Source organism: Streptomyces sp. NPDC002324 (genome assembly GCF_053593335.1).
In genome coordinates this window covers 54,696-109,722 of sequence record NZ_JBSFCF010000002.1, presented here as the reverse complement: position 1 = coordinate 109,722, position 55,027 = coordinate 54,696, and the positions used below count along the sequence as shown (strand labels likewise).

Genomic DNA, 55,027 nt, shown 5'->3' with positions numbered 1-55,027 from the left:
GCGGCAGTTGCGGCGGATGATCCGGCTGGAGTCGGTGGTGATCGCCGTGTTCGGGGCGGTCCTCGGGCTCGTCCTGGGTCTGATCTGGGGCGTCTGCGTGCAGCAGGTGCTGGCGCTGCAGGGCATGAAGGCGCTGGCGATCCCGTGGGGCACGGTCGTCGCCGTGGTGATCGGCTCGGCGGTGGTGGGCGTCGTGGCGGCCCTGCTGCCCGCGCTGCGCGCCTCCCGGATGAACGTCCTGGCGGCGATCGCGCACGAGTGAGCGTGCGCGCACGTGTGCTGGCGGCACGCCCACACCGGTGGTGCACTCACCGGCATGCCCGCCCAAGTCCCTGATCTGTGAGGAGAGTTCATGCCGCGCCCGTTCCGCTTCGGAGTCAACTTACTCAGCCCCACGTCGGCTGCGGAGTGGCGCGCGAAGTGCCGCCGCGCCGAGCAGCTCGGTTACGACGTGATCCTGGTCCCGGACCATCTGGGCATGCCGGCCCCGTTCCCGTCCCTGGTCGCGGCGGCGGAGGCGACCGAACGGCCGCGGCTCGGCACGTTCGTCCTGAACGCGGGCTTCTGGAACCCGGCCCTGCTGGCGCGCGAGGTCGCCACCACGGACGCGCTGACCGGCGGGCGTCTGGAGCTGGGGCTCGGCACCGGGTACGTACCGGCCGAGCACGAGAAGGCGGGCCTGCCGTGGGGTTCGGCGGGCGCGCGGGTCGACCATCTGCTGCGCACGGTCCGGGAGCTGGACCGGCTTCTCGGCTCCGAGGAGCACGAGCCGCGTCCGGTGCAGCGGCCCCGGGTGCCGCTGCTCGTCGGCGCCAACGGTGACCGCGTGCTGCGGATCACCGCCGAGCACGCGGACATCGCGGCGTTCACGGGCGCCCGGACGGTGGGGAACGGCAAACTGGAACCGCTGACCGCCGAGGAACTCGACGAACGGGTCGGCCGATACCAGGAGTTCGCCGCCGGACGGAAGGAACCCGCCGAGCTGAACCTGCTGATCCAGATCGTCGAACTCACCGAGGACCGCGCCGCCGCCGTACAGCCGTGGCTCAGCCACCTCCCGAACCTGAGCGAGGACCAGGCCCTCCGGCTCCCGCTGGTCCTCGTGGGAACCCTGGCCGAGATCGTCGACCAGGTACTGGCCCAGCGGGAGCGCTACGGCTTCTCGTACCTGACCGTCCTGGAGCCGAACATGGAGTCCTTCGCGAAGGTCGTCGAGGCACTGCACGGCCGGTGAGGGGGCGGGGGCTGGGGCGGGGCGGATCCGGGAACTCCGGCTCGGCGGGGCGGGATGCTCGGCCGGGCGGGATGCGCGGCGGAGCCGGAGCGGAGCCGGAGCGGAGCCGGAGCGGAGCCGGAGCGGAGCCGGAGCGGAGCCGGAGCGGAGCCGGAGCGGAGCCGGAGCGGAGCCGGACCAGGGCGCGCCGCCCCGCGGGCCTGTCCGGATTCTGGAATTCCCGGCCCTCCGTCGACCCCCGTGATGGGATCGCGTCATGACCGACCTGCGCATACGGGCCGCGACGCCCGACCACCTCGACGCCGTCCTCGCCTTCTGGAAGGTGGCCGCCGAGGGCACGAGCATCAGCGACGACCGTGGAGGCGTCGAGCGGCTGGTGGACCGTGACCCCGAGGCGCTGATCCTGGCCGAGCTGGACGGAGATCTCGTGGGCACGGTCATCGCCGGATTCGACGGCTGGCGGTGCCATCTGTACCGGCTCGCGGTGCATCCGGAGCGACGACGGAAGGGCATCGGCTCGGCTCTGCTCGCCGCGGCCGAGGAGCGGTTCGTCCGGCTCGGCGGGCGGCGCGGCGACGCGATGGTGCTCGTACGCAACGAGTCGGCCCAGCATGCGTGGCGGGCCGCCGGGTACGCGCCCGAGGAGAAATGGCGACGGTGGGTGAAGCCGCTCGGGAGCTGATGCCGGGGGTGCACCGAGGCGGCGGGAGGCACTTTGCCGGTCCTTTACCATGAGTGGACCAGTGAACCTCTACGGAAAGGTTGTGAGCGTCCGCCCATGGGCGAGCCTCCCAGTACGCGGCCGGGTACCTCCCGTACCCGAGCCGGTGCACGACATCGCGCGATCCTCCCGCACCTGCCCGATCATGGGACGGAGGTGACCCGATGACCGAAGTGCTCCTCCTTCTGGTGGCGGTGCTGCTCTCGCTGATCTGTGGTGCCTTCGTCGCCGCCGAGTTCTCGCTGACCACGGTCGACCGCGCCCGGCTGGAGCGGGCCGTGGAGCGCGGCGAGCGGGGCGCCGCCGGCGCCCTCAAGGCCGTACGGAACCTGACGTTCCAGCTCTCCGGCGCGCAGCTCGGCATCACCGTCACCAATCTGGTGGTCGGCATGCTCGCCGAGCCGTCCATCGCGAAGCTGATCGCGGGCCCGCTGGAGGCGGCCGGCGTCCCCGCGTCCGCGTCGAGTTCGGTGGCGCTGGTGATCGGCACGGCCCTGTCGACCGTCGTGCTGATGGTCGTCGGTGAGCTGGTGCCCAAGAACTGGGCGATCTCCGCGCCGCTGCCGGTGGCGAAGAAGGTGGCGAACCCGCAGCGCTGGTTCAGCGCCGCGTTCCGCCCGTTCATCACCCACCTCAACAACACCGCCAACCGTCTCGTACGCCTCTTCGGCATCGAGCCCGCCGAGGAGCTGGCCTCCGCGCGCGGCCCCCAGGAGCTGGCGGCCCTCGCCCGGCACTCGGCCAAGGAGGGCGCCCTGGAGGCGGACACCGCCGAGCTGTTCGTGCGGACGCTGAACCTCGCCGATCTCACCGCGGAGAACGTGATGACCCCGCGCGTCCAGGTCATCGCCCTGGACGCCCTGGCGACCTGCGAGGACGTAGCGAACGCGACCCGGGCCACCGGCCTGTCCCGCTTCCCCGTCTACCGGAACAGCCTCGACTCGGTCGTCGGCACCGTCCACATCAAGGACGTCCTCGCCGTGCCCGCCGAGCGCCGGCTGCGCACCTCCGTCGCGGAGCTGCTGCGCGAGCCGCTGCTCGTCCCCGAGTCCCTCACCGTGGACCGGGTGCTGGACCGGCTCTCGGGCAAGCGCACGATGGCCGTCGTCATCGACGAGTACGGCGGCACCGCCGGCGTGGTGACCCTGGAGGACATCGTCGAGGAGGTCGTCGGCGAGGTGCGGGACGAGCACGACCCGCACGAGACGCCCGATCTGGCCCCCGTCGGCACCGACGAGCACGGCCGCGAGCTGTACTCGGCCGACGGCTCGGCCCGTACCGACCAGCTGGCCCGGGTGGGCCTGCGCGCGCCGGACGGCCCGTACGAGACGCTCGCGGGCCTCGTCGCCACCGAGCTGGGCCGTATCCCGGCCGTCGGCGACACCGTCGACGTCGTCGGCTGGCGGCTCGACGTGGTGGACGCCGCCGGGCGCCGGGCCGCGCGGGTGCTGCTGCACGCGCCGGTCCCGTTCGCCAAGGAACACGAGGAGGAGACGCGATGACCGCCGTCCAGCTGCTGATCGGTTTCGCGACGCTGGTCGTCAACGCGTTCTTCGTGGGCGCCGAGTTCGCCCTGATCTCGGTGCGCCGCAGCCAGATCGAGCCGTACGCCGACCAGGGTGACCGGCGGGCGCGCAGCGTGCTGTGGGGTCTGCAGCACGTGTCCGCGCTGATGGCGGCCGCGCAGCTCGGCATCACGCTGTGCACCCTGGTCCTCGGTGTGGTCGCGGAGCCCGCGATCGAACACCTGCTGGAGCCGCTGTTCCACGCGGTGGGCGTGCCGGAGGGCGCGGGCCACGTGGTCTCCTTCGTGATCGCCCTGGCGCTCGCCACGTATCTGCACATGCTGCTCGGCGAGATGGTCCCGAAGAACATCGCCCTGGCCGAGCCGGTGCGCAGCGCCCTGCTGCTCGGCCCGCCGCTGGTGACGCTGTCGCGGGCGCTGCGCCCGGTGATCTTCACGGTGAACGCCTTCGCGAACACCCTGCTCAAGCTCATGCGGGTCGAGACGAAGGACGAGGTGGCGGCGACCTTCTCGGACACCGAACTCGCCCGCCTGGTCCGGGACTCCAGCGAGGCCGGGCTGATCGACGACCGCGCGCAGGAGCGGCTGCGGGACGCGCTGGAACTGGGCCGGCGGCCGGTGCGCGATGTCGTGCTCCCGCTGGAGCGGGTCGTCTACGCGGGCATGGGTGTCACCCCGGAGGAGCTGGAGCGGCTGTCGGCCGAGTCCGGGTTCTCCCGTTTCCCGGTGGTCGACGAGGGGCGCCGGATCGTGGGCTATCTCCATGTGAAGGACGCGCTCGACGCCACCCCGCGCGAGGTGCCGTTCTCCGTCCGGGACATGCGGTCCATCGCCCGGGTCCGGGAGACGACACCGCTGGACGACGTGCTCACCGCGATGCGCCGCAGCCGGACGCATCTGGCGGCCGTGCTGGGCGCGGACGGTCGGCTCGCCGGGATCGTGACCATGGAGGACGTGCTGCGGGAGCTGTTCGGGCAGCCGGCCGTGTGAGGTTCGTCGGCGGAGGGAGCCGACCGACCGCCGGGTATGTGAAGGCGTTACCATCGTTGGCGCCATGCAGACGAATCCCACGTACTCCAGCCTTGTCTCGGTCGGCGATTCCTTCACCGAGGGGATGTCCGACCTCCTCCCCGACGGTTCGTACCGGGGCTGGGCGGACCTCCTCGCCGGCCGCATGGCCGCGCGGACGCCCGGCTTCCGGTACGCCAACCTCGCGGTGCGCGGAAAGCTGATCGGCCAGATCGTCGCCGAACAGGTGGACGTCGCCGCCGCGATGGAGCCGGACGTGATCACGCTGGTCGGCGGCCTGAACGACACGCTCCGGCCCAAGTGCGACATGGGTCGGGTGCGGGGCCTGCTGGAGGAGGCCGTGGAGCGCCTCGCCCCCTCCTGCAAGCAGCTCGTCCTGATGCGCAGCCCCGGCCGCCAGGGCCCCGTCCAGCAGCGGTTCCGGCCACGCATGGAGGAACTGTTCGCCTGCGTCGACGAGCTGGCCGCCCGGCACGACGCCCTCGTCGTGGACCTGTACGGCGCCTCGTCGCTCAGCGACCCGCGCATGTGGGACGTGGACCGGTTGCACCTGACACCCGAAGGGCACCGCCGGGTCGCCGAGGCGGTCTGGCAGACGCTCGGCCACGAGGCCGAGGACCCGGAGTGGCGGACGCCGATGCCCCTGACGCCGCCGCCCGGCTGGGCCGCCCGCCAGGTGGCCCACGCGCGGTTCGCCCGCCAGTACCTCGCGCCGTGGATCGTCCGCCGCCTCACCGGCCGTTCCTCGGGCGACGGCCTGCCGGCGAAGAGGCCCGAGTTGCTGCCGTACGAGGGACCGCTAGCGTAAGGAGCCGCCGTACCGGGAGGCGCGTGTGACCACGACCGTGATCAACCTCAAGGGCCGCATCCGCGACTTCGGCCCCCGGCTGGAATTCGCCCCCAGCGACCTGGTGTACATCGGCCGCCGCTGGACCATGGGCCACTGGGACCTGCCGCGGCATCCGCTGTTCAACCCGTTCCAGTACGACACCGAGAAGAAGAAGCGCGACGGGACCCGGGCCGAGGTGATGGCCAAGTACCGGGAGTACCTGACGTCCGACCCCGAGCTGATGGCCCTCGTACCGGAGCTGCGCGGCAAGACGCTGGCGTGCTGGTGCGCGCCCGAGCCCTGCCACGGGGACGTGCTGGCGGAGATCGCGGACGGGGTGTGAGGAGGCGGAAGTCGCGGGCGCCGGCGACCGCCGCCCCGATCGCCGCGACCGGGCTTCGTAGGTTCCTCCGAAGAGACCCTCGGCGCCCACCTGGACGCACCGAAACGCGGCTGCTGAAGCAGCTGGACAGTGCTGGTAAGGCTCTCATCCGGTACGAGAAGCAGCTCACCACGGTCAACAAGGCGCTGGAGAAGGCCAAGGACAAACTCGACAGCTCGACGGCTCGACGGCTCGACAGCCTCAGTCGTCCGCGTCGCAGTTGTCGTCCAGTGTGAAGTCGGGGGTGCTGTCGGCGGCGAACATCACGGGCGGGGCGCGCGGCGACAAGCCGGTCACGGTCCGCTCCATCATGGGCGGCCTGGTGGAGTCCCGTGACAAGGCGACCGCGTTCGCTGACGCACTGAAGCAGCTGAAGGCGCGGGGCCTGGACAAGAACCTCATTAAGCAGGTTGCCGAGGCCGGAATCGACGGCGGCGGCCTGGAAACGGCGGGTGCCCTACTGCGGGCGTCATCGTCGGAGATCGCATCGATGAACGACCTTCAGAAACAGATCAGGTCGGCGGCCGGAAGCGCGGGGAAGACGGCGGCGGACGCGTTCTACGGGGCTGCGATCAAGGCGCAGGAGAAGTTGGTCAAGTCGCTGGGGAGGGTGATCAAGCGGGCGCTCGGCGGTAAGGCCGCGGGCGGCATCATCGGCGCGGCTGCGGGTGGTGCGCGCGGCGGGCTGACGTGGGTGGGTGAGCAGGGCCCGGAGCTGGTGCGGCTGCCGTACGGGGCGATGGTGCATTCGAACCCGGACTCCCGGCGCATCGCGAGCGAAGGGGGCGTGGCGTGAGAGTCGATGCTCACCACCTCGAGTGCGCGGCGCGGTGGAACGCCGGCACAGGGTGGGACCGGACAGCCGATCATCGTGTACCAGACGATCACCCTGGACGGGCGAGTCGTGGCGAAGCAGATCTTCGACCCGATGCGTGGAGAGATCCACACGCGGGGCGGCTTGAAATCCCTTGAGCGGTGACCCGCAGAGGTGACTGGAGGCCCCACCGCGGCTGTCACGGCCGCGCGGGGGGCTCCTCGCTACTTGCCGATCTGCCACTCCACCGGCTCATCCAAATCCCCTGGCGAGTACAGCACCCGGTCCGCCCGGCCGAACCCCTTCGCCACCTCGAAGAAGACGTTGCCGCGCACGCAGTCTCCGCCCTTGACCTTCGCATCCATCGGATACACCGGCGGCGGCAACTCGCTCCCGGTCATGTGGAAGGGCTCCAGCCGCGCCCCGTCCTCGTAAGCCAACGACCACGTGAACGGGGCCACTGTGATCGGCTTCTCGCCTTCGTTGCATACCTTCACCTCGATGAGGGCCAGCTTTTGCCCGTCCTGGAACAGTCCCGTCGGGCTGCCGAGGCCCTTGTCCTTGTGGTCGAGTACGGCGGCGGAGAATTTTTTGCCGCCTGCGTCGATGTCGACCTTGTCGCCGAGCTTCAGCGTCTCTTGGCTGGGCGAGGGCGACGGGCTCGCCTTCGTGCTGCTGGCTGATGGTGTGCTGGCCGGCGCCTTGACCACAGTCGGTGTGCTATCGGTGTCGTCGCGGGAGTTGGAGAGGACGATGCCCGCGGTGACGATGCCGGTGATGAGTACGGCTGCTGTGCTGATGATGATCGTGTTCGTGTGGTTGCGATTCGGCGGCTGCGGTGTCGGTGGTATGGCGTCGCTCATGGTCCCCCATGGGCGTGCGTGTGCGCGTGGAGAGCATCATGAGGCCATTGCGGAGCGTACGGGCCGGTATGGCCGTCCTGTGACCCTCTGGCGCGATGCGCCCGCTGGTTACCGCCAGGGCCCTCACCAGTGAGTACCCCTTACTCGTCGAGGGGCTCGGCCAGATGCGCCTGAGCGATCGCGTCGATCCGCCGGGCGAGGTCGAAGTCCGCTTCCGTCAGCCTGTGCCCGGCGTCGTGCGTGGTGATCCCGAACCGCACCTTCCCCCACCGCAGGTCGATGTCGGCGTGGTGGCTGATCAGCCGCTCGACGTCCGCGACGTGCACGATCATCGCCACCCCGCCGTGATACCGGATCGCGTACGAGCGGGTGATCTCGTCCCCTTCGCGCCGCCAGCCCGGCACGGCGGCCAGGGCGGTCCTGATCTCGTCCTCGGTCAGCGGCACCGGTGCGTCTGCCACGTCAGCTCCCTGCGGTCACGGGCGCCAGAACCTCGGCAAGGTCCCGGCCGACCGGGGCATCCTGCCACGGCCGCATCGCCCGCTGAAGGGTGACCAACTCCCGTGCCATCCGGGCCGACCGGGTCTCGACGGCGATGTCCGCCACCGTACGGGCGATCTCCAGCGCCTGATCGGGCTCGCCCGCGCCGGCCGCCGCGGTGGCGTGCCGGGCGAGGTACACACCGCGGTCACGACGCGCCGTCTCGGGGACGACGTCGAGGACTTGGCCCCACAGCGATACGGCCTCCGCGCCGAGGCCGAGCCTGCCGTAGCAGGTGGCGCGCTGCACTTCGAGGTAGCCGGGCGTGCGCCTGCATGCGTTGCCCCACGGCAGGTCGTCGTCGACGCGGGCGAGGAGTCCGTCCGCCTGGTCGATCAGCCGGTCCACGGCGTCCCGGTCGTGGGTGAGGCTGGCGCCGTGGGCCTGCTGCTGCATGGCCATGATGCGGACCTTCGGCACCAGGCGGTGGGAGTCCTCCAGCGCGGCCTCGCACAGGTCGATGACCGCATGCCCGTCGCCGAGGTCGGTGCGCACCTGCGCCTGGTTGACGAGGGAGTAGCCGATCAGGTGCGGATCCCTCGACCGCATCGCGATCTCCTGGGTGACGCCCCGCCAGAACGCGGCGCCGTCCATGTCGCCGGCGTCCTGGTACAGCCAGCCGACCAGCGCGGCGTACGCGGCCCCGACCCGGAGGAGACCGCGGCGGGTCTCGCCCTTCGCGGAGCGCACGAGCTTGTCGATCAGCTGGTACTGAGCGGACACGGTGCCGATCAGGTCGTGCGGGCCGAGGAACATGTCCGCCCGGTAGTGCCCTTCCAACTGGGTCTGGAAGTAGTCGATCAGGGCGGGGTCGACGTGCTGCGGGGCGACCGGTCCCGCGGCGAGAGCTGACGCGGTGACCGAGGCGAATGCGCGACGCTTCACCTGCTCATCTTCGTGGTGCTCGGGTCGGATCCATCCCGGCGGGGTGGTGAATCCGAGGTCTTCGGGCCAGCGGCCGAGCGCGTCGTGGATGACGATGGCGGTCTCCTCCGGCGGCCAGCCGGGGCGGTCGCCTTCCCACCGTCGCCACGTGCGCGGGGACACCGTGAAGTGGGGGTCGTCGAGGAGCCGTTGCCCGTGCTCGGTGAGCCGGGCTGCGGCTTGCTCGATGGTGCGCCAGCCCGTCCGTAGCCGTGCGGCCCTCAGCGCGTCGTTGCGGCCCACCTGTCCAGTCTGAGGTGTCATCGCGCCGTCTCCCGGCCATGGCCGCCACGTGGCCACGGATGGCCACGGCGCGACCTATTTGCATCTGTGTGTGCCAGCCCATCATCCAACTGTGATGACGGCACGTACACGGAACGCGACAGTCTGCCCCGGATTGGGGCGGCGCTTGGAGGTTGGCGGATGATCCGGCAGACGACTGCGGAAGAGCCTGAACACCCTGCCGGACCCGACGCGCCCGCCGAGCCCGGCGCCCGGCTGCGGGGTGTGCCAGGCCCTCGACAAGCAGCGCGCCGAGGCAGAGCAGGACGGTGAAGTCCGACGCGCCACGATGTTCGAGGTCGAGATGCGCCGCCACCCCCGGCACCGCGAGGGGCCGGCGTGAACCAGGCCAAGGAGCCTCACACGATCGCCTGGCGCAGCTGGCACCGCGGCCTGTCCGATACCGCGCGTCTCGTGAAGACCGGTGAGGCCGGGCGTCTGTTCGCGTGCGGGGGCTGCCGCTTGAAGCACGGCCTCGTCCCGCTGGCGGACCGGCCGTGACCGCCGTGGAGCGGGCCCCGGAGTGCGAGCACGACATGCACCGGTTGTGCCCTGGCCCGAAGGCCGTACGGCGTGAGGGTGCGCCCGCGTGGGAGGTGCCGCTGGAGACGCTGCGCTGCGGCTGCCAGTGTCACCGTAAGAGCCCCCGGTCCGGCCGAGCACCCCAGGCGTGATTCGGTCGGACCGGGCCCGCGCTGGTCAGAGGGACGGACGTGTGAGACACACGTCCGTCTTCCTGCCGCGGGCAGCAGAACGGCCCCCGCAGACAGTGCGCGTCTCCTGCCTGCGGGGGCCTTCGCCGTACCCCCAACCGCATAGGGGATGCAGTGTGATGGCTTTGACCTGCGGGCTTGTGTGGGGGATGGCACTCGTATGGCACGCCGGGGTTTCTCTGGCCGGTGCATGCGCAGCACTGGTTAGCGTGACCGTTTTCGGGTACTTCGTCCGATAATCCCCTACTTCGAATGGAGTACCAGCATGGTCATCAAGAAACTCCACGACATGGGCATCCGCAGCGAACACGCCTACACCGCAGCCCTCGGCTCCATCGGCCTCTCCGTCGCCACCTGGGTGCTGTCCCTCAAGGCCGAACCCGTCGGCGGCCTCGCCCGCGCCGACCGGTGGGGCATCTTCGTCGGCGAATGGGCGCCCACCTTCTTCGGCCTCGGCGTCGCCCTCTCCCACTACGAGCAGCAAGACGGCACCCTGACGGCCACCGTCCACGAGCTGCGGGAGCAGAAGGCCGGCTGATCGGCGGGTCATCTCGGGGGCCCGCGGGGTCACGGCATGCAGCGTCGCCTCTCCCCCTCGGCGACCGCCGGGGAGGGAAGCAGGAAAGGGGAGCCTGGACGCCTGTATCGAGACCTCCGGACTCCCCTGGGCTGCGCCTCCCTGGCCTCCCTCGACCGGCATATGCGCAGGTCACGCTGAAGGAGGCAGGGCAGGGAGCCGGGTAGGGAGAACCCCCCAAGATCCGGGCTCCTCCCTACTCGTCGAGGTCACCCTCGTCGTCGTCCTGAGGGGTGTCCTCGCGGTCGGCGATGGCGTCGACGATCCGCTGAGGGCTGACGTGCATGACCCCGCCGCCGGGTCCTGTACTCGCCGTGCCCGCAGTCGTCGAGGACGCGCCGCAGATCCCGGAACGACCAGCCGTCGTACTCCCCGGGTCGTGGTCTGTGTCACTGATAAGCGATCACTGGAACCATCGCGCGCCGGTTCAGGGAGGTCGAGACGCGGGCGGACATCCTCCGCAAGGAGCCGGCCGTGGCAATCCGGCAGGCGGACGCCGACGACGTCCCACAAAAGGACATCTGCGAGGCAACGGGCTACACCTGCCAACAGGTACGCCGCATCGTCTTGGCCAACGAAGGCGAGACGGGCGCCGAGTCTAACGGCGCCGGAGCCCGTCTCACACTCATCTCACAGACCTGACGGCGGACACCGTCCGGAGCGCCTCTGACCTGCGGCGGACCGGGCGGTGTGGACGTTTAGGCGTCCCTCTGGGCGCCGGGTAAACTCCGTGCACGTGACTTCCGCGCCAGCCAAGCCCCGCATCCCCAACGTCCTCGCCGGACGCTACGCCTCCGCCGAGCTCGCCACGCTCTGGTCGCCCGAGCAGAAGGTGAGGCTCGAGCGACAGCTCTGGCTGGCCGTACTGCGGGCGCAGAAGGACCTCGGCATCGAGGTGCCCGAGGAGGCCCTCGCCGATTACGAGCGGGTTCTCGACACCGTCGACCTGGCCTCCGTCGCCGAGCGCGAGAAGGTCACCCGGCACGACGTGAAGGCGCGGATCGAGGAGTTCAACGACCTCGCCGGGCACGAGCACGTGCACAAGGGCATGACCTCCCGCGACCTCACCGAGAACGTCGAGCAGCTGCAGATCCGGCTCTCCCTGGAGCTGGTGCGCGACCGTACGGTGGCCGTGCTGGCCCGGCTCGGCAAGCTGGCCGGTGAGTACGGCGAGCTGGTCATGGCCGGCCGCTCGCACAACGTGGCCGCGCAGGCCACCACCCTCGGCAAGCGGTTCGCGACCGCCGCCGACGAGCTGCTCGTGGCGTACGGCCGGGTCGAGGAGCTGCTCGGCCGCTACCCGCTGCGCGGCATCAAGGGCCCGGTGGGCACGGCCCAGGACATGCTCGACCTGCTGGGCGGCGACGCGGCCAAGCTGGCCGAGCTGGAGGACCGGATCGCCGGGCACCTCGGCTTCGCGCAGGCGTTCACCTCCGTCGGCCAGGTCTACCCGCGCTCGCTCGACTACGAGGTCGTGACGGCTCTCGTCCAGGTCGCGGCGGCGCCTTCGTCGATCGCCAAGACGATCCGGCTGATGGCCGGGCACGAGCTGGTGACCGAGGGCTTCAAGCCGGGCCAGGTCGGCTCGTCCGCCATGCCGCACAAGATGAACACCCGCTCCTGCGAGCGCGTCAACGGCCTCATGGTCATCCTGCGCGGCTACGCCTCGATGACCGGCGAGCTGGCGGGCGATCAGTGGAACGAGGGCGACGTGTCCTGCTCGGTGGTCCGCCGGGTCGCACTGCCGGACGCCTTCTTCGCGCTGGACGGACTGCTGGAGACCTTCCTGACCGTCCTCGACGAGTTCGGCGCCTTCCCGGCCGTGGTCGCCCGTGAGCTGGACCGCTACCTGCCCTTCCTCGCCACGACCAAGGTGCTTATGGGCGCGGTGCGCGCGGGTGTCGGCCGCGAGGTCGCGCACGAGGCCATCAAGGAGAACGCCGTCGCGTCCGCGCTCGCCATGCGCGAACAGGGCGCCGAGCGCAACGAACTCCTCGACAAGCTCGCCGCCGACGACCGCATCCCGCTGGACCGTGCCCAGCTGGACGCGCTCATGGCCGACAAGCTCTCGTTCACGGGCGCCGCCGCCGACCAGGTCGCCGTCGTCGTCGGCCGTATCGAGGAGATCGTGAAGCAGCGTCCGGAGGCCGCCGGTTACACGCCGGGGGCGATCCTCTGACCCGCTACACCCAGGCCGAACTGGAGGCCGCCCGCGACCGGCTGGTGCCGGATGTCACCGCGGACGGCCTCCGGGTCCTTTTCTGCGGCATCAACCCGGGGCTGATGACGGCCGCCTCCGGCCATCACTTCGCCCGCCCCGGCAACCGCTTCTGGCCCGTGCTGCACCTGTCCGGCTTCACGCCCCGCCTCCTGAAGCCGTCCGAGCAGGGCGAACTGCCGTCGTACGGGCTCGGCATCACCAACGTCGTCGCGCGGGCGTCGGCGCGCGCCGACGAGCTGACGGCGCAGGAGTACGTCGAGGGCGGACGCCTGCTCACCGCCAAGGTGGAACGGCTCCGGCCACGCTGGCTCGCGGTGGTCGGGGTGACCGCCTACCGGGCCGCCTTCGGCGACCGCAGGGCCGCCGTCGGGCCGCAGGAGCGGACGATCGGGACCTCGCGCGTGTGGGTGCTGCCCAACCCCAGCGGGCTGAACGCGCATTGGACGGCGACGACGATGGCCGAGGAGTTCGGCCGGCTGCGGGCGGCGGCGGAGGGCTGACCACTGCGCCCGGGTCAGCGGGCAGCGGGCAGCGGGTCACGGTGGGTCTATCTCCGTTATCAGCGCGACGAGTTGGAACGGCAGTTCCTTGTCCCACTGGGAGACACCGAGGGCGACCCAGCGGCCGTCGGCCCGCCAGAGGTGCACGTCCGGAACGTGGGAGCTGAGCGCCGCCCAGGGCTCGGGTATCTCCTCACCCTCCATGGACCGGTCCAGGACACTCCACAGGCTGAACACGTCCGGGGCGCCCCAGCGTGCGGTGAGCCGCTCCGACAGGGCGTCCCGGTCCGCCTCGTACTGCTCCTCCGTCTCCTCCCGCCGCGTGCCGTCGTCCTCCCAGAAGTCGGCACTCGTCGCTAACTCGGCGACGAGGTAGCCCGGTCCGGCCTCGCCGACGTCCGACCGGCCGCGCTCCGCCGGGAAAGGCTCGGAGCACAGTCGGTCGATGACGGCGAGGTGCTGGGTGATGCTCATGCGGTCCAGTAAAGCGGGCACCACTGACAATTGGCGTGGTGTCAGGCGGCGGTGCAGGGGGTACGGCCGTGCGTCGCCGCCGGGGTCGTCCCCGTGCCGGCCGCGCGGCCGGGAGCCGGTGCACATGCCCGGCCGGGTCGGCGACCAGGTGCCCGGGCCGGGATTGCGCAGGTCGGGGGCGTCAGACACTCGCCGGGGGTCGACCGCGGCGAGTACCATCCGCCAAACAAGCGCGCGAGCTGGGAGGACGGACGTTGGGGCGACTGACCGGCGGGGATCCCTCTCTGCTCCGCAGGATCAACTCGGCCGTGGTGCTGCACGCGCTGCGGGCCACGGACCACGCGACACTCACCGAGATCACCCGGGTCACCGGCCTGTCCCGGCCCACGGTCGAGGGCGTCGTCGAGGGGCTGGTCGAGGCCGGGCTGGTGGTCGAGCAGGCCGCCGAGGAGGGGGCCGCCCGGCGGCAGGGGCGGCCGGCGCGGCACTACCGGTTCCGGGCGGAGGCGGGCCATCTGCTGGGCCTGGACGTGGGCTCGCACCAGGTGACCGCGCTGCTCGCGGACCTCGACGGCAGGGTGCTGGGCTCCCTGTCCAGGGAGATCTCCGAGGCGGCGTCGGCGGACGACCGGCTGGAGCGGCTGCGCTCGACCGTGGCCGAGCTGCTGCGCAGGTCCGGTGTCTCGCGGGCCTCGCTGCGGGCGGTCGGTGTCGGCAGCCCGGGGGTCATCGAGGCCGACGGCGCCGTACGCCTGTGCGCTGCCCTGCCGGAGTGGACGGGCCTGAACCTGGGCGAGCGGCTGAGCCGCTCCTTCAAGTGCCCGGTCCTGGTCGAGAACGACGCCAACGCGGCGGCGGTCGCCGAGCACTGGAAGGGCGCGGCCGCCGAGTCCGACGACGTGGTGTTCGTGCTGGCGGGGCTGAGCCCGGGCGCCGGTTCGCTGATCGGCGGGCGGCTGCACCGGGGCTACGGCGGCGCGGCCGGCGAGATCGGCGCGCTGCACCTGCTGGGCCGTGAGGCCACCCCGGAGGCGCTGCTGTCGACCACGGGCGAGCCTCTGCATCCGCTCGACGAGCAGGCGGTCGCCGAGGTCTTCTGCCGCGCGCGCGAGGGCGACGAGCGGGCCCGCGAGGCCGTCGACCGCTTCATACAGCGGCTCGTGCACGACGTGACGGCCCTCGTCCTCGCCCTCGACCCCGAACTCGTCGTCGTCGGCGGCTGGGCGACCGGCATCGACGACGTCCTCGACCCCCTCCGCGACGAACTGGCCCGCTACTGCCTGCGCCCGCCCCGCGTCGCCCTCTCCCGGCTGGGTGAGACCGCCGTCGCCATGGGCGCGCTCCGTCTGGCCCTGGACCATGTCGAGGAACAGCTGTTCGCGGTGGAGGGCACGGTGACGGCGCGGCGCTGAGCCGGTGCGGCACCGGGCCGGCTCAAGCACGGGGACGCGGTCCGTAGATCACGGGCGAGCCTGTCCACAGACACGAGAACGCCGCGCCCCGGAGACCGGGGCGCGGCGGGTGCAGCCGGAAGGGGCTGCCGGCGTCGTCAGGACGCGCGACGCTCCGGACCGTGGTGGATCTCGACGCCGCCGGAGTCGCCGAAGGTCAGTCGGCACGTGTCGGCACGGTAGGTGGCCAGGGACACCGCCGCCGTACGCCCCTCGGCGTAGAAACGGGTGGTGACGACGAGGACGGGCGCGCCGGGCAGCCGGTCGAGTTCCCTGGCGTCCTCCGCGCGGGCGGACCCCAGTTCCACCGAGCGGTCCTGCCCTTCCAGCTCCAGGCGCTGCAGCTCGCGCAGCACGGCACGCGCGCGTGCGGCACCCGAGGGTGCGTCTATGGCGGAGAGGGCGGGCACCGATTCCGCCGGGATGTACAGCAGCTCGGCGGCGACGGGCTGGCCGTGCGACACGCGGGAGCGGCGCATGACGTGCACCTGCTCGCCGTGCACGCTCTCCAGGATGTCGGCGACCGCGGTGGGCGGCCCGGCGGACACACAGTCCACGGCCTGCCAGGCGTCGTCGGCCGTGCCCGGCCACGCGTGCTGTTCGGTGCCGACCGCGACGCCCACGCGCGGAGGCGCCACGGTGGTGCCGACGCCGCGACGGCGCTGCAGCCTGCCCTCCAGTTCGAGCTGCTCCAGCGCCTGGCGGAGCGTGGCTCGGGCGACCCCGAAGCGGGCCGCGAGATCTCGTTCGTTGGGCAGGATCTCTCCCACCGCGAACTCGGAGTCCAATGCCTCACTGAGCACGGTCTTCAGATGCCAGTACTTCGGTTCCGGCACCGATTCGAGCTGCTGGGTCCCCACCCTGTCCTCCGCTGCTTCGCCGTGGCCGGCGGTGTTTTTGGCGCCCTTGTTTATTAAAGGTTGTTGCACTTTCTTGCGACCATAGGCCTGCCCCCACCCTTGGTCAAGACCAATCCTCGAACGCCGGGGCATCCGGCGGGCCGGACGCCCGGCAGCGTTCATCGAGGCTTCACGACAGTGCGGCGAAGCGGGACGGGAACGGGCGGCAAACGGACACGAACGGACTGTCCCGAGCCGCCCGGCGCGCTACTGCTCCACCGTCCCGCGCACTACTGTTCCTCCGTCATCTCCACCGTCCCGCGCACTACTGTTCCTCCGCCGTCTCCCTCGTCTCCGTCATCTCCGTCAGGGAGAGCAGTTTCTCGGGGTTTCGCAGGATGTAGACGCACTGGATACGCCCGTCGGCGACATCGAGCTGGAACACGCTGTCGACCTTGCCGCCGGACAGGAAGACCACCGCGAGGCCGCCGTTGACCTCCAGGAAGCGGAACGAGGCGTCCACCAGGCCCTTTCCGGCCACGCCATGCATGAACCGCCCCACCTTGTCGGCGGTTTCGAGGACACGCACCGGGGCCTTGCCACGACCGCCGCCGTCGCCCACCAGACGTACGTCCGGGGCCAGCAGCGCCATCAACCGGTCCAGGTCACCGCCGGCCGCGGCGGCGAGGAACCGTTCGGTCAGCTCGCGGCGTTCGGCCGGATCCACCTCGTAGCGCGGTCGCCGCTCGTCGACGTGCCTGCGGGCGCGCCCGGCGAGCTGGCGCACGGCGGGCTCGGCGCGGTCGATCATGGCGGCGATCTCGGTGTAGGGGTAGCCGAAGGCCTCCCGCAGCACGAACACCGCCCGTTCCAGGGGCGAGAGGGACTCCATGACGACGAGGACGGCGAGCGAGACGGTGTCGGCGAGGACGGCCCGCTCGGCGGTGTCCGGCACGGTGGCCCCGTAGTCGGTGACGTACGGCTCGGGCAGCCACGGACCGGGGTACGCCTCGTCACGCGCCTGCACCTGGCGCAGCCGGTCGATGGCGAGCCGGGTGGTGACGCGGACCAGGTAGCCGCGCGGTTCGCGCACCTCGGACCGGTCGGCGCCGGACCAGCGCAGCCAGGCCTCCTGGACCACGTCCTCCGCGTCGGCGACCCGGCCGAGCATGCGGTAGGCGACTCCCATGAGGACGGAGCGGTGCTCTTCGAAGACGTCGGTCGCGATATCGGTCGTCACCGTTCCATCCCATCCCGGGCGACGCGGGCCTGTCCAGGCGATTCCGCGCCCGCTCGCGGGCTTGTTACCCACAGGGACTACCCGCCGGTAGCAGTTGCTGACAAGCTGTCTACGAACGCCGTACCTCAGCGCGCCCACTCCCAGACGAGGAGCTGCTCCATGTCCGCCGCCACGGTCTCCTTCCAGGTCCCCTCCCCGCTCGGCCCGCGGCCCGTGACGGTCTCCTACACGCGCGAGGGCACCGGCGAGCCCCTGCTCCTGCTGCACGGCATCGGCCACCACCGGCAGGCCTGGGACCCGGTGACACACATCCTGGCGGCCGAACGCGAGGTCATCACCGTGGACCTCCCCGGGTTCGGCGAGTCCCCCGCGCTGCCGGACGGCCTCACCTACGACCTGCCCACGACGACGGCCGTGTTCGGCGCCTTCTGCGAGGCCCTGGAGCTCGACCGCCCCCATGTGGCGGGCAACTCCCTCGGCGGCCTGCTGGCCCTGGAACTGGGCCGCGAGAAGCTCGTGCGGTCCGTCACCGCCCTGTCCCCGGCCGGATTCTGGAACGAGGCCGAGCGGCGCTACGCGTTCGGCATCCTGCTCACCATGCGGCACATAGCGCGGCGGCTACCCCTCCCGCTGGTCGAACGCCTGTCCCGTTCGACGGCCGGCCGCACCGCCCTGACGAGCACCATCTACGCCCGTCCGGGCCGCCGTTCACCCGAGGCGGTGGTCGCCGAGACCCTCGCGCTGGCGGGGGCCACCGGGTTCGACGACACCCTGCGGGCCGGCGGCAGCGTCCTGTTCACCGACGACATCCCGGGTCTCCCGATCACCGTGGCCTGGGGCAGCCGGGACTGGCTGCTCGTCCCCCGGCAGGGCGTGCGCGCCAAGCGGGTCATCCCCGGCGCCCGGCTGGTGCGGCTGCCCGGCTGCGGCCACTGCCCCATGAACGACGACCCCGCCCTGGTCGCACGCGTCATCCTCGACGGCAGCCGCTGACTTTCTAAGGACCGCCGCCTGCGACCCCAGGACGACCCCGGCGCCGACCAGCACACTGCCCACGGCCCTGCGCGGCGCCGTAGAAGCCCGCGCCGACGCCGGTGGGGGCTCCTACGGCGCCGCGCAGTTCCCCGCACCCTTGGACAGCAGGGGCTTCGCCCGCTGCCTTTCAGGCCCGCCCCCGGCATCCCGGCCCGGCGGCCCGTTCGTCCTTCAGGCCCGCAGGGCCTGGGCTTTCAGGGGCGCGGGGAACTGCGCGACAAGCCCCGCCCACCCGCACCCCAGGGACGCCACCCGGGTCCCCAGCCCTCTGGGGGTGTCGCCGCTTCCCCCGGCGCCCGGCCAGTTGTTCACTTGTCGTTTGCGTGTGCGCTGCGGCGTACCCGTAGTTGTGACTGTGCACATTGGCCGGATCCGTCACTGGAGGCGCATTCATGTCACATCGTCCGCCGAGTCCCCTGCCCGGTCGCCGCAGCGTACTGCGCGGCTCGCTCGCCGCGTCGGCCGCGCTGGCCCTGCCCGGTTCCGTAGCGCTCGGTTCGGTGCCGGCGCTGGCCCTGTCGGGGCGGCCGAAGGCCGACTGGGGTGTGCAGGCCGGGGACGTGACCGCGCACTCCGGTCTGGTGTGGGTGCGGTCGGACCGGCCGGCCCGGATGATCGTCGAGACGTCCGCCACCGAGTCGTTCCGCAACCCGCGCAGATGGCACGGCCCGCTGATCGGCGCCGGCACGGACTTCACGGGGACGACGCGGCTGCACGGCCTGCCCTCGGGCGAGCAGATCCACTACCGGGTGCTGCTCGCCGACCCGGACGACCCGCGCCGCACCGGTGAGCCGGTCACCGGCACCTTCCGTACGACGTCCTCGAAGCGGCACTCCGGGGCGCGGTTCGTGTGGTCGGGCGACCTGGCCGGGCAGGGCTGGGGCATCAACCCCGACCGCGGCGGCTACCGCATCTTCGACGCGATGGGCGCGCTGGACCCGGACTTCTTCCTGTGCAGCGGTGACACGATCTACGCCGACGGTCCGATCGCGGCGACGGCCGCGCTCCCCGACGGAAGCACCTGGCGGAACGTCACCACCGAGGAGAAGTCCAAGGTCGCGGAGACGCTCGCCGAGTTCCGGGGCAACTTCCGCTACAACCTGCTGGACGAGAACCTGAAGCGGTTCAACGCGCAGGTCCCCTCGATCGTGCAGTGGGACGACCACGAGGTCACCAACAACTGGTACCCGGGCGAGATCCTCACCGACACCCGGTACACCGAGAAGAGCGTGGACGTGCTCGCGGCCCGGGCGCGGCGGGCCTTCAGCGAGTACTTCCCGATCTCCACGCTGCGGCCGGGCGCCCGGGAGGGCCGCGTGCACCGCGTGCTGCGCCACGGACCCCTGCTGGACGTGTTCGTGCTGGACATGCGGACGTACCGCAACGCCAACTCGCCCGACACGCAGACCACCGACCCGGTGGGCATCCTGGGCGCCGAGCAGTTGGAGTGGCTCAAGCGGGAGCTGTCGCGGTCGCGGGCGGTGTGGAAGGTGATCGCCTCCGACATGCCGCTCGGCCTGGTGGTGCCGGACACCGGCGACGGCAAACCGAACATCGAGGCCGTCGCCCAGGGCGACCCGGGCGCGCCGCTCGGGCGGGAGCTGCAGATCGCCGAGTTGCTGCGCTTCGTCAAGCACCGCAGGATCACGGGGACCGTGTGGCTGACGGCCGATGTGCACTACACCTCGGCGCAGCACTACCAGCCGTCACGGGCCGCGTTCACCGACTTCGAGCCGTTCTGGGAGTTCGTCTCCGGCCCGCTCAACGCCGGCGCCTTCCCGGCGAACACCCTGGACAACACCTTCGGACCCGAACGGGTGTTCATGAAGGCGCCGACGACGGCGAACGTCTCACCGGCGGGCGGCTACCAGTTCTTCGGCGAGGTCGACATCGACGGCCACAGCGGAGAGCTGACGGTACGGCTGCGGGAGCAGGACGGGACCGTGCTGTACACGAAGGTGCTCCAGCCGGGTCTCGTCGGCCAGTGACCCGGGCGCCGTAGGCCTGCCGTAGGCCTGCCGTAGGCCTGCCGTAGGCCTGCCGTAGGCCTGCCGTGAAGCTGTCGTAGGCCTCCGCATTTCGGCGGCGTTTCCGCAGGTCAGGGGCCGTTGTCAGTGGTCGCGCCTACGGTTTTCCCATGACGCGATCGCTACAGGCCGTGGCCTATACCCGACCCTCCGTGCTGGAGTCCGTGGCGGGCGGACTCCGGCTCGGGCTGGAGACCTCGCGGGGCGCCACCCCGACGGGGGTCCGGGACCATCCGCGGTTCTTCACCGGCTTCCTGACCTCCCCTCAGGTGGCCGCGGCGGGGCTGCTGGCGGTGGCGGACGTGGCGGCCGCGCGGTACCACCAGCAGCAGCTGCGGACCTCGCTGGACCCGGTGGTGACGGGCAACGGGGACCGGCTGCGGTTCGAGTCGTTCTCGGGCTGCGGCGGGGTCTACGCCCGCCTGGACGTGCTGGAGCCGGGCCTCGACGGCGGCGAGGTCGGCCACGGCACGACCAATGTGGACGTCAACAATCCGCTGCGGGAGGCGCTGTCCAGGATCGGCGGGGACGATCCTCTCCATCTGCGGGTCGGCCCCGAGGAATTGACCGTGACCACCCTGGACGGTCCGGTGGTGGAGAAGAGGGTGTCGCTGCCGGACCGCTGGCTGCGCGGTTTCGCCGAGGCCCAGGTCGTCGCGGCCGGGTTCGACCTACGGGCCGAGCTGCCCGCCGCCGAGGCCGTGCGGTTCCTGCGGTCGCTGCCCCGTGGCGGCGCGCGCGGCGCCTCGCGCGGTGCCCAATGGGTCGTGCCCGCGGGGCGCGCCCTGCGGCCGACCACCCGGCCCGTCCCGGGCGCGGTGTGTCTGCCCGGTCCGGAGCGGCTGGCAGCCCTGCGGCGGGTCCTGCGTCATGCCACGGCCCTGCGCGTCTACGGCCCGCCGGCGGCCGGTGCCGCCGCCTCGGCCAGCGCCTGGGAGGTGGTCCTGCCCGGTATGCGGCTCACCCTCACGCTGTCCCCGGAGGCCGGGCGTGGCTTCTCCGGCGAGGGCGGTGTCCTGGAGGCACTGGCCACCGACGAGGCGGCCGGGGACGCGGAGCTGATCGCGGTCCTGCTGGCCTGGGAGCCGCGCGTCGACGTCGGTGAGCTGGCCGCTTCCTCCGGCCTGCCGGCCGACCGGGTGCGGGCGGCGCTGACCCGGCTGGGCACCTCCGGGCGCGTCGGCTACGACACGGCGGAGGCCGCGTACTTCCACCGCGAACTCCCCTACGCTGCCGACCGCGTCGAGCGCCACAACCCCCGTCTGCGCTCGGCCCGCGCCCTGGTGGCCGCCGGTGCCGTCCTGCTGGACGGTGACCTCGGCACGGTCACCGCCGAGGACGGCCATGTCCACCGCGTACGGGAGAGCGCGGGGACCCTGAGCTGCTCCTGCCTCTGGTGGGCGAGGTACCGGGGCGACCGTGGCCCCTGCACACACGCGCTGGCGGTACGCATGGTCCGCCGGGGCGGGGCGTCGGCGCCGGACGGCACAGGGGTCGGCGCCGGGGCGGGCGTCGGCGCGGGGATCGGCGGGGGTGCGCGATGAGTTCGGCGGCGCTGATCGGGGCGGTGCGGGCGGGGGCGACGAGTGAGGTGATCGCTCTGGTGGACGGGATGACGGACACCGAACGGCGCGCGTGCATGCCGGAGTTGAAGCGGCTGCGCGGTCAGCTGCGCGCGGAGTCCTGGCAGTTTCCGGCCCAGCGGGCGTATCCCGCCCTGCACGCGGCGGGAGCCGCCTGCCAGACGGGTGCCGCCGCCGTGGCGGCCTGGCTCACCGGGCCGGAGCTGCGCCTGCGCCAGGCGCCGCCGGCGGTTCTGATCGACGTGCTCGGCGACCGCGATCCCGCCTGGCTCGCCGACCTCGTGCGCCGCCTGGCGGAGTGCCCCGCCTCCGCCGAGGTGCCGTACGAGCTGATGGCCGGCCTCGTCCGGCTCGCGGGCTGCCCGGTACCCACGTCCGAGGCCTATGTGCGGGGCTGGATGGACCACATCGGCTGGGCGCGCCGCAACGGGGGCACGGTCGTCGGGAACCTCCGCAAGGACCCGCACCTCCGGGAACTCGTCGCCGCGCTGTTCGAGACGGAGGAGATCGGCGCCCGCGGCGAGTGGCGGTACGGCGAGGGCCTGAACGACTGGACGTACGCCCTGACCCAGCTCACGAGGGTCGGCCTCCTGGACCGCGAGGTCATGGTCGACGGCTGCGTGGCCCGGCTGCTGCGCGGCGGCGCCTCCACGGCGGACAACAGGACCTTCCTGGGTCTGCTGACCGCGCTCGACCTCACCCGCGACGAGCAGCGCGAGCGGATCGCGGACTGGACGGCGCTGTGCTCCGACGGCCCCTCGACGGTGGCCGCGCACGCCCAGGGGTTCCTCGCCGGGCTCGCCCTGGACGGTGAGCTGGGCCCGCGCGCGCTCGCCGAGCTGTCGGACGCGGTCCTCTTCCGCACCGAGAAGAAGCTCGTCCGGGCCCAGCTCGTGCTGCTGGGCAAGGTGCTCAAGCGGGATCCGTCCACGGCGGCCGAGCTGCTGCCCGCGGTGGCGCGGGCCTTCGGGCACGCGGACACGGACGTGCAGGAGAGGGCGCTCAAGCTGGTGGAGCGGCATCTCCCCGGCCTCGGTTCCGGTGACCTCCTCCACGACGCCGCCGATCTGTTGAGCCCCGGCCTGCGGGCCCGGGCCCGGAAGGTTCTGGGCTCCCCGGCCGCGCGTGCCGACTCCGAGCCGTACCAGGAACTGCTGCCGGCCGTCCCGTCCCCGACGCGGCTCGCCCCCGCGCCGGAGACGGTGGCCGAACTGGCCGAGGAGGTGAGCGCCCTGCTGGCGTCGGACGGCGAGGTGGGCGCGTTCGAGCGGGCGCTGGACGGGCTCGTACGGCACGCGTACCGGGACCGGGAGGCGCTCGTGGCGGCCCTTGAGCCGGTGGCCGCGCGCCGCTGGTGGGCCGGGAGGGAACAGACATCGGTCGACCGTCACTTCCGCGAGTTCCCGGACGGGCTGGAGGTGGTCGTGGCGGCGCTCTTCGAGCGGGTGGGGACCTCCACGCCGCACCCGTCGTGCAACGGGGCCTCGGAGTCGGCCGGTTGTGTGCACAGCGCTCTGGCCGGGGCGTTCGAGGCCCGGTTGTGGGAGGTCGCGTACCGGATCCTGGCCGAGCCGCTGCCGTTCCTGCTGGCGACGCCCACCTGGAGCACGGGCTCGCTGGAGCCCGAGGAGCTGGTGACACGCCTCGACGCGTACCGTCGGCTGGGGGCGCGTCCGGGTGAGGTGGACTTCGCGCAGGCGCTGGTGCGGGTACGGCGCGACGACACGGCCGCGCTCGCGTCGGCGGCGGTGGCGGCCCGGGAGCTGGGCACGCGGGAGGGCGACCGGCTGGCCGAGTGGCTGCTGACCGACATACCGTCCCAGCCGCTCCAGCGAAGCCGCACGGCCGGGCCCAGGATCCTCGTGGAATTCGGTGAGCTGCCGGAGCTGCGGAGCGCGTTCTTCCCGCCCGCGTTCCGGCGGCTCGGCCGCCCCCTGTCGGTGTACCGGGGCAGCTGGCGCTGCCCCCACTGGCGCCACGAGGACTGGCGGCACTGGCTCGCGGTGGTGCCGGGCCGTCCGGAGCTGATGGCGGGGCGCGTCCTGCGCGATCTGTCTCTGGGGGCCATCGAGGACACCCGCACGGGGTTCCCCTTCCTGCCGACGCTGGCCGAGGCGGAGGGGGAGACCGGCGAGGCCGTACGCCTCTGCGTCGCGTACGGCCTGGGCGCGCGGCGCCCGGAGGACCGGCTCGCCGCCGTGGACGCCCTGCTGGTGCTGGCGGCACGGGGGCAGTTGGACGCGGGGCGGCTGGGCGCCGACCTCGGCAGCCTCGCGGCGGTGGGGAGCGTCAGGCCGTCACGGCTCGCCGAGGCGATACGGACGGCCGCGGCGACCGGGGCGTACGGCACCGCCTGGTCGGTGCTGCGCGAGGTGCTGCCGCCGCTGCTCGTCGCCCTCTCGGGCGAGGGGACGGCGCGGACGCCGACGCGGGGCCTCGGGGATCTGCTGGCCGTCGCCGCCGAATGCGCGGAGCGATGCGGGGCACACGGGGGGCTGCCCCATCTCGCGGAGGCGGCGGACCGCCGGGGCTCGTCCCGACTGGTGACCCAGGCCCGGCGACTGCGTGCGGCGCTGGAGGAGACCCCGGCGGCCTGACCGTCGGCTCGTGACCTCTACGGTCACGATGGGCATGGCCGGTGACCTCTACGGTCATCATGGGCATCGCTTCCGACAGCGCCGGTCATCAAAAATGCAACAAAAGGTGCAGAACGATGCTTTTACCGGTCAGTCACAAAGCGTTCGTGATCACGCAACACGGTTCGTTCACAGTGGCCCCATGACTTCTGACATGTCTGATGTGACGCGGGCGCTCGACGGCCGCACGACGCACCACCGGCTGCGCTCCGCCACGGCCGGGTTCCGCAGCTGGTGGGATCGGCGCCACGGTCACGCACCGCCGACGAGCGATACCGACGCCCGGCCGCCGCTCAGCGAGGGGCAGCAGGCCGGGCCGTCCGAGGCGGTCGCCCCCGTGGGCACGGGTGCGACCCTGATGTGGCGGATGCGGACGACGGTGAAGGACGCGCCGGGTTCGCTGGCCGTGCTGTGCACGGCGCTGGCGGAGCACCGGGTCGACATCCTGAGCCTGCAGACGCACCCGCTGGCCGAGGGCACGGTGGACGAGTTCCTGCTCCGCGCGCCCGAGGAGCTGTCGGCCACCGAGATCGGCCGAGCCGTGTCGGCGGCGGGTGGCACGGGCACCTGGATCGAGCGCGGTGACGCCCACGACCTGGTGGACGCGCCGACCCGGATCCTCGGCCTGGCCACCCGCACGGCGCTGGACGCGGCGGAACTCCCGCTCGCGCTGCGGCAGTTGCTGGGCCGCTGCACCATCCGCTCGCTGCCCGCCACCGCGCCCGGCTCGGGCCGGGTCCAGGAGAGCGCCCCGGTCGAGGGGGTCCTGGAGGAGACGGTGATGCGACTGCGGGCGCCCGAGGGCGGGACGATCACGGTGGAGCGGCCGTATCTGCCGTTCACGCCGACGGAGTTCGCGCGGGCGCGGGCCCTGGTGGAGCTGGACGCACGGCTGGGGCCGCGGATCCCGCGCAACGGGGACGTGCTGACGCTGCCCGAGGGCAACGACATCCTGGTGCGGCGCGCCGACGTCGGGGATCTGCGGGCGGCGAAGGCCATGCACGAGCGGTGCTCTCCGCGCACACTGAGCATGCGGTACCACGGGCCCGTGGTAGACGCCGACCGCTATCTCCGCCACCTGCTCAGCCCCCGTTTCGGACGGACGCTCGCCGCGCAGACGGCGTCCGGCCGGCTCGTCGGTCTCGGGCACCTCCTCTGGGACGGCGACGAGACGGAGATCGCGCTGCTCGTCGAGGACGACTGGCAGCGGCGCGGGATCGGCGGCGAACTGCTGCGCAGGCTGGTGGACATGGCGGCGGACACGGGCTGCGCGAACGTGTACGTGGTGACGCAGTCGTCCAACACGGGGATGGTCGCGGCGATGCGGGGGCTCGGGCTGCCGATCGACTACCAGATCGAGGAGGGGACACTGGTGATCACCGCACGGCTGGACGAGGCGGCGGTCGCCGCGCGGTCACCCGAACGGTCGGGCGAGAGGACCGAGTAGCCGGACGGGACCACGCCAACCCTGTCGGGCGGAGGCGCGGGCCGGCACCGGGTGCGGTCGGTGCCGGGTGCGGGTGCGGTCGGTGCCGGGTGCGGTCGGTGCCGGGTGCGGTCGGTGCCGGGTGCGGGTCGGTGCCGGGTGCGGGTCGGTGCCGGGTGCGGGTTGGTGCCGGGCGCGCGTACCGGTCGTCGCCGGGCGCATGTGCGGATGCCGGCCGGTTTCCCGTGCCCCCGGTGCACGCCCGCGAGGCCCTGGCATGGCACCATCGCTCCGCACGACGCCCCGGGTGACGCGCACCGGCGCCGAGGTGACGGTGACCGGGCCCCGTGCCTCAGGACCGCCCCGCGGACAGCACAGCCTCCTCCTCGGAGGCCCGCGCCCCGGTCCCCCCGGCGCCCAGCGCCCCGTCCAGGTCCGCCCACAGGTCTTCCACGTCCTCCAGGCCCACCGACATCCGCAGCAGCCGGTCGCTCACCCCGGCACCCCGGCGATCCGTCTCCTCCACGATGCGGTGGCTGATCGAGGCCGGGTGCTGGATCAGGGAGTCCACGCTGCCGAGACTCACCGCCGGGGTGATCAGCCGGACGGCGGCGATGACCTCGTGGGGGTCGCCGTGGACCTCGAAGGCGATCATGGCGCCGCCGATGCGCGGGTAGTGGACACGGGCGACACGCGGGTCGGCGGCGAGGCGGCGGACGAGTTCCGCGGCGGTCGTGGAGGCCGCGCGGACGCGTACGGGAAGGGTGGACAGGCCGCGCAGGAGGAGATAGCCGGCGAGCGGGTGGAGCACACCGCCGGTGGCGAAGCGGATCTGACGCAGTCGCCCGGCGAACTCCTCGTCGCAGGCCACGACCCCGGCCATGACGTCACCGTGCCCACCGAGGTACTTGGTGGCACTGTGCAGGACCAGCCGGGCGCCCTGCTCGACGGGACGCTGCAGGACGGGTGTGGCGAAGGTGTTGTCCGCGAGCAGCGGGACCGAGCCGCAGGCGTGGGCGAGGGCCCGCAGGTCCAGTTCGGCGAGGGTCGGGTTGGCCGGGGTCTCGACCAGCATCAGTCCGGTGTCGGGCCGCAGCGCGTCCGCGACGCCGGCCGGGTCGACCCAGGTGACCTCGGTGCCGAGCAGCCCGGCGGTCAGGAGGTGGTCGCTGCAGCCGTACAGGGGGCGTACGGCGACGACGTGGCGCAGGCCCATCGAGGCGCGGACGAGGAGTACGGCGCTCAGCGCGGCCATGCCGCTGGCGAACGCGACCGCGCTTTCGGTGCCTTCGAGGCGGGCGAGGGCGGTCTCGAAGCGGGCGACGGTCGGGTTGCCGAGCCGTCCGTAGACCGGCGGGCCCTCCGGCTCGGCGCCGTCCGTGGCGAAGGCGTCGATGCGGGCGGCCTCGCCCCGGCTGTCGTACGAGGGGTAGGTGGTCGACAGGTCGATCGGCGGGGCGTGCAGGCCCAGGCGCGCGAGGTCGTCGCGGCCCGCGTGCACGGCCTCGGTGGCCAGTGCTCTCGGCGTGGTGCGTGCGTGGTCGTCCGCGTGCGTGCTCGCTGAGTTCATGACAGGAGGGTGAACATCGAGCGGGAAGGAACGACCATGCACCGTGTTACGTTCGGGCAATGGCCGAATCCGTCGCACTCGATCCGGTGGATCTCCATCTCCTGCGGCTCCTGCAGAACGACGCCCGGACGACGTACCGGGATCTCGCCGCACAGGTCGGGGTCGCGCCGTCGACCTGTCTGGACCGGGTGACGCGGCTGCGCCGCGCGGGCGTGATCCTCGGTCATCAGCTGCGGCTGGATCCGGCCAAGCTGGGGCGCGGTCTGGAGGCGCTGTTGTCGGTGCAGGTCAGGCCGCATCGGCGGGAGTTGGTGGGGCCGTTCGTGGAGCGGATCAGGGCACTGCCGGAGTCGCGGACCGTGTACCACCTCACCGGCCCGGACGACTATCTCGTGCATGTGGCGGTCGCGGACATGGCGGATCTGCAGCGGCTGGTACTGGACGGGTTCACGTCGCGGCGCGAGGTGGCGCGGGTGGAGACCCGGTTGATCTTCCAGCAGTGGGAGTGCGGCCCCCTGTTGCCGCCGGACGGGGAACGAATCCGGCCGACGTAGGCCGCACATGCCCGTTGAGCGGCTGACGCCGCCCCCGTCGGCGTACCAAGATTGTCCGCATGTCTGACATCAAGAGCCCGCTGCCCCGTGAGGTCGCCGACGCGTACGTCGACGACCTCGTCGCCCTCGATCCCGTGACCGGTACCTACCTGGGTGTGAAAGAGAGTTCCAGCAGGCTTCCGGACACCTCGCCGGCGGGCCAGGAGGCTCGTGCGGAGCTGATCCGGGCGACGCTCGCGCGGCTCGGCGAGGCCGAGCGGCAGCCGGGCGCGGACAGTGACGTGGAGCGCCGGTGCGCGCGCCTGCTGCGCGAGCGGCTGACGGCGGAGCTGGCCGTGCACGAGGCCGACGAGGGGCTGCGCGCGGTCGGCAACATGGTCACGCCGCCGCACGAGGTGCGGGAGATCTTCACCATCACCCCCGCGGAGACCGAGGAGGACTGGGCCGCGATCGCCGAGCGGCTGCGCGCGGTGCCGACGGCGTACGCCGGTTACCGCGAGTCCCTCGCGCTCGGCCTGGAGCGGAAGCTGTACGCGGGCCCGCGTCCGACCGCGACCTTCGTCGGTCAGCTCACCGAGTGGGCGGACACGGACGGTTCGGGACGCGGCTGGTTCGAGGACTTCGCCGCCGCGGGCCCCGACGCGCTGCGCGCCGAACTGGACGAGGCCGCCCGCGCCGCGACCCGGGCCGTGGTCGAGCTGCGTGACTGGATGCGCGATGTGTACGCCCCGGAAGTCGAGGACGCGCCGAACACGGTCGGCCGGGAGCGCTACGGCAGGCTGGTGCGCTTCTTCACGGGCTCGGACCTGGACCTGGACGAGGCGTACGCGTACGGCTGGGCCGAGTTCCACCGGCTGCTCGGCGAGATGCGGCAGGAGGCCGCGAAGATCCTGCCCGGCGCCGGTACACCGTGGGTGGCGCTCGCGCACCTGGACGAGCACGGCCGGCACATCGAGGGCGTCGACGAGGTCCGCGCCTGGCTGCAGTCCCTGATGGACGAGGCGATCGAGGCGCTGGACGGCACGCACTTCGACCTCGCCGAGCCGGTCCGCAGGGTCGAGTCGTGCATCGCGCCGCCCGGCGGCGCGGCGGCCCCCTACTACTCGGCACCGACCGAGGACTTCTCCCGTCCGGGACGCACCTGGCTGCCGACGATGGGCGCGACCCGCTTCCCGGTGTACGACCTGGTCTCGACCTGGTACCACGAGGGCGTCCCCGGCCACCACCTCCAGCTGGCGCAGTGGGTGTACGTCAAGGACGACCTGTCCCGCTACCAGGCCACGATCGGCGGGGTGAGCGCCAACGCGGAGGGCTGGGCGCTGTACGCGGAGCGGCTGATGGACGAGCTGGGCTTCCTCAAGGACGCGGAGGAGCGCCTCGGCTACCTGGACGCGCAGATGATGCGTGCGGCCCGGGTCATCGTCGACATCGGCATGCATCTGGAGCTGGAGATCCCGGCGGACTCCCCCTTCCACCCGGGCGAGCGCTGGACCGTCGAGCTGGCCCAGGAGTTCTTCGGCGCCCACAGCAGCCGCCCGGCGGACTTCGTGGAGAGCGAGCTGACCCGCTATCTGACGATGCCGGGCCAGGCGATCGGCTACAAGCTCGGCGAACGCGCCTGGCTGCTCGGCCGGGAGAACGCCAGGCGCCGTCACGGCGACGCCTTCGACGCCAAGGCCTGGCACATGGCCGCGCTGTCCCAGGGGTCTCTGGGCCTGGACGACCTGGTGGACGAGCTGTCCCGGCTGTGATCCGGGCCGGCCGGGCCCCCGTCCGCGGCCGGGCCCGGCCGCCGTTCTCGTCCACCGATGCCGGCGGGAGACCGCTCGGCGGTGCGGGTTCAGCCCGTCAGAGGTCTCACCTGGACCAGACCCAGCCAGGTCTCACGGCCCGTCGCGACACGGGCCGCGCGCACCCCGTACCGGCCGGGGGCCAGCTCCACCCGTACATGGTCCGTCTCCCGGAGGGCGTCCCCCCGCCGGGCGGCGTCGAACAGGACGACCGGACCCGGGACCCGCCACCGCGCCTCCGGATCCCAGGCGGCCGCTTCGAGCGCCGCCGGGACGTCCGCGAGGAGTGCGGACCCGGAAGCGGCGCCGTACCGGCGTACGAAGGTGCCGTGTTCGGGCAGGTACGTGGTGGCGGCGCTTTCCCGGCCCAGGACCAGGGCGCGGGTGTCGCCGACCGGCAGCAGGCCGACGGGACCGTCGATGTCACAGGCCCGGTCGTGGTCGGACGACGTCTCGTCGCCGTCGGCGCCCGCCCAGAACGGCAGCACCGCTTCCGGCAGCGCTATGAGCGGTCCGCCGCTCGACTCCACCCACCGCACCGCATCGGGAACCACCGCCGTATCCGCGTATCGAGCCATGCCCAGAAGCTACACGGCGCCGGCGGCAGCCAACTCGTCGCCCTGACGACCTTGTTGACGCTATGTCAGCAACCGCAGTCGGCGGCGTCCACCGGCGCGGTCAGCGGGTCGGCCGCACGCCGCGCGGCGCCCTCCCAGGTGTCGTACGCGAAGCCCTCGCGCACCCAGTACTCGAAGCCACCGAGCATCTCCTTGACCTGGAAGCCGAGTTCGGCGAGGGCGAGAGCGGCACGGGTGGCGCCGTTGCAGCCGGGACCCCAGCAGTAGGTGACGACCGGCACGGATTTGTCGAGGAGCCGCCCGGCCTGTTCCCGGACGAGCGCGGTGGGCAGGTGGACGGCGCCCGGTATGTGGCCCTGGTCCCAGGACTCGGTGGAGCGGGAGTCCACCAGCACGAAGCCGGGGTCGCCGTCGGCGGCGAGGGCGGCGGCCACGTCCGACACGTCGGCGTGGAAGACGAGGCTCGCCCTGAAGTACGCGGCGGCCTCGGCGGGGGCCGCCGGAGCGACCCGCAGGACGGGGTTGACGGCGGACGTGACGACGCTCATGAGCTGGCCTCTCCCTCACGGAACCTCACGGAACCCCTCGCGGCTCCGATTCCCTGACCAGGAATCTACGGTCGGCGCACCCCTCCCAGAAGGGGCGTTCCACGGCCGGAACCTTGATCGGCCGGGGATTCGCCTGCTATCCATCGGGCATGGCCACGCAATCCCCGTACGAGCCCGACGCCACCGACTGGCGGATTCTCGACCTCCTCCAGCGCGAGGGCCGGACCGGCTTCGCCGAGCTGGCCCGTGCCGTGTCGATGTCGGCGAGCGCCGTGACCGAGCGGGTGCGGCGGCTGGAGGAGGCCGGTGTGATCCAGGGGTACGCCGCCGTCGTGGACCCGGAGCGGCTGGGGCTGCCGATCCTGGCGTTCGTCCGCCTGCGCTACCCCCACGGGAACTACAAGCCGTTCCACGACCTGGTGGCCGTCACGCCCGAGATCCTGGAGGCGCATCACGTCACGGGCGACGACTGCTTCGTGATCAAGGTCGCCGCCCGTTCGATGCGCCATCTGGAGGAGGTGTCTGGCCGGATCGGCGCGCTGGGATCGGTCACGACGAGCGTCGTCTACTCCTCACCCCTCCCCCGACGGCCCCTCGGTCACTGACCCCGCTGCCGCACGACCGAGCCCGTGCGTTCCTTCACGACCTCCAGTTGCGCGTGGACGCGCCGCCGCAGATCCGCCACATGGCTGACGATCCCGACGCTTCGGTCGCGTTCGCGCAGCGCGTCGAGGACGTCGAGCACCTCGTCGAGGGTCTGGTCGTCGAGGCTGCCGAACCCCTCGTCGATGAAGAGGGTGTCGAGGCGCACCCCGCCCGCCTCGTCGGTGACCACGTCGGCCAGGCCGAGGGCGAGCGCGAGGGAGGCGAAGAACGTCTCGCCCCCGGAGAGCGTGGCCGTGTCCCGCTCCCGCCCGGTCCAGGCGTCGACGACGTGCAGTCCGAGGCCGCTGCGGCCCCGCCCGGCCCGGTCGTCGGAGTGGACGAGGGTGTAGCGGCCCGAGGACATGCGCTGGAGCCGTACCGTCGCGGCGGCGGCGACCTGCTCCAGACGGGCGGCGAGGACGTACGCCTCCAGACGCATCTTGCGCTCGTTGTCGGCCGAGGTGCCGGCCGCGAGCCCGGCCATCCGGGCGACGCGCTCGTACTCCTCGCGCAGCGGCGCCAGCCGGCGCACGGAGGCGGTGGCCCGCGCGGAGAGCCGGTCCAGTTCGGCGCGGCGCCGCTCGGCGGCGTCCCAGGCGGAGACGGTGTCCTGGAGCCGCCGTGCGGCGGCCGTGGCGTCCCGCTCCGCGGAGGCGAGGTCGGCGGGCGGCCGCTGCGCGGCGGCTGCGGTCTCGGCCTCGGCGAGCACGGCCCGTACGGCGGCCTCCTCCGACTGCCGGGCGTCGAGGCGGTGTTGCAGGTCCCGGTGGACGGCGTCGTCGAGGACGGCGGCGGCAGCGGCCTGCGGCGTGTCGAACCCGGCGCGGAACGCCGCGTCGGCGAGGCGCGCGTCGGCGTCCTTGAGGCGCTGCGCCGTGTCGTCGGCCGTCCGCACGGCCTCGGCGGCCTCGGTGAGCAGCGCGGCCAGCAGCTCCCACTGCGCGGCCCGCGCGGCCACGCTCTCGGCATCGCCCCGGGCCTGGGCCAACTCCCCTTCCAGGGAGGTGCGTTCCCGCTCCAGCGCGTCCCGCCGGGTGTTGCGGGACGCGGCCCGCACGGCCGCCTCGCGCTGGGCGGCGATCCGCCGGTCACGCTCCCGTTCGGCGTGCAGCAGGGCCTCCCGCGCGGGATGCAGTCCGGAGGCGCCGGCCCGCGCCCGCGCATACTCTTCGGCCAACTCCGCGACCAGGGAGGCGAGTTGCTCCGTAGGAGCATCACCGGCCTCGGCGCTCGCCGCCGCGTACGCCTGCCGTACGACTCCCAGCCGGCGCTCCGCCTCGGCCCGCTCCTCGTCGGCACGCTGGGCCGCGGCGAGCGCCCGTTCCTCCGTCTCACGGTCCACGTGGCCGGCGACCTTCCGGGCCGGCTCGGGGTGTTCCGTGCCACCGCAGACGGCGCACGGCTGTCCCTCGACGAGCGCGGCGGCCAGCTCCGCCGCGATGCCGGACAGCCGCTGTTCCTTGAGGTCGAGCCAGTGGGCACGGGCCTCGACCGCCCGTTCGGCCAGCCGGAGCACACGCGCCTGCGCGTCCTCCGTGTCCCGCCCGAGCTGATCGCGCTGCCGGGCGGCCGCGAGCCGCTTCTCTGCGGGGTCTCGGCGCTCGGCGAGCTGTTCGGCGCGGGTGGCGGCCTCCTGGGCGGCCTCGATGCGGCCGCCCAGCTCCGCGCGGGTCGCCTCCCATTCGGCGAGCCAGCCCTCGGCGTCCTGGAGGACCTCCTCGTCGGCCCGTTCCTCGCTGTCCGACTCGGCCCGCTCGGTGAGCAGCACGCCGAGCCGCCGCTCCGCACGACGGGCCGACTCCAGCCCGCCCAGTTCCTCCGCCGCCTTGCGGGCGGCCGAGGCGAGTCCGGCGGCGCCCTCGTCGGCGTACGTCCCCGACAGCCGCGCCCGCACGTCCTCCTCGTCCGCTCTCGCCCGTCGGTGCGCGGCCTCGGCCTCCTCCCGCAGTTCCAGCGCGGGCACCACGGCCTCAGCCTTGCGGCCCCGCTCCATGCGCGCCCGGTCCTCGCGGTGGGCGTCGGCCCGCTCCTCCAGCCGCGCGGCCCGCTCCCGCGCCTGCGCGAACCGGCCCTGCAGCCGCGCCACTTCGCGTACGTCGTCCAGGGCACGGTCGGCGGCGGCGCGCGCGGACTCGGCCGCCGCACGCGCGCAGTGGGCGATCGTGAGCCGTTCGCGGGCGGTGCTGCGGGCGACGGCGGCCCAGCCCAGCACGGCGTCGGCCAGGCCCGGGGCACCGGGCGCCAGGTCGGGCAGCTCCGGGGCGTCGCCCGCCGCCTGCTGCATGCGGTGGGCGTCGGCGAGCAGTTCCGCGTCGCCCTCGCGCACCTGGGCCTCGGTCGCCCGGCGCCGGTCGGCGAGCCGTTTCTCGACGGCGGCGAAGTGGTGGGTGTCGAAGAGGCGGCCGAGCAGCCTGCCCCGCGCCTCGGCGTCGGCGCGCAGAAACCGCGCGAAGTCGCCCTGCGGCAACAGCACCACCTGGCAGAACTGCTCCCGGCTCATCCCCAGGACCTGGGTGATCTCCTCGCCGATCTCCTGGTGGGAGCGGCTGAGGTCCTTCCAGGAGGCCGCCGCCGTGTCGTACTCGCGCAGCCGGCTCTGTGCCTTGTCGACCGTGGTGCCGGCGCCACGTTTCTTGGATCGCTCCCACGGCGGCTGCCGGGTGATCTCCAACCGGCGCCCGGCGACGGTCAGTTCGAGGCGGACCTCGGTGCGCGTCGCGGGTGCCGCGTGGTCGCTGCGCAGGGTCATGCCCTGGCCGCTCTGCCGGGCGCCCGGCACCGCGCCGTAGAGCGCGTAGCAGACGGCGTCCAGGACCGAGGTCTTGCCGGCGCCGGTCGGGCCGTGCAGCAGGAAGAGCCCGGCCGCCGAGAGGTCGTCGAAGTCGACGGACTGGGCGCCGCCGAAGGGGCCGAAGGCGGTGATGTCGAGCCGGTGGAGCCTCATCGGTCACCTGCCGTGCCGGTCCGGCCGGGCAGTCGGCCCGCGTGGGTGGCGGCTCGGCGGCCTGTCGTCATCGGCCGTACCCCGCCGCGCGCCCCGTGCGGGCGGGTGGCCGGACGCACCGCCCGGCGGTTCGTCGGGCCCCTCATCGGGCGACCTCCCGAACCGTGTCGTCGGCCCGCACGGCGTCGAACGCGTCCCTGAGCACGGTCCGTTCGTGTGCGTCGGGGCCGGTGCCACGGACATGGGCGACGAAGTCTTCGGCGATCTGCTGGTCGTCGCGGCCGACGAGGCGCCGTGCGTAGGAGAGGTCCGGGTCTCCGGGGGCGCGCTCGGGATCGAAGGCGAGGCTGAGCGTGTGCGGGAAGCGAGCGGTCAGCCGGGCCATGGGATCGGCGGGCCGGACCGGGTCGGTGAGCGTGGCCTCGACCCATGCCTGCTCGTGCCGGGTCAGCTCCGGTTCGGTGAGCAGGTCGTCCAGCCGGCCCCGGATCCGGGCGAGCGGGCGGGGCACGGGGCAGTCGATCCGCTCGGCGTCCACCGAACCGTCGGCGTCGAGGTCCACCAGCCACATGCTCTTGCGGTGGTCGGCCTCGGAGAAGGAGTACGGCAGCGGGGAACCGGAGTAGCGGACGCGGTCGGTGAGGGTCTGGCTGCCGTGCAGGTGCCCCAGCGCCACGTAGTCGACGCCGTCGAAGACCCCGGCCGGCACCGAGGAGACGCCGCCGACGGAGATGTCCCGCTCGCTGTCGCTGGGCGCGCCGCCGGTGACGAAGGCATGGGCCAGCACGACGGAGCGGGTGCCCGCCGCACGCGTGGCCAGGTCGGCCCGGACCCGGTCCATGGCGGCGGCGAGCACCGCCTCGTGGCTCGCTCTGTCCACCCCGAACTCGTCCTTCATCAGGGCGGGTTCGAGATACGGCAGCCCGTAGAAGGCGACCTCGCCGTGGGCGTCGGACAGCATCACGGGGGTTCCCGCCGCCGAGGCCGCCGTCCGCAGATGGATGCCCGCCCGGCCGATGAGGCCCGCGCCGACGCCGAGCCGCCGCGCCGAGTCGTGGTTCCCGGAGATCATCACCGTGGGCACGCCCAGCTCGGCCAGCCGGTGCAGGGCATCGTCGAACAGCTCGACCGCCGCCAGCGCGGGCACCGCCCGGTCGTACACGTCCCCCGCCACCACCACCGCGTCCACCTCGCGCTCGCGCGCGGTCGTGACCAGGTGACCGATGAACTCGGCCTGCGCGCCGAGCATGTTCACCCGGTGGAACGCCCGACCGAGATGCCAGTCGGAAGTGTGCAGCAGCCTCATGATCCCCGAACCTAACAGGCGGGTCGGACATCACGGGCGGCTACCGGCGAACCGGCCCGCCCACACCGCCCACGTCCGCGCTCCACGCGCGTGCCCCCTCCGTCACAGCAGTCCTGCGCCCTCACGCGTCCCCGTAGGCCTCGCCCCCGAGTTCGAACGCGGCGGTGCCCGCGGTGGTGTCGGCGAGCCAGGCGCGGAAGGCGTCGACCTCGGCGTCGGGCAGGCCGATCTCCATGGTGACGGCCTCCGCGTAACGCACGTCACGGACCTCGCGCCCGCTGGAGCGCAGGTCGTTCTGCAGTTTGCCGGCCCGCTGGTGGTCGACCGTCACCGTGGCCAGCCGGAAGCGCCGGCGCGTGATGCTCCCGAGCGCGTCCAGGGCCTCGCCCACCGCGCCGCCGTACGCCCTGATGAGTCCGCCGGCGCCCAGCTTGACCCCGCCGTAGTACCGGGTGACGACGGCGACGACGTACCGCATGTCCCGGCGCAGCAGCATCTGCAGCATGGGGACACCGGCGGTGCCGCCGGGTTCCCCGTCGTCGCTCGCGCGCTGGACGGCCGCGTCGGCGCCGATGACGTAGGCGTAGCAGTTGTGGGTGGCGTCGGCGTGCTCCCTGCGGACGGCCGCGACGAAGTCCTGGGCCTCCTGTTCGGTGGCCGCCGGGGCGAGCGCGCACAGGAACCGGGATCGGTTGACCTCGGTCTCGTGCACGCCGGCGCGGGCGACGGTGCGGTACTCGTCCTGCATTCGGCCAGCCTATGCGCAGGCCGGCGCACGCCCGCGCGGGGCGTCGGCCGGGGCCGGACTCCTGGCCGGGGGCCGTTCAGGCCCCCTTCGTCCCCCTGGCCACGATCATGTCCGTCAGCAGTGCCGTGCCCGGCGCGAGTGCGGCCCACGTAGCGCCGTGCCAGGAGAGGAAGGCGATCGCCGAGGTGGGGAACTTTACCCGCATGTCGTCCAGTGCGGTGTCGAGGGCTTCGCCGGCCAGGTCCAGCACCAGTTCCTCCAGCCCCGGGTTGTGACCGACGAGGAGCAGCGTCCGCACATGGCCGGGAGTCTCGCGCACCACGTCGAGCAGCTCCGGTACGGCGGCCGCGTAGACCCGCCCGTCGTACCGGACGGGCGGCGGCGTCCCCCACTGCGCGGAGGCCAGCTCCCAGGTCAGCCGCGCCCGTACGGCCGTGGAGCACACGGCGAGGTCGGGCAGGCAGTCCGCGTCGGCGAGGGCCCGGCCCGCGGCGGGGGCGTCGCGGCGGCCGCGTGGTGACAGGGGCCGCTCATGGTCGGGGACGCCCACGGGCCAGGCGGACTTGGCGTGGCGCAAAACAAGGAGTCTGCGCAGCGGGCCCGCGCCGGCGCGCGCCGTCATGCCGTCGCCCCGATCTCCCGGGTGAGTTCCAGACCGAGCAACCGGTCCGCGTAGGCGTACGTCTCGAACCGTGCGCCGTCCGGAATGTCCCGAGCCCCCTCGACGCCCCGCAGCACGTCGAGCACCGCGCGTACGTCGAGGTCGTCCTCCCAGGCCTCTCTCAAAGCCTGCCGTACGGGCTCGGGCACCGGTTTCGACGGCTGTGTCGCCCAGGCCGCCACCGACTCGCGCCAGTGGTCGAGCGTTTCGGTGGCCTCGGTGAGGGCGGTGGGGTCGAGGGTCACCGTGGCGCGGCGGGGGTGGCTGAGGAGAGCGAGCCGCAGGGCGGTACCCGCCACGGCCGGCTCGCCCGCCCCCGTCAGGGCACCGACCTCGACCCCGATGTCGAGGTCGAGGTCGAGGTCGACGTCGGTGTCGGCCGTCTCCCCCGAGCCGGTCACGTGCAGCACCTGCCGCCCGCCCCGTGTCCCGGAGGGTTCGCTTCGCCGGATGCCCAGGTCGTCGGCGCGCTCCCGCAGTGCGGCGGGCGGGTCGGCGACGAAGAGGACGGGGCTCCCGCCCAGTTCGAGAGCGCGGGCGAGGACGTCGGCGACCAGCAGGACGCGCAGGGCCGAGGGGGCGTCCCCCGGCACATGGGCATGGACCCGGGTGAGCGCCCTGCGGATCTCGGCGGGCTCGCCGGTCCGGGCGTCAGTGATACGCAGCACGGGGTGAGCGTAGGCGCGGGAACGGCCGAACGCAGTGCGGACGACGGCATTCCGGACAGCGAGCCGTCCATCGAGCCGGACGCCGGGCCGGCAAACCGAGCCGGTCGCCGCAGGTACGGAGACCCGGGAATCGCCGAGCGCCTCCCGCTGTTGCCGCAGGGCATACGGCCCGAACGAAGGAGACGGCATGTACGGCGACCCCGCCACGATCCGCAAGGTGCTGACGGAACTCGGCGACACCTGGGCCGTCGTGGGCCTGTCCAACAACCGCAACCGCGCGGCGTACGGCGTCGCGGAGGTCCTCCAGCGCTACGGCAAGCGGGTCGTCCCGGTGCACCCCAAGGCCGAGACGGTCCACGGCGAGCAGGGCTACGCCTCGCTCTCCGACATCCCCTTTCCGGTCGACGTCGTCGACGTCTTCGTCAACAGCGACCTCGCGGGCCCCGTCGCCGACGAGGCCGCCCGCATCGGCGCCAAGGCGGTCTGGTTCCAACTGGGCGTGCTCGACGAGGACGCCTACCACCGGACCCGCGAGGCGGGCCTGGACATGATCATGGACCGCTGCCCGGCGATAGAGATCCCCCGCCTGCCCGCCACCTCCTGATCCGGGCTGCTCGCGGGCGCGCGGCCGGTCTTTTCAGGGGCGCGGGGAACCGCGCGCCCAGCCGTCACCCACCCGCGGCCGACAGACGCACCCGCGAGCGGGGTCGAAGGGGCGGCAGCCCCTGCGGACGGGACGGGCAGGGGCGGCGAGGGCGAGAAGGGTCCCGGCACCCAGGACGTCACTCATGCGCGACCACCACCACAGGCACCCCCGCATGATGAAGCACCGCATGCACGACCGGCCCCACATGCGCCCCCACCGGCGAGTGCCGCACGCGCCGCCCCACCACCAGGAGAGACGCGTCCCGAGAGGCCTCCAGCAGATGCTCCGCCGCCTTCCCCCGCCGTGACTCCTCCACCACCACGACCCCGGGAAACTCCTGCCGCCACGGCACCAGCACCTCATGCAACGTACCGGCCTCCACCTCCCCCACATCGGCATCGAGATCCGCCTCCAGACCAGGCCGCTCCCGCAGCCCGGAGTGCGGCGGCGGACGCCAGTCATGCAGAATCCGCAACGGCGCCCCCCGCGCCTCCGCTTCCTCGAACGCGAACCGGATCAAGGTGTGATCCGGCTGCACCGTGTCGAGACCGAGCACGACGGGCCGGAACGGCGTCACGGCGGACGGCGCCTCCGCCGCGCCCGGCGCATGCTCGTCCGCGGCCCGCTCCCCCGCGCGCACGAGCACCACCGGCCGCTCGGTGTGCGCGACGACATGCAGCCCGACGGATCCGAGCAGAAACCCGGCGAGACCGCTCAGCCCACGGGAACCCAGCACCAGCAGGTCCCCACCGTGCGCGACCCGCACCAGCTCCTCGCTCGCCCGCCCCGTCAACTGCTCGACACTCACGTCGACCTCGGAGTGCCGCTGCCGTATCCCGTCGGCGGCCTCCCGCAGCACCTTCCCGACACCGGTCTCCCCCACGGCGCCCGGCCCCGCCCGCCCGTCCTGCCCGTCCTGCCCGTCCTGCCCGTCCTGCCCGTCCTGCCCGTCCTGCCCGTCCTGCCCGTCCTGCCCGTCCTGCCCGTCCTGCCCCTCGGGTGCCGTCTCCGTCTCCAGCACCGGCGGCCGTCCCATCGGCTCGGGCACCGGCTCCCAGACGTTGACCAGCCGCAGCGGCAACGTACGCAGCCGCGCCTCCCGGGCCGCCCACTCGGCGGCGGCCAGACTCTCGCGCGAACCGTCGATACCCACGGTGACGGTGCGGAACATGGGCGCACCTCCTGAGGTCGAGGTCTGTTTCCAGCATCGCCGCACGAGGGCGGATCCGCAGGGGCGAGAATCGGTCCATGCTGAGCATCGGTTCCGTGGTGATGGGCGCGTCCGACGTACGGCGGGCCACCGCTTTCTGGACGCAGGCCCTCGGCTACGTCCCACGTGAGGAGCCGGAGGACGACTGGGTCGTGCTGGTGCATCCGAAGGGCACCGGCCCCCAGCTCTCCCTGGGCCTCAGCGAGACCCCGGTGCAGGAGCGCCCTCGCGTGCACCTGGACCTCTACGCGGGCAACGCGGCGGACCAGGCGGCGGAGGTCGAACGGCTGCTGGGCCTGGGAGCACACCGCGTCCGGTGGGACGCCTACCCGGAGGGTGCCGACTTCGTCGTGCTCGCCGACCCGGAGGGCAACCGCTTCTGCGTGATCGACACCGGCGGGGCGTAGAACCGGCGCAGGGCCGAAGGGCCCTGGCCGTCACACCGGTAGCAGCCGCGTCACCAGTTCCCCCAGCCGCCGCGCGTTCCGGCAGGCATGCATGTCGACGATCTCGGCGTAGACAGGGGCGGCGGAGTCGCCCGTGCCCCACTGCTCGGGCGACTCGGGGTTCAGCCAGTGGACGCGGCGGGCGCGGGCCGCGATCCGCCGCAGTGCCTCCGCGTGGGGGTCGAACCCGTTGGTGCGGGCGTCCCCGAGCACGATCACCGACGTGCGCGGCCTGACCGCGTCGAGGTGGCGGTCGGCGAACTCCCCGAGCGCGGCCCCGTAGTCGCTGCTGCCGTGCCACCCGGAGACCGTGGCCTCGTCGGCGATCCGGCGGCCGAGTTCGGCGGGATCGGCCTCGCCGTTGGTGACGAGACGGGTGACCTCGTCGACGCGGTTGACGAACGCGTACACCCGCACCTTGCTGAACTGGTCCCGCATCGCCTGCACCAGCAGCATCGTGAAGTTCGCGAACCCGGCGACCGATCCGGACACGTCACAGAGCAGAACGATCTCCGGGCGTGCGGGCCGATGCCGTCGGTAGGCGGGCCGCAGCGGCACACCGCCGGTGGACAGCGAGCGCCGGAGCGTGCGCCGGATGTCGATCTGGCCGCGCGCGGCCCTGCGCCGCCGGGCGGCCAGCCGGGTCGCGAGCTTGCGGGCCAACGGCTGGACCGTGCGCCGCAGTTCGACGAGTTGCTCGCGGCTCGCGACGAGGAAGTCGACCTGGTCGGCGCTGGGCGCGATGCCCCGCTGGGCGATCATCTCCGCTCCCCGGCGCTCGGCGACCCGTCGTCGCGCCTCCGTTCGCACCCGGTTCCGGAAGTCCTCGATACGGCGCCGGATCTCGTCGGCGTCCAGCCGATCGGTGAACCCGCCCGCACCGAGACCGGACCCGCCACCGGTCCCGTAACCCGAGCCCGAGCCCGCACCCGCACCCGCACCCGCACCCGCACCGAACGCGAGCCCGCCACCGAACCCCATCCGGAACCCGCCCCCGGCCCCGCCCCCACCCCCCGCACCGGAGAACCCGGCGCCCTCGCCCCCCGCCCCACCGGCCCCCCGCGAACCCGCCAGGATCCGTGCCAGCAGCGTCTGCGGCCGGAGACGGTCCAGCGTCTGGTGGGCGGACCAGCCGTCCGCACCCGGGGAACCGTAACGGCCGAGCAACTCCACGGCCTCGGCCGCGAGCCGGTTGAGCGCCGCCGTGTCGTTCGCGGCCAGCGCCTCGGCGAGCCGGTCGCGCAACTCGTCCCGGTCCCCGGCGGACGCACTCCGCGCGCCCGCCAACTCCCCCACTCCGAGCGGGAAGTACAGCTCGAAGGCCGTGTCGAACACGGCACGCTGCCGGTCGGCGCGCAGCAGCGCCGCCGCCAGCCCCTCCCGGATCCGCTCCCGGTCCGCGAGGCCCAGCACCTCCAGGACGGCGGCCGCGTCCACGGTCTCGCCGGGCCCGATCCGTATCCCGTGGCCGCGCAACGCCCGTACGAACGCGGTCAGCCGGTCGGGCAGCGTGGATCCCGGCGACGTACCGCTCGCGCCGCGGGCCCCGGCGCTCATACCAGCGTCAGCTTCCGCGCGGCCTTCTCGATGTCGTCCTGGTGCTTGAGGATCACTCCCAGGCTGTCCCGGACGACGTTCTCGTCCAGGGTGTCCGCGCCGAGGGCCAGCAGGGTGCGTGCCCAGTCGATGGTCTCGGCCACGGAGGGGGCCTTGCGCAGCTCCATCTCGCGCAGCGCGCCGACGACCCGGACCAGGGAGTCGGCGAGGGTGTCGTCCAGGCCCGGAACCCGGAGCGTGACGATCCGCCGCTCCAACTCGGCGTCGGGGAAGCCGAGATGGAGGAAGAGGCAGCGGCGACGTAGGGCCTCGGAGAGTTCTCGGGTGGCGTTGGAGGTGAGGACCGTGAAGGGTCGCCGAGTGGCGGTGATCGTGCCCAGTTCCGGGACGGTGACCTGGAAGTCGCTGAGCACCTCCAGGAGCAGTCCCTCGACCTCGACGTCCGCCTTGTCGGTCTCGTCGATGAGGAGGACCGTCGGCTCGTCGCCCCGGATCGCGGTCAGCAGGGGGCGGGTGAGCAGGAACTCGTCGCTGAAGATGTCGGAACGGGTGTCGTCCCAGGCCTCGTCGCGTCCGGCGGTGATGCGCAGCAGCTGCTTGGCGTGGTTCCACTCGTACAGGGCGCGGGATTCGTCGATGCCCTCGTAGCACTGGAGCCGGACGAGCCGGGCGGCCCCCACCCGGGCGACGGCCTTGGCCAGCTCGGTCTTACCCACCCCCGCCGGGCCTTCCACCAGCAGGGGCTTGCCGAGCCGGTCGGCCAGGAAGACCGTGGTGGCGACGGCCGTCGAGGCCAGGTACCCCACCTCGGCCAGGCGCGCGGCGACATCGTCCACGGAGGCGAAGAAGCCGGCGCCGGGGGCGTCCGAGCGGTCCCTCTCGCCGGAAGGGTCCAAGCGGCCCTTCTCGCCGGTCGCGCCCCCGTCGATCACGCCCGCGCCGATCACGCCCGCGCCCTTCCCGCCCGCGCCGGTCTCGGCGATCTCGTCGGTCATGTGGCCCCTCCCCTCACCCGGCGTACGAGGCCGCTCCCCGACACCCGCCCCCAAGTTACCAAGCGGTCGCTTTGAGTGGTCCCCGGCCTGAATGCCCCGGCCTCTCACACGGCGACACGGCCCCTCACCCGGTGGCACGGCCCCTCACCCGGCGACACGACCCCTCACCCGGTGGCACGGCTCCTACGCGGCCACGACGAGCCTCTCCACCAGATCCACCCACCCCAGCTCCAACCGGTCCAGGGACATCCCCCGCCGCTGCACCAGATGGTCGACGAGACCGATGTCCAGACAGCCGAGCAGGGTCTGCGCCAGCAGCTCGATGTCGCCCGTGGCCCGCGCACGGCGCAGCAGCATGCACAGGTGGCCCAGGCGGAGCTGGTTGGCCGGGCTGGTGTGACGGCGGGAGACGTCCGCACCGGCGGCGAGGTAGAGGTCGCGGTGGGCGTACTCGTGGCGGATGACGGCGACGCCGAAGGCCCGGAGCCGGTCCAGGGCGGGCGCGTCGGGGCCGAGGGGTGGCGGGCCGGTCAGGAACGCGGCCTGCAGCTCCCGCTCATGGTGGTCGAGAAGCGCGAGCATGAGCCCGATCCGGTCCCCGAACCGCCGGAAGACGGTGCCCTTGCCCACCTCGGCGGCGGTTGCCACGGCTTCCATGGTCAGATTGGCGGCCCCGCAGTCCGCCGCCAGCCGGGCGGCGACCTCCAGCAGCCGGGTGCGGTTGCGGGCCGCGTCCGCGCGCAGTCGGGGCTGGTCGGGGGCGGCAGGGGTGAGGTTCAGCAGTCCGTCGAGGGGGTCGGGGTCCTGAGGCGCCGGGAAGGGCGGCAGCGACTCTTTCATGAAAAGAGCGTAACGCTCACCACAGAGAAGTGGACCCCGGTCCGGATAGCTGCTACAAATTTCAACGGACCCCGGTCCGTTTAACCTCGCCACGCGCTTATCCCTGTAGGAGTCAGCTCATGTCCGTACGCATCCTCGCGCTCGTCGGCAGCCTTCGCGCCGGTTCACACAACCGCCAGCTCGCCGAGGCCGCCGTGAAGCACGCCCCGGAGGGCGTCACGATCGAGCTGTACGAGGGCCTGGCCGACGTCCCGTTCTACAACGAGGACATCGACAACGAGGCCGCCCTTCCGGCCACCGCCGCCCGTCTGCGCGAGGCCGCCAACCAGGTCGACGGCTTCCTGCTCTTCTCCCCCGAGTACAACGGCACCATCCCTGCCGTCCTGAAGAACGCCATCGACTGGCTGTCCCGCCCCTACGGCGCCGGCTCCTTCACCGGCAAGCCGGTCGCCGTGGTCGGCACCGCGTTCGGCCAGTTCGGCGGCGTGTGGGCGCAGGACGAGACCCGCAAGGCCCTCGGCATCGCCGGCGCCACGGTCCTGGAGGACGCCAAGCTGTCCATCCCCGGCTCGGTCGTCCGCTTCGCCGAGACCCACCCGGCGGACGACGCCGAGGTCGTCACCGGCCTGACCGAGGTCCTGCAGCAGCTCGGCGCCCAGGCCGGCTCCACCGCCGCCTGATCACCGCCGCGCCGTACGACGCCGGGTTCCGGGCCACCCGCCCGGGGCCCGGCGTCGGCGTTGCGGCACCCCGGCACCGCGACCTCTGCGGAAGGTGCGGGTCGGGCGACCCCCAGGCCCTCCAGCACGACCGCGTTCGGCAGCTCCGCGAACGCCTTGCCCGGCACCAGCAGCTTGCCGCGCCGCCGCCCGCTGCCGACCAGGACGTACGGCAGGTCGACCACGGCGGAGTCCACCAGGACCGGCCACGACGCGGGCAGCCCGACGGGGGTGATGCCGCCGTACTCCATCCCGGTCTCGCCGGTGGCGGTGTCCATCGACGCGAACGAGGCCTTGCGGGCGCCGAGCCGGCGGCGGACCACGCCGTTGACGTCGACCCGGGTGGTGGAGAGCACGACGCACGCGGCCGGACTCGACTGCCCGCCCCGCCTGCCCGCGACGACCACGCAGTTCGCGGACGTGTCGAGCAGATCCTGCCCGTAGTGCTGGACGAACACGGCGGTGTCGGCCCACTCCGGGTCCGTGTCGACGTACAGGATCCGGTCGGCGGGCACGCTGCCGGGCCAGGCGCGGACGGCGTCGGCGACCGGGCCGACGAGGTCGTCGAGGCGGTCGGGGGCAGGGGTGGCGTGGTCGAAGTCTCCGATGGGTGCGCGCATGGGCCGCACCGTGACAAAGGCCGGTCAGCGGCCGGGGCGGCCTCTCAGCGCACGGCCGGCACCGACACCGTCAGCACCATGCGCGTCGGCACGTCCCCCCGATTCGCGTACTCGTGCGCCGCGTCGGCCTCGAAGGTGACGCTCGCACCGGCCGGCACGCGGTACTCCGTGCCCCCGACGGTGAGGGTCAGCTCCCCCTCCGTGACATGCGCGATCTCGACCGTGCCCACGGGGTGCGGGTCCGAGCGGCTGCCCTCCCCCGGCATCAGCAGCCAGTCCCACATCTCCAGCGGGCCGGGCGCCTCCGCTCCGGCCAGCAGCTTGCTGTGGCTGCCCGCCTCGGTGTGCCAGAGCCGGACCACCTGCTCGGCCGGGACGATCCGGACCTTGGGCCCCCGCTCGTAGTCGAGCAGCGTGGTGATGCTGACGCCCAGCGCGTCCCCGATCTTGACGACGGTGCCGATGCTGGGGTTGGTGCGGGCCTGCTCGATCTGGATGAGCATGCCGCGGCTGACTCCGGCGCGGGTCGCGAGGGCGTCCAGGGTGAAACCCCGCTCGGTGCGCCAGCGCTTGACATTCCGCGCCAGGGACTGGGTCAGCAGGTCGAGATCCGACACATTCCGTCCAATGTTCTCGATACGGGAGTTCACCGCGGCGAACCCCCGTGTGGTGCACCGGACACGCACCGAACTGTACTGCGGGGGCCGGGCCCCCGAGCCGCTAGGCGGACTCCCCCGCCCCCTCCGCGTCCCACTCGGCCAGCGCCAGCAACTGCTCCGGCGTGACCCCGTCGGGGATCGGCACCGGCGCGGGAGTCCGGATCGGCGGCTGCCAGCCCTCCACGGGGTCCCAGCGCCGCACGACCCGCGCGGGCGCCCCCGCCACCACCGAGTGGTCCGGCACCACCCCCCGCACCACGGCTCCCGCGGCGACCACCACGTTCCGTCCGACACGCGCGCCGGGCAGGATCACCGCACCCGTACCGATCCAGCATCCCGGCCCGATCGAGACGGGATCCATCCGCGGCCACTGCTTGCCGATCGGCTCGTGCGGGTCGTCGTACGAGTGGTTCGTGGACGTCACGTACACGTACGGGCCGAAGTAGCAGTCGCTGCCGATGGTGACGGTGGTGTCGGCGATGACATGACTGCCCCGGCCGAGGACGACACCGTCACCGATGCGCAGGATCGGCTCCGCGCCGAGGTCCAGGTCGGGCATCAGGCCGGCGGTCAGGGTGACCTGCTCGCCGATGATGCAGTGGGAGCCCAGATGGATCCACGGCTCACCGAAGACCGTGCCGAGCGGGAAGGCCAGCCTGGTACCTGTTCCCATCGCGCCGAAGCGGAGGCTCCCGGGCCGGTCGGCCGTCACCGACCCCGTGCGCTGCAGCCACGCCCAGCCCGCGTGGACGGCGCGCTGCACGAGGCGGCCCCGCCAGGACGAGAACGTGTTCTTGCTTTTCGGCACCCGCTCACGGTACTCACCGCGCGGCACACGCAGGACGCCGTACGGCTGTGATCTTCACCCCACGGGATGCGGGCGCCATGGCTTACGGTGCGGGTGAGGACTGATCCTCGACCACCACCAGGAGGCGGCGATGAACCGGCAGCGGGCCCTGATCACGACGTTCGGCGGCAACAAGCCGGATGTGGAGGAGGCCGCGTTCGTCTCCCCCACGTCGGTGGTGATCGGCGACGTGACGCTGCGGCCCGGGTCGAGCGTCTGGTACGGGGCCGTCCTGCGGGCCGAGTTCGAGCCGATCGTGATCGGCGCGGACGCCAACGTCCAGGACAACTGCACGCTGCACGTCGACCCCGGGTTCCCGGTCTCGATCGGTGCGCGGGTCTCCATCGGGCACAACGCGGTGGTGCACGGGGCGACCGTCGAGGACGACTGTCTGATCGGGATGGGCGCGACGGTGCTGAACGGCGCGGTGATCGGGGCGGGTTCGCTGGTGGCCGCGCAGGCCCTGGTCCCGCAGGGCATGCGGGTGCCGCCGGGCTCGCTGGTCGCGGGGGTGCCCGCGAAGGTGAAGCGGCCGCTCACCGACGAGGAGCGGGAGTTGGTGACCTTGAACGGCACGCACTACACGGAGCTGGCCGCGGCGCACCGGAAAGCGCAGGAGGAGTACGGCGCGTAGACCGCGCGCGGGGCCGGTGCGACCGGCCCCCTCTCCCTCAGGAGTCGGCGGCGGGGACCAGTTCCGCCTCGGTGCTCTCCGCCGCCTCCGCCGCCTTCTTCGCCTTGCGCTTGATCACCAGCATCGACGTGACGCCGATGAGGACGGCCAGGACCAGGCCCAGCCAGGAGAAGCGCTTGAGCCAGGCCTCGGCGACGACACCGACGTAGTAGATGACGGCGGTGGTGCCGCCGGCCCAGAGGATGCCGCCGAGGACGTTGGCGACGAGGAAGCGCCAGTAGGGCATCTGGAGGACGCCGGCGAGGGGGCCGGCGAAGATGCGCAGGAGGGCGATGAAGCGGCCGAAGAAGACGGCCCACATGCCCCACCGGTCGAACGAGCGCTCCGCGACGGCGATGTTGCTCTCGCTGAAGTGTTTGGGGAAGCGCCGGTTGAGCTTGGCCAGCAGCGGGCGGCCACCCTTGCGCCCGATCGCGTAGCCGATGGAGTCGCCGATGATCGCACCGGCGGTGGCGCAGGCGCCCAGGACGAACGGGTCGATCTCACCGTGCTGGGAGGCCAGCAGCGCGGAGGAGACCAGGATGATCTCGCCCGGCAGCGGGATGCCCAGGCTCTCCAGGCCGATGACCAGCCCCACCAGCAGGTAGATGGCGAGTGGGGGCACTGTTTCGAGCCACTCCTGGACGTGCAAGACCGGTTCCTCCCGTGTAGCGGTTCAAAGGCCCCCGGCGTGCGCTCACGACGGAGCCACGCCGGGGAAGCCTACCCGCTTACTCGGACGGCGACGGAGCCCTCCAGGTTGTCCCACGGACCGCACCGATGCTCGGCGCGCACGGTCGCACTCAGCGCGTCGCCGCCCCGCGGGAGGGCGGAGAGGGCCGTGGCACAGGGTTCGGCCGGGCCCGGCGCCGGGCCCGGGCGGGTGGAGGGTTCAGGGGGAGCAGGCGGGGATCAGGCGTTGGGACGCAGGGTCCAGACGACTTTCATCTCGCCCGTGACGGCGCCGTCGGCCCGCCGGATGGCGACGGTGACGGGGAACTCGGGGCGCTGTCCGGCGTCGAGTTCGGCGACGACCTCGGCGGCGGGGCGGCCCAGGGTGGCGGTGGCCGTGACGGGGCCCATCGCGAGCTTCCGGTACGCGATCTCCGCGCTGACCGCGAGCGGCACGGCGCGGGAGAGCTGGTCCCCGAACGCGGCGAGCACGATCGCCCCGCTCGCCGACTCGCCCAGCGTGAACATCGCGCCGGCGTGCGGCCCGCCGACGTGGTTGTGGAACTCACCCTGGTCCGGCAGCGACACCACGGCCTTCGCCGGCGTGGTCTCCAGGAACTCCAGCTTCAGTGTCCTGGCCATCGGCACCGTGGCGGCGAGCATCTCGCCGATCGACATCTGGTCTGCGCTCATGCCGCGATGTTACCCACGAGTAGAAGTGTCTGACCAGGGGCCGCCGCGTGATCGTCGTATCACCGTCGTCCGACGGGAACCGTGCGGCCGGCCGGGGCGGAGGAAGCCGGAAGGCGCCGGACGGACGGCAGGCCGAGGACGTTCGCGTTCAAGAACGAGGAAGTCGCCCTGGCGGCCCGGCCGTTCGCCCGGCCCCCGGTGATGCCCGAGGAGGTCCCCCGCCCGGCGGTGCGGAGGAACCGCGTGCCGACGGGCGTTTTGAAGCCGTTCGTCCCGCGCGCGAAGGTGCTTCGTGGACTCCCGTGGCACCCCGCCCCCCGGCGCATCTATGGTTACGAGCCATGTGGCCAGGACAGCAGCAGCCGCCCGGGGGCGAGCACCAACCGCAGCAGCCGAACCCGTACCAGCAGCCGGGGTACGACCAGTCGGGACAGCCGGGACAGTCGGGATACCAACAGCCGGGGTACCAGCAACCCAACCCCTATCAGCAGCCCGGATACCAGTCGACGGGCCAGCAGCCCCCGTACGGGCAGCAGCCGCAGTGGGGCGCGCAGGGACACGCGGGTCCGCCGGTGCCGCCGGGCGGAGGCGGCGGCAACCGGACGAAGCTCATCGCGATCGTCGCGGCCACGGCCGTCGTCGTGGCGGCCGGTGTGACGGGCTTCCTGGTCCTCGGGGGCGACGGCGACAAGGACAAGTCGAAGACCCAGTCCGCGCCTTCGGTCTCCCCGTCGCCGACGCCGACCGAGAGCACCGAGGACAACCCGCGCGGCGAGGACGCCGGAGCGAAGCCGACCATCGCGGGCTGGAAGGTCGTCGTCAACCCCAAGTGGGGTACGGCCTTCGACGTGCCGCCCGAGTGGGCCGTCCAGTCGGCCGACACCTTCATCGGCTTCGAGGACGACAAGAAGGGCGACGGGTCGGTCCTCATCGGCATGTCGGCACCCGCCATCCTCAAGGAGAAGTGGTGCACGTCCGACGACGACAAGGACGGCAACGAGGAGACCAGTTCGCTGGCCGCCGCGGGCACCAAGGGCCAGCAGGGCGCCAAGGGCACCGAGGACGTCGCCCGCAACGACGCGGCGTGGTGGGTCTTCGGCGGTTACACCGACCAGAAGGACGGCGCCAAGAAGAAGATGACCATCGGCAAGGCCAAGCCGTACACCACGGCGTCGGGCGTCGAGGGAAGTGTCGCGACGACGTACTCCAAGGGCGTCACCAAGAAGGGCAAGTGCGACACCGACGGCAAGGCGACCACGTTCGCCTTCAAGAACTCGGCGGGTGACTACGTCTCCTGGACCTTCCACGGAGCCAAGGACGTCGACGACGAGGTCCCGGACGCGACGGTGCAGAAGATCCTCAGCACGGTACGGCTGTACGGCGAACCGACGGGCGGCTGAGCCGGTACCGGACACCGCGGCGGGGGCCGGCGTCGGAGCCGTCCCCTCCGGGCCCGAACCGGCCCGGCTTCCTCTGGCCCGATCAGCCCCCCTCCCGTGCGGAAACGGTTTGGCAGTCGGAGGCGAGGCGGCGATGGTCGGCGGGTGACGACTCCCGCCGCCTCCCGCCGCCCCGCCTGGGCGGGTCGCAACTACACCCTGCTGACGACGGCCGCGGTCGTCACCAACCTCGGCAGCAACGGCGCCCTGATCGCGGCCGCGTTCGCGGTGCTGGACGCCGACGGCGACGGCGGTGACGTCGGTCTGGTCGCGGCGGCGCGGACCCTGCCGCTGGTGCTCTTGCTGCTGATCGGCGGCGCGGTCGCGGACCGGCTGCCCCGCCACCGGGTGATGGTCGCGGCGAACACCCTCAACTGCCTCTCCCAGGCCGTCTTCGCCGTGCTCGTGCTCACCGGCGGGGCCCACCTCTGGCAGATGATGCTGCTCTCCGCACTCGGCGGCACCGGCCAGGCGTTCTTCGGTCCGGCGGCCGAGGGCATGCTGCTGTCCTCGGTCACCGCCGAGCAGGCGGGCCGGGCCTTCGCGCTGTTCCGGTTCGCCTCGCAGGGCGCGACCATGACGGGCGCGGCCCTCGGCGGCGCCCTGGTCGCGGTGATCGGCCCCGGCTGGGTGCTCGCGGTCGACGCCGTCGCGTTCGCGTGCGCCGGCGCCCTGCGCGCCTTCCTCGACGTGAGCCACATACCGGAGCGCGAGCCGGGGCACGGCATGCTCGCCGATCTCCGGGACGGCTGGCGGGAGTTCACCGGCCGCACCTGGCTGTGGGCGATCGTCGTCCAGTTCTCCCTGGTGAACGCGGTCATGGTCGCCGCCGACGCGGTATACGGCCCCCAGGTCGCCGACGACAGCCTCGGCGGCCCCGGGCCCTGGGGTCTGGCGCTGGCCCTGTTCGGTGCGGGCAACGCCGCGGGGGCACTGCTGATGACCCGCTGGAAACCGCGCCGCCTCCTCTTCGTGGGCGTCCTGTGCGTCTTCCCGTTCGCCGTGCCGAGCGCCGCGCTCGCCGTGCCGACCCCGATCGCCGTCCTGTGCCTGGCCATGTTCGTCAGCGGTCTGTCGATCGAGGTGTTCGGTGTCGCCTGGATGACCGCGCTGCACCAGGAGATCCCCGAGGACAAGCTGTCCCGTGTCTCGGCCTACGACTGGTTCGGCTCGGTGGCGATGGTGCCGCTCGCCGCCGCGCTGGCGGGCCCGGCGGAGAGCGCCTTCGGCCGCCCGGCGGCCCTGTGGGGCTGCGCGGCGCTGTGCGTGGCGGCCACGGCGGCGGTCCTGTGCGTCCGGGACGTACGGAACCTGAGCAGGCGCACCGTGCCGGTGACCCTGGCCAAGCCCGACGCCACGCCCGACGTCGCCCCCGGCGCCCGCCCTGCCGCCGAAACCGGCTCCACGCCCGGCTCAGCCGATACCGAAGGCCCCGTCGGGCGGCTCCGGTGACGGCACGGCGTCCTCCTCGCGCACGGGTGCGGCGCCATCGATGAAGCGGCGCAGCGCCGGGCCGTGTTCGACCCGGGCCGGGAAGGCGTCGGCGGCGGTTCGCCGGGCCAGGGCGGTGATGTCGGGCGGCTGACGGGCCGCGACCAGCACGGCGTTGCCGAACCGCCTGCCGCGCAGCACCCCCGGCTCGGCGATCAGCACCAGCTCCTCGAACACCGTGGCCAGCGTGGCCAGTTGGGATCGCAGGAACGCGAAGGGGGCGGCGTCGGCCAGGTTCGCGAGATAGACCCCGTCCGCGCGCAGCACCCGCTCCACCGCCCCCGCGTACCGCACGGTCGTCAGATGCGCCGGGACGCGTGAGCCCCGGAACACATCCCCCACGATCACGTCGGCGGAGTCCGCGGGGGCCGCTTCGAGCCATTCCCCGGCGTCCGCGCCGTGCAGCGCGATCCCCGCGTCGTCGGGCAGCGGCACTTGTTCGACGACGAGGTCCAGCAGCCCCCGGTCGTACTCGACGACCTCCTGCCGTGACCCGGGCCGGGTGGCGGCCACGTACCGGGGCAGTGTGAGCGCGCCCCCGCCGAGGTGCAGCACGTCGAGCGCCTGTCCCGGTTCCGCCGCCGTGTCCAGCACATGCCCGAGCCGTCGCGTGTACTCGAACTCCAGATGCGTCGGCTCGTCCAGGTCCACGTACGACTGCGGCGCCCCGTCCACGGTCAACAGCCAGGCCCGCTCCCGGTCGACGTCGGGCATGAGCTTGGCGGTCCCCTGGTCGATGGGACGGGAGACGGGTATGGCTTCGTTCACGCGCCCCATTGTGCCGGGCCTCATTGCCCCGGGCCCCGCTTCGTCCCGGGGACCGCCGAGGCGCCCCCGGGACGGGTGCGGGAACCGCGTCACCGGCCCTGACCGGCCCGCGGCCCCCGCACCCCTCGACCGGCTACCGAACCGCCGACACGGTGCCCGCTCCCACGGTCCGGCCACCCTCACGGATCGCGAACCCGAGCCCCGGCTCCAACGGAACCTCCCGGCCCAGCTCCACACTCATCGTGACCCGGTCCCCGGGCCGCGCGACGGCGATCTCACCGAGGTCCACATCCCCGACGACGTCCGCCGTACGGATGTAGAACTGCGGCCGGTACCCGGTGGACACCGGGGTCGAGCGCCCGCCCTCGCGCGCCGAGAGCACATACACCTGCGCGGTGAAGTGCCGCCTGGGCACGACGCTGCCGGGCGCGGCCACCACGTGCCCGCGCCGGACGGCGTCCCGTCCCACTCCGCGCAGCAGCAGCGCCACGTTGTCCCCGGCCTGCGCCTCCGACATCGGCTTGCCGAAGGTCTCCAGCCCGGTGACGACCGTCTCCACCTCGGCACCGAGCACCTCGACCCGGTCGCCCACCTGGATCGTGCCCCGCTCGACGGCACCCGTGACGACGGTCCCCCGGCCCGTGATCGTGAGCACGTTCTCCACGGACAGCAGGAACGGCGCGTCCAGATACCGCTCGGGCATCGGGACGTACGTGTCCACCGCGTCCAGCAGCGCGTCGATGGACGCCGTCCACCGCGGGTCCCCTTCGAGCGCCTTGAGCCCGGACACCCGTACGACCGGTACGGAGTCGCCGCCGTACCCGTGCGCGGTGAGCAGCTCGCGGACCTCCAGTTCGACGAGGTCGATCAGCTCCTCGTCGCCGGCGTCGGCCTTGTTCAGCGCGACGACGACGTGGTTCACCCCCACCTGCCGGGCCAGCAGCACGTGCTCGGCGGTCTGCGGCATGATCCCGTCGAGCGCGGAGACGACGAGGATCGCCCCGTCGAGCTGCGCGGCCCCGGTGACCATGTTCTTGACGTAGTCGGCGTGGCCGGGCATGTCGACGTGCGCGTAGTGCCGGGTGTCGGTCTCGTACTCGACGTGCGCGATGTTGATGGTGATGCCGCGCGCCGCCTCCTCCGGGGCGCGGTCGATGCGGTCGAACGGCACGAAGGTGCCGGTCCCGCGCTCGGCGAGGACCTTGGTGATGGCGGCGGTCAGGGTGGTCTTGCCGTGGTCGACATGGCCCATGGTGCCGATGTTGAGGTGTGGTTTCGTGCGGATGTAAGCGGTCTTGGACATGGCGGTACCTCGAAGTCTCTTCAGCGGTACTGAGTGAGGTCCCGGCGCGACTGAGGGCGCTGCCGGGACGGGGACCCCGAGGTCTTGCCGACCCTCCCCCTGCGGGGTCCGCCGGAATGTCCGGGAAGAGTCAGCTTCGGGCGCCGTCTGCGGCGGCCACGACGATCAGAAGGGCAGCCTTCGGGGCATCCGCGCCTGTGGCGGATGCGGCGAGAGCGAAGGCGTGCCGGAACATGACGTCGATCATCGTCGACAAGTCGGCTGCCGTCGAATGGTTTTCGGTACGGACGGGTTCCGGGAGGCGGCCGAAGAGAGATGCTTCACAGGGGGTGCCGGGGGTGAACGGCGCCCGGGCCGGAGCCGTGTTCGGGAAGGCGCAGGCCGCACGGTGCGCGGTGCCCGTGGGGGACCTGGGCGCTCCGTGGCCGGCGCGCCCGTTGTTCCGCTCCCTGTGACTCCCGTGAGACGTTCCGTACGGCATACACGTACATGGGTCGGTTACCGTCGACGAATGCTCGATGCCACCACCCGCTCTGGGGGCACCGCCACGGTTCTTCCCCGGACCGCCGCAACGGAGCTCGCCGTCGCCGCACCCGTCGTCACACCCGTCGCCGTTCCGGCCGTGCCCCTCGGCCGGGCCGCCCGCTGGGGCAGAGTACTGCTCGCGCCGTGGGCGCGGTTCTCGTTTCTCGTGGCGCTGCTCCTGGGCGCCGTGTCGACCGTCCTGCTGTTCGAGCCGCAGCGGCTGCTGGCCGACGGCTGGCCGCCCCAGCTGAGCGGCGCCGCGGCGGTCGTGATGTTCGCGGTGGCGTACGGGCTGTGCACGGTCGCGTTCGTGCCCCGACCGATCCTCAACATCGCGGCGGGTGCCCTCTTCGGTTCCCAGCTGGGTCTGGCCTCGGCGCTCGCGGGCACGGTCCTCGGGGCCGGTGTCGCCTTCGGCCTGGGCCGGATGCTCGGGCAGGACGCGCTGCGTCCCCTGCTGCGGCACCGCTGGCTGAAGTCGGCGGACGGCCAGCTCAGCCGTCACGGCTTCCGCTCGATGCTGGCGGCCCGGCTGTTCCCGGGAGTGCCCTTCTGGGCGGCGAACTACTGCGCGTCCGTCTCCCGAATGGGCTGTCTCCCCTTCCTGCTCGCCACGGCCCTCGGCTCGATCCCGAACACCGCCGCGTACGCGGTCGCCGGCGCCCGGGCCTCGTCCCCGACCTCCCCCGCCTTCCTGATCGCCATGGCCTGCATCGCGGTGCCGGCCCTGGTCGGCGCGGCGCTGGCCTGGCGCAAACGCCACCACCTGCGCGCCCGCTGACCTCATGGGGGCGCGGCCCGCGGGGCCGCGCCCACCCCGGCAGCGCGCGGCCGGCCCCGGCCCGCGCGCGACCGCCGCCCGCTGCTCAGACGGCCTCCAGGACCATCGCGTTGGCCAGCCCGCCGGCCTCGCACATCGTCTGCAGCCCGTAGCGGGCGCCGCGTTCCCGCATGGCGTGCACCAGCGTCGTCGTCAGACGTGTGCCGCTGGCCCCGAGCGGATGGCCGAGGGCGATGGCGCCCCCGTGGACGTTGACCTTCGCCAGG

General features: G+C 72.9%; 55 protein-coding genes and 1 pseudogene (2 of these 56 only partly in view). 30 read left to right on the top strand and 26 right to left on the bottom strand.

The genetic code is table 11. The annotated features are described in order from the left end of the window. The 9 genes from ACWCRJ_RS03530 to ACWCRJ_RS03490 form a co-directional block, all read left to right on the top strand. Positions 1–262, top strand: partial view of an ABC transporter permease gene (locus ACWCRJ_RS03530; RefSeq protein WP_450937703.1) — the final stretch only. It extends 2,309 nt beyond the left edge of the window; only the last 262 of its 2,571 coding nucleotides appear in the window; its start codon lies off the left edge, out of view; its stop codon occupies positions 260–262. A gap of 90 nt (positions 263–352) precedes the next feature. Then, positions 353–1,234, top strand: a complete 882-nt coding sequence (locus ACWCRJ_RS03525) for an LLM class F420-dependent oxidoreductase (RefSeq protein ID WP_450937702.1) — start codon at positions 353–355, stop codon at positions 1,232–1,234. A gap of 256 nt (positions 1,235–1,490) precedes the next feature. Beyond that, a complete protein-coding gene (locus ACWCRJ_RS03520) occupies positions 1,491–1,916 on the top strand; it encodes a GNAT family N-acetyltransferase (RefSeq protein WP_450937701.1) in 426 nt (141 codons plus the stop codon). 203 nt (positions 1,917–2,119) lie between these two features. Further along, complete coding sequence (locus ACWCRJ_RS03515; protein WP_450937700.1) at positions 2,120–3,457, top strand: hemolysin family protein; 1,338 nt, start codon at positions 2,120–2,122, stop codon at positions 3,455–3,457. Further along, positions 3,454–4,470: a hemolysin family protein gene (locus tag ACWCRJ_RS03510; protein WP_450937699.1), complete on the top strand. Its 1,017-nt coding sequence runs from the start codon at positions 3,454–3,456 to the stop codon at positions 4,468–4,470. Before ACWCRJ_RS03515 ends, ACWCRJ_RS03510 begins: the two co-directional genes overlap by 4 nt. Before the next feature lie 64 nt (positions 4,471–4,534). Further along, positions 4,535–5,317: an SGNH/GDSL hydrolase family protein gene (locus ACWCRJ_RS03505; RefSeq protein ID WP_450937698.1), complete on the top strand. Its 783-nt coding sequence runs from the start codon at positions 4,535–4,537 to the stop codon at positions 5,315–5,317. Between the two features lie 25 nt (positions 5,318–5,342). Continuing rightward, positions 5,343–5,681, top strand: coding sequence for a DUF4326 domain-containing protein (locus tag ACWCRJ_RS03500; protein WP_450937697.1), 339 nt, complete (start codon positions 5,343–5,345; stop codon positions 5,679–5,681). Positions 5,682–6,030: 349 nt separating this feature from the next. Continuing rightward, entirely contained in the window at positions 6,031–6,516 is a 486-nt protein-coding gene (locus tag ACWCRJ_RS03495) for a hypothetical protein (protein ID WP_450937696.1), read from the top strand. 6 nt (positions 6,517–6,522) lie between these two features. Further along, a complete protein-coding gene (locus ACWCRJ_RS03490; protein ID WP_450937695.1) occupies positions 6,523–6,699 on the top strand; it encodes a hypothetical protein in 177 nt (58 codons plus the stop codon). 59 nt (positions 6,700–6,758) lie between these two features. Here the strand turns inward: ACWCRJ_RS03490 and ACWCRJ_RS03485 are convergent, their stop codons facing one another. From ACWCRJ_RS03485 to ACWCRJ_RS03475, 3 genes are all read right to left on the bottom strand, one after another. Continuing rightward, entirely contained in the window at positions 6,759–7,397 is a 639-nt protein-coding gene (locus tag ACWCRJ_RS03485) for a DUF4352 domain-containing protein (RefSeq protein WP_450937694.1), read from the bottom strand. A 140-nt stretch (positions 7,398–7,537) separates the two neighbouring features. Then, entirely contained in the window at positions 7,538–7,858 is a 321-nt protein-coding gene (locus tag ACWCRJ_RS03480) for a 4a-hydroxytetrahydrobiopterin dehydratase (RefSeq protein ID WP_450937693.1), read from the bottom strand. Position 7,859: 1 nt separating this feature from the next. Then, positions 7,860–9,125, bottom strand: a complete 1,266-nt coding sequence (locus ACWCRJ_RS03475) for a Twin-arginine translocation pathway signal (RefSeq protein ID WP_450937692.1) — start codon at positions 9,123–9,125, stop codon at positions 7,860–7,862. A gap of 357 nt (positions 9,126–9,482) precedes the next feature. On the opposite strand from ACWCRJ_RS03475, the gene ACWCRJ_RS03470 reads away from it, so the two are divergent. From ACWCRJ_RS03470 to mug, 5 genes are all read left to right on the top strand, one after another. Further along, a complete protein-coding gene (locus ACWCRJ_RS03470; protein WP_450937691.1) occupies positions 9,483–9,644 on the top strand; it encodes a hypothetical protein in 162 nt (53 codons plus the stop codon). A 477-nt stretch (positions 9,645–10,121) separates the two neighbouring features. Beyond that, positions 10,122–10,394: a hypothetical protein gene (locus tag ACWCRJ_RS03465; RefSeq protein WP_450937690.1), complete on the top strand. Its 273-nt coding sequence runs from the start codon at positions 10,122–10,124 to the stop codon at positions 10,392–10,394. A 513-nt stretch (positions 10,395–10,907) separates the two neighbouring features. Then, positions 10,908–11,075 carry a hypothetical protein gene (locus tag ACWCRJ_RS03460; protein ID WP_450937689.1) on the top strand — a complete coding sequence of 56 codons (168 nt, stop codon included), beginning with the start codon at positions 10,908–10,910 and terminating at the stop codon, positions 11,073–11,075. A 94-nt stretch (positions 11,076–11,169) separates the two neighbouring features. After that, positions 11,170–12,612: an adenylosuccinate lyase gene (purB, locus tag ACWCRJ_RS03455; RefSeq protein ID WP_450937688.1), complete on the top strand. Its 1,443-nt coding sequence runs from the start codon at positions 11,170–11,172 to the stop codon at positions 12,610–12,612. A gap of 44 nt (positions 12,613–12,656) precedes the next feature. After that, the gene (mug, locus tag ACWCRJ_RS03450; protein ID WP_450937687.1) at positions 12,657–13,154 is read left to right on the top strand and encodes a G/U mismatch-specific DNA glycosylase; all 498 of its coding nucleotides are present in this window, start codon (positions 12,657–12,659) and stop codon (positions 13,152–13,154) included. Between the two features lie 36 nt (positions 13,155–13,190). On the opposite strand, the gene ACWCRJ_RS03445 is transcribed toward mug, so the two are convergent. After that, positions 13,191–13,628: a hypothetical protein gene (locus ACWCRJ_RS03445; RefSeq protein WP_450937686.1), complete on the bottom strand. Its 438-nt coding sequence runs from the start codon at positions 13,626–13,628 to the stop codon at positions 13,191–13,193. A 254-nt stretch (positions 13,629–13,882) separates the two neighbouring features. Between ACWCRJ_RS03445 and ACWCRJ_RS03440 the strand changes: the two genes are divergently transcribed. Next, positions 13,883–15,040, top strand: coding sequence for an ROK family transcriptional regulator (locus ACWCRJ_RS03440; RefSeq protein WP_450937685.1), 1,158 nt, complete (start codon positions 13,883–13,885; stop codon positions 15,038–15,040). A gap of 137 nt (positions 15,041–15,177) precedes the next feature. Here the strand turns inward: ACWCRJ_RS03440 and ACWCRJ_RS03435 are convergent, their stop codons facing one another. Together ACWCRJ_RS03435 and ACWCRJ_RS03430 are read right to left on the bottom strand one after the other, a co-directional pair. Beyond that, a complete protein-coding gene (locus ACWCRJ_RS03435) occupies positions 15,178–15,939 on the bottom strand; it encodes a GntR family transcriptional regulator (protein WP_450937684.1) in 762 nt (253 codons plus the stop codon). A 304-nt stretch (positions 15,940–16,243) separates the two neighbouring features. Next, positions 16,244–17,158: an RNA polymerase sigma-70 factor gene (locus tag ACWCRJ_RS03430; RefSeq protein WP_450937683.1), complete on the bottom strand. Its 915-nt coding sequence runs from the start codon at positions 17,156–17,158 to the stop codon at positions 16,244–16,246. A 159-nt stretch (positions 17,159–17,317) separates the two neighbouring features. Between ACWCRJ_RS03430 and ACWCRJ_RS03425 the strand changes: the two genes are divergently transcribed. The 5 genes from ACWCRJ_RS03425 (at position 17,318) to ACWCRJ_RS03405 (ending at position 25,886) form a co-directional block, all read left to right on the top strand. Continuing rightward, the gene (locus ACWCRJ_RS03425) at positions 17,318–18,151 is read left to right on the top strand and encodes an alpha/beta fold hydrolase (RefSeq protein ID WP_046914509.1); all 834 of its coding nucleotides are present in this window, start codon (positions 17,318–17,320) and stop codon (positions 18,149–18,151) included. Between the two features lie 434 nt (positions 18,152–18,585). Next, the gene (locus ACWCRJ_RS03420) at positions 18,586–20,181 is read left to right on the top strand and encodes an alkaline phosphatase D family protein (RefSeq protein ID WP_450937682.1); all 1,596 of its coding nucleotides are present in this window, start codon (positions 18,586–18,588) and stop codon (positions 20,179–20,181) included. Between the two features lie 149 nt (positions 20,182–20,330). Beyond that, positions 20,331–21,764 (top strand): SWIM zinc finger family protein, encoded by a 1,434-nt coding sequence (locus tag ACWCRJ_RS03415; RefSeq protein WP_450937681.1) that lies wholly within the window; start codon positions 20,331–20,333, stop codon positions 21,762–21,764. Beyond that, positions 21,761–24,400, top strand: a complete 2,640-nt coding sequence (locus ACWCRJ_RS03410) for a DUF7824 domain-containing protein (protein ID WP_450937680.1) — start codon at positions 21,761–21,763, stop codon at positions 24,398–24,400. The genes ACWCRJ_RS03415 and ACWCRJ_RS03410 overlap by 4 nt, the downstream gene beginning before the upstream one ends. Before the next feature lie 181 nt (positions 24,401–24,581). Further along, positions 24,582–25,886 (top strand): GNAT family N-acetyltransferase, encoded by a 1,305-nt coding sequence (locus ACWCRJ_RS03405; RefSeq protein WP_450937679.1) that lies wholly within the window; start codon positions 24,582–24,584, stop codon positions 25,884–25,886. A gap of 331 nt (positions 25,887–26,217) precedes the next feature. Here the strand turns inward: ACWCRJ_RS03405 and ACWCRJ_RS03400 are convergent, their stop codons facing one another. Further along, the gene (locus tag ACWCRJ_RS03400) at positions 26,218–27,435 is read right to left on the bottom strand and encodes a trans-sulfuration enzyme family protein (RefSeq protein ID WP_450937678.1); all 1,218 of its coding nucleotides are present in this window, start codon (positions 27,433–27,435) and stop codon (positions 26,218–26,220) included. Positions 27,436–27,494: 59 nt separating this feature from the next. Between ACWCRJ_RS03400 and ACWCRJ_RS03395 the strand changes: the two genes are divergently transcribed. Together ACWCRJ_RS03395 and ACWCRJ_RS03390 are read left to right on the top strand one after the other, a co-directional pair. Then, complete coding sequence (locus tag ACWCRJ_RS03395) at positions 27,495–27,989, top strand: Lrp/AsnC family transcriptional regulator (protein WP_005475488.1); 495 nt, start codon at positions 27,495–27,497, stop codon at positions 27,987–27,989. 59 nt (positions 27,990–28,048) lie between these two features. Continuing rightward, positions 28,049–29,740: a DUF885 domain-containing protein gene (locus tag ACWCRJ_RS03390; protein WP_450937677.1), complete on the top strand. Its 1,692-nt coding sequence runs from the start codon at positions 28,049–28,051 to the stop codon at positions 29,738–29,740. Positions 29,741–29,829: 89 nt separating this feature from the next. On the opposite strand, the gene ACWCRJ_RS03385 is transcribed toward ACWCRJ_RS03390, so the two are convergent. Further along, positions 29,830–30,357, bottom strand: a complete 528-nt coding sequence (locus tag ACWCRJ_RS03385) for an Imm21 family immunity protein (RefSeq protein ID WP_450937676.1) — start codon at positions 30,355–30,357, stop codon at positions 29,830–29,832. Positions 30,358–30,422: 65 nt separating this feature from the next. Beyond that, on the bottom strand, positions 30,423–30,905 hold the full coding sequence (locus ACWCRJ_RS03380; protein WP_450937675.1) for a rhodanese-like domain-containing protein: 483 nt from the start codon (positions 30,903–30,905) through the stop codon (positions 30,423–30,425). 149 nt (positions 30,906–31,054) lie between these two features. Between ACWCRJ_RS03380 and ACWCRJ_RS03375 the strand changes: the two genes are divergently transcribed. After that, positions 31,055–31,510, top strand: coding sequence for an Lrp/AsnC family transcriptional regulator (locus tag ACWCRJ_RS03375; RefSeq protein ID WP_005475496.1), 456 nt, complete (start codon positions 31,055–31,057; stop codon positions 31,508–31,510). Here the strand turns inward: ACWCRJ_RS03375 and ACWCRJ_RS03370 are convergent. The 5 genes from ACWCRJ_RS03370 to ACWCRJ_RS03350 all read right to left on the bottom strand — a co-directional run bounded on the left by ACWCRJ_RS03370 (position 31,504) and on the right by ACWCRJ_RS03350 (position 37,877). After that, on the bottom strand, positions 31,504–34,494 hold the full coding sequence (locus ACWCRJ_RS03370; protein WP_450937674.1) for an AAA family ATPase: 2,991 nt from the start codon (positions 34,492–34,494) through the stop codon (positions 31,504–31,506). The two genes, ACWCRJ_RS03375 and ACWCRJ_RS03370, sit on opposite strands and share 7 nt — an antisense overlap. 142 nt (positions 34,495–34,636) lie before the next feature. After that, entirely contained in the window at positions 34,637–35,800 is a 1,164-nt protein-coding gene (locus tag ACWCRJ_RS03365) for an exonuclease SbcCD subunit D (protein WP_450937673.1), read from the bottom strand. A gap of 121 nt (positions 35,801–35,921) precedes the next feature. Next, the gene (locus tag ACWCRJ_RS03360) at positions 35,922–36,548 is read right to left on the bottom strand and encodes a YigZ family protein (protein ID WP_450937672.1); all 627 of its coding nucleotides are present in this window, start codon (positions 36,546–36,548) and stop codon (positions 35,922–35,924) included. A 76-nt stretch (positions 36,549–36,624) separates the two neighbouring features. Continuing rightward, positions 36,625–37,170 (bottom strand): SixA phosphatase family protein, encoded by a 546-nt coding sequence (locus ACWCRJ_RS03355; RefSeq protein ID WP_450937671.1) that lies wholly within the window; start codon positions 37,168–37,170, stop codon positions 36,625–36,627. Beyond that, the gene (locus tag ACWCRJ_RS03350) at positions 37,167–37,877 is read right to left on the bottom strand and encodes a hypothetical protein (protein WP_450937670.1); all 711 of its coding nucleotides are present in this window, start codon (positions 37,875–37,877) and stop codon (positions 37,167–37,169) included. Before ACWCRJ_RS03350 ends, ACWCRJ_RS03355 begins: the two co-directional genes overlap by 4 nt. 187 nt (positions 37,878–38,064) lie before the next feature. On the opposite strand from ACWCRJ_RS03350, the gene ACWCRJ_RS03345 reads away from it, so the two are divergent. Further along, the gene (locus ACWCRJ_RS03345) at positions 38,065–38,481 is read left to right on the top strand and encodes a CoA-binding protein (RefSeq protein WP_450937669.1); all 417 of its coding nucleotides are present in this window, start codon (positions 38,065–38,067) and stop codon (positions 38,479–38,481) included. Positions 38,482–38,659: 178 nt separating this feature from the next. Here the strand turns inward: ACWCRJ_RS03345 and ACWCRJ_RS03340 are convergent, their stop codons facing one another. Continuing rightward, positions 38,660–39,694, bottom strand: a complete 1,035-nt coding sequence (locus ACWCRJ_RS03340; protein WP_450937668.1) for a universal stress protein — start codon at positions 39,692–39,694, stop codon at positions 38,660–38,662. 77 nt (positions 39,695–39,771) lie between these two features. Here ACWCRJ_RS03340 and ACWCRJ_RS03335 point away from each other — a divergent pair, with 77 nt between their 5' ends. Continuing rightward, the gene (locus ACWCRJ_RS03335; RefSeq protein WP_450937667.1) at positions 39,772–40,140 is read left to right on the top strand and encodes a VOC family protein; all 369 of its coding nucleotides are present in this window, start codon (positions 39,772–39,774) and stop codon (positions 40,138–40,140) included. 30 nt (positions 40,141–40,170) lie between these two features. On the opposite strand, the gene ACWCRJ_RS03330 is transcribed toward ACWCRJ_RS03335, so the two are convergent. From ACWCRJ_RS03330 to ACWCRJ_RS03320, 3 genes are all read right to left on the bottom strand, one after another. Continuing rightward, positions 40,171–41,736: a VWA domain-containing protein gene (locus ACWCRJ_RS03330; protein WP_450937666.1), complete on the bottom strand. Its 1,566-nt coding sequence runs from the start codon at positions 41,734–41,736 to the stop codon at positions 40,171–40,173. Further along, a complete protein-coding gene (locus ACWCRJ_RS03325) occupies positions 41,733–42,731 on the bottom strand; it encodes an AAA family ATPase (protein WP_450937665.1) in 999 nt (332 codons plus the stop codon). The genes ACWCRJ_RS03330 and ACWCRJ_RS03325 overlap by 4 nt, the downstream gene beginning before the upstream one ends. 183 nt (positions 42,732–42,914) lie before the next feature. Beyond that, the gene (locus ACWCRJ_RS03320) at positions 42,915–43,571 is read right to left on the bottom strand and encodes a TetR/AcrR family transcriptional regulator (protein ID WP_450937664.1); all 657 of its coding nucleotides are present in this window, start codon (positions 43,569–43,571) and stop codon (positions 42,915–42,917) included. 119 nt (positions 43,572–43,690) lie between these two features. Between ACWCRJ_RS03320 and ACWCRJ_RS03315 the strand changes: the two genes are divergently transcribed. Further along, positions 43,691–44,251 (top strand): NAD(P)H-dependent oxidoreductase, encoded by a 561-nt coding sequence (locus ACWCRJ_RS03315; protein ID WP_450937663.1) that lies wholly within the window; start codon positions 43,691–43,693, stop codon positions 44,249–44,251. 104 nt (positions 44,252–44,355) lie between these two features. Here ACWCRJ_RS03315 and ACWCRJ_RS03310 read toward each other — a convergent pair. The 3 genes and pseudogenes from ACWCRJ_RS03310 to ACWCRJ_RS03300 form a co-directional block, all read right to left on the bottom strand. Further along, positions 44,356–44,910, bottom strand: a pseudogene (locus tag ACWCRJ_RS03310) (YbaK/EbsC family protein); the annotation flags it as partial. A 44-nt stretch (positions 44,911–44,954) separates the two neighbouring features. Next, positions 44,955–45,527: a helix-turn-helix domain-containing protein gene (locus ACWCRJ_RS03305; protein WP_450937662.1), complete on the bottom strand. Its 573-nt coding sequence runs from the start codon at positions 45,525–45,527 to the stop codon at positions 44,955–44,957. A gap of 103 nt (positions 45,528–45,630) precedes the next feature. Next, complete coding sequence (locus ACWCRJ_RS03300; protein WP_450937661.1) at positions 45,631–46,377, bottom strand: acyltransferase; 747 nt, start codon at positions 46,375–46,377, stop codon at positions 45,631–45,633. Positions 46,378–46,507: 130 nt separating this feature from the next. On the opposite strand from ACWCRJ_RS03300, the gene ACWCRJ_RS03295 reads away from it, so the two are divergent. Beyond that, positions 46,508–47,050 carry a gamma carbonic anhydrase family protein gene (locus ACWCRJ_RS03295; protein ID WP_450937660.1) on the top strand — a complete coding sequence of 181 codons (543 nt, stop codon included), beginning with the start codon at positions 46,508–46,510 and terminating at the stop codon, positions 47,048–47,050. Positions 47,051–47,087: 37 nt separating this feature from the next. Here the strand turns inward: ACWCRJ_RS03295 and ACWCRJ_RS03290 are convergent, their stop codons facing one another. Both ACWCRJ_RS03290 and ACWCRJ_RS03285 read right to left on the bottom strand, forming a co-directional pair. Then, positions 47,088–47,741 carry a DedA family protein gene (locus ACWCRJ_RS03290; protein WP_050398785.1) on the bottom strand — a complete coding sequence of 218 codons (654 nt, stop codon included), beginning with the start codon at positions 47,739–47,741 and terminating at the stop codon, positions 47,088–47,090. A 260-nt stretch (positions 47,742–48,001) separates the two neighbouring features. Next, complete coding sequence (locus ACWCRJ_RS03285) at positions 48,002–48,439, bottom strand: DUF4442 domain-containing protein (RefSeq protein WP_450938136.1); 438 nt, start codon at positions 48,437–48,439, stop codon at positions 48,002–48,004. Positions 48,440–48,795: 356 nt separating this feature from the next. Here ACWCRJ_RS03285 and ACWCRJ_RS03280 point away from each other — a divergent pair, with 356 nt between their 5' ends. Both ACWCRJ_RS03280 and ACWCRJ_RS03275 read left to right on the top strand, forming a co-directional pair. After that, positions 48,796–49,854 carry a hypothetical protein gene (locus ACWCRJ_RS03280; RefSeq protein WP_450937659.1) on the top strand — a complete coding sequence of 353 codons (1,059 nt, stop codon included), beginning with the start codon at positions 48,796–48,798 and terminating at the stop codon, positions 49,852–49,854. 144 nt (positions 49,855–49,998) lie between these two features. Then, positions 49,999–51,345: an MFS transporter gene (locus tag ACWCRJ_RS03275; protein WP_450937658.1), complete on the top strand. Its 1,347-nt coding sequence runs from the start codon at positions 49,999–50,001 to the stop codon at positions 51,343–51,345. Here ACWCRJ_RS03275 and ACWCRJ_RS03270 read toward each other — a convergent pair. After that, positions 51,307–52,152 (bottom strand): spermidine synthase, encoded by an 846-nt coding sequence (locus ACWCRJ_RS03270; RefSeq protein WP_450937657.1) that lies wholly within the window; start codon positions 52,150–52,152, stop codon positions 51,307–51,309. The two genes, ACWCRJ_RS03275 and ACWCRJ_RS03270, sit on opposite strands and share 39 nt — an antisense overlap. Before the next feature lie 133 nt (positions 52,153–52,285). After that, on the bottom strand, positions 52,286–53,455 hold the full coding sequence (gene tuf, locus ACWCRJ_RS03265; protein ID WP_450937656.1) for an elongation factor Tu: 1,170 nt from the start codon (positions 53,453–53,455) through the stop codon (positions 52,286–52,288). 511 nt (positions 53,456–53,966) lie between these two features. On the opposite strand from tuf, the gene ACWCRJ_RS03260 reads away from it, so the two are divergent. Then, positions 53,967–54,761 (top strand): TVP38/TMEM64 family protein, encoded by a 795-nt coding sequence (locus tag ACWCRJ_RS03260; protein WP_450937655.1) that lies wholly within the window; start codon positions 53,967–53,969, stop codon positions 54,759–54,761. A gap of 85 nt (positions 54,762–54,846) precedes the next feature. Here the strand turns inward: ACWCRJ_RS03260 and ACWCRJ_RS03255 are convergent, their stop codons facing one another. Then, positions 54,847–55,027, bottom strand: partial view of a thiolase family protein gene (locus ACWCRJ_RS03255; RefSeq protein ID WP_450937654.1) — the final stretch only. Its footprint extends 989 nt past the window's final position; 181 of the gene's 1,170 nt are visible here — the last part of the coding sequence; the start codon falls outside the window, past its right edge — the gene reads right to left on this strand; the stop codon is at positions 54,847–54,849.

Bases quoted from the DNA above. Each gene is read 5' to 3' on its own strand.
- ACWCRJ_RS03415 (WP_450937681.1), top strand. From the start codon at position 20,331: ATGACGCGATCGCTACAGGCCGTGGCCTATACCCGACCCTCCGTGCTG.
- ACWCRJ_RS03260 (WP_450937655.1), top strand. From the start codon at position 53,967: ATGCTCGATGCCACCACCCGCTCTGGGGGCACCGCCACGGTTCTTCCC.
- ACWCRJ_RS03345 (WP_450937669.1), top strand. From the start codon at position 38,065: ATGTACGGCGACCCCGCCACGATCCGCAAGGTGCTGACGGAACTCGGC.
- ACWCRJ_RS03380 (WP_450937675.1), bottom strand. From the start codon at position 30,905: ATGAGCGTCGTCACGTCCGCCGTCAACCCCGTCCTGCGGGTCGCTCCG.
- ACWCRJ_RS03385 (WP_450937676.1), bottom strand. From the start codon at position 30,357: ATGGCTCGATACGCGGATACGGCGGTGGTTCCCGATGCGGTGCGGTGG.
- ACWCRJ_RS03335 (WP_450937667.1), top strand. From the start codon at position 39,772: ATGCTGAGCATCGGTTCCGTGGTGATGGGCGCGTCCGACGTACGGCGG.
- ACWCRJ_RS03365 (WP_450937673.1), bottom strand. From the start codon at position 35,800: ATGAGGCTGCTGCACACTTCCGACTGGCATCTCGGTCGGGCGTTCCAC.
- ACWCRJ_RS03360 (WP_450937672.1), bottom strand. From the start codon at position 36,548: ATGCAGGACGAGTACCGCACCGTCGCCCGCGCCGGCGTGCACGAGACC.
- ACWCRJ_RS03285 (WP_450938136.1), bottom strand. From the start codon at position 48,439: ATGTCGATCGGCGAGATGCTCGCCGCCACGGTGCCGATGGCCAGGACA.
- ACWCRJ_RS03330 (WP_450937666.1), bottom strand. From the start codon at position 41,736: ATGAGCGCCGGGGCCCGCGGCGCGAGCGGTACGTCGCCGGGATCCACG.
- ACWCRJ_RS03465 (WP_450937690.1), top strand. From the start codon at position 10,122: ATGGTCATCAAGAAACTCCACGACATGGGCATCCGCAGCGAACACGCC.
- ACWCRJ_RS03495 (WP_450937696.1), top strand. From the start codon at position 6,031: ATGGGCGGCCTGGTGGAGTCCCGTGACAAGGCGACCGCGTTCGCTGAC.
- ACWCRJ_RS03525 (WP_450937702.1), top strand. From the start codon at position 353: ATGCCGCGCCCGTTCCGCTTCGGAGTCAACTTACTCAGCCCCACGTCG.
- ACWCRJ_RS03400 (WP_450937678.1), bottom strand. From the start codon at position 27,435: ATGAACTCAGCGAGCACGCACGCGGACGACCACGCACGCACCACGCCG.
- ACWCRJ_RS03395 (WP_005475488.1), top strand. From the start codon at position 27,495: ATGGCCGAATCCGTCGCACTCGATCCGGTGGATCTCCATCTCCTGCGG.
- tuf (WP_450937656.1), bottom strand. From the start codon at position 53,455: ATGTCCAAGACCGCTTACATCCGCACGAAACCACACCTCAACATCGGC.
- ACWCRJ_RS03355 (WP_450937671.1), bottom strand. From the start codon at position 37,170: ATGACGGCGCGCGCCGGCGCGGGCCCGCTGCGCAGACTCCTTGTTTTG.
- ACWCRJ_RS03425 (WP_046914509.1), top strand. From the start codon at position 17,318: ATGTCCGCCGCCACGGTCTCCTTCCAGGTCCCCTCCCCGCTCGGCCCG.
- ACWCRJ_RS03420 (WP_450937682.1), top strand. From the start codon at position 18,586: ATGTCACATCGTCCGCCGAGTCCCCTGCCCGGTCGCCGCAGCGTACTG.
- ACWCRJ_RS03340 (WP_450937668.1), bottom strand. From the start codon at position 39,694: ATGTTCCGCACCGTCACCGTGGGTATCGACGGTTCGCGCGAGAGTCTG.
- ACWCRJ_RS03375 (WP_005475496.1), top strand. From the start codon at position 31,055: ATGGCCACGCAATCCCCGTACGAGCCCGACGCCACCGACTGGCGGATT.
- ACWCRJ_RS03485 (WP_450937694.1), bottom strand. From the start codon at position 7,397: ATGAGCGACGCCATACCACCGACACCGCAGCCGCCGAATCGCAACCAC.
- ACWCRJ_RS03445 (WP_450937686.1), bottom strand. From the start codon at position 13,628: ATGAGCATCACCCAGCACCTCGCCGTCATCGACCGACTGTGCTCCGAG.
- ACWCRJ_RS03295 (WP_450937660.1), top strand. From the start codon at position 46,508: ATGAACCGGCAGCGGGCCCTGATCACGACGTTCGGCGGCAACAAGCCG.
- ACWCRJ_RS03410 (WP_450937680.1), top strand. From the start codon at position 21,761: ATGAGTTCGGCGGCGCTGATCGGGGCGGTGCGGGCGGGGGCGACGAGT.
- ACWCRJ_RS03370 (WP_450937674.1), bottom strand. From the start codon at position 34,494: ATGAGGCTCCACCGGCTCGACATCACCGCCTTCGGCCCCTTCGGCGGC.
- ACWCRJ_RS03520 (WP_450937701.1), top strand. From the start codon at position 1,491: ATGACCGACCTGCGCATACGGGCCGCGACGCCCGACCACCTCGACGCC.
- ACWCRJ_RS03320 (WP_450937664.1), bottom strand. From the start codon at position 43,571: ATGAAAGAGTCGCTGCCGCCCTTCCCGGCGCCTCAGGACCCCGACCCC.
- ACWCRJ_RS03390 (WP_450937677.1), top strand. From the start codon at position 28,049: ATGTCTGACATCAAGAGCCCGCTGCCCCGTGAGGTCGCCGACGCGTAC.
- ACWCRJ_RS03490 (WP_450937695.1), top strand. From the start codon at position 6,523: ATGCTCACCACCTCGAGTGCGCGGCGCGGTGGAACGCCGGCACAGGGT.
- ACWCRJ_RS03325 (WP_450937665.1), bottom strand. From the start codon at position 42,731: ATGACCGACGAGATCGCCGAGACCGGCGCGGGCGGGAAGGGCGCGGGC.
- ACWCRJ_RS03515 (WP_450937700.1), top strand. From the start codon at position 2,120: ATGACCGAAGTGCTCCTCCTTCTGGTGGCGGTGCTGCTCTCGCTGATC.
- ACWCRJ_RS03505 (WP_450937698.1), top strand. From the start codon at position 4,535: ATGCAGACGAATCCCACGTACTCCAGCCTTGTCTCGGTCGGCGATTCC.
- ACWCRJ_RS03315 (WP_450937663.1), top strand. From the start codon at position 43,691: ATGTCCGTACGCATCCTCGCGCTCGTCGGCAGCCTTCGCGCCGGTTCA.
- ACWCRJ_RS03475 (WP_450937692.1), bottom strand. From the start codon at position 9,125: ATGACACCTCAGACTGGACAGGTGGGCCGCAACGACGCGCTGAGGGCC.
- ACWCRJ_RS03510 (WP_450937699.1), top strand. From the start codon at position 3,454: ATGACCGCCGTCCAGCTGCTGATCGGTTTCGCGACGCTGGTCGTCAAC.
- ACWCRJ_RS03280 (WP_450937659.1), top strand. From the start codon at position 48,796: ATGTGGCCAGGACAGCAGCAGCCGCCCGGGGGCGAGCACCAACCGCAG.
- ACWCRJ_RS03405 (WP_450937679.1), top strand. From the start codon at position 24,582: ATGACTTCTGACATGTCTGATGTGACGCGGGCGCTCGACGGCCGCACG.